This window comes from Bacillus niameyensis (genome assembly GCF_001375535.1).
Lineage (GTDB): Bacteria > Bacillota > Bacilli > Bacillales > Bacillaceae_C > Lederbergia > Lederbergia niameyensis.
This window is the reverse complement of sequence record NZ_LN831197.1, coordinates 682543-740213: the sequence shown is the minus strand read 5'-3', so window position 1 is coordinate 740213 and position 57671 is coordinate 682543. Positions and strand designations below refer to the sequence as shown.

The window sequence follows — 57671 nt, the reverse complement described above, 5'->3', positions numbered from 1 at the left end:
CATCTCTTAGTGTATCATTATTTTCGAAAAATGAGGAAAGATAGAGAAATGGAAGTAAATCTTTGCCCCTGTCTAGAAAATATTCTAATATGACAGTATGACTTGAAATCGGATTTTGTCAAAATTTAGGAGTGATTAACGTGAAAAAGAAAGGTGTATTAATTAGCATTATCATAGCTATCATCGTAATCATTCTCTTTCCATTGATTGGTAGTTATAATGGCTTTGTTAGCGCTGAAGAAAATGTAAATCAACAATATGCACAAATTGAAAACCAGCTACAACGGAGAATGGATTTAATTCCTAATTTAGTAAATACGGTTAAAGGGTATGCGAGTCATGAAAAAGATATAATGGAAGATATTGCTAATGCAAGATCACGTTTAATCGGTGCTCGTTCACCAGAGGAACTTGCTGATGCGGATGCTGAGTTATCAAGCGCATTAAGTAGGCTGCTTGTCATTTCCGAGAATTATCCAGACTTAAAAGCGGATCAGCAATTCACGCAATTAATGGATGAATTATCTGGAACTGAAAATCGGATTGCGATTGCAAGGAAGGATTACAACGAAGAAGTACAGAATTATAATAAAAAGGTTAAACGGTTTCCGGGCAGAATTACTGCAGGTATCTTTGGATTTGATGAGAAAGAATACTTTCAGGCAGACCCAAAAGCAGGAGAAGCCCCGAAGGTTGATTTTGAAGGGAATGGAAATGGATGAAAAAATTGCAATTTCTACTGTTTTTCATTGTGATACTGATTTCACCGTTGTCTTTTAATCAGGTAAACGCTGCAGAAGTGCCTGATCCTACTGGTTCAATATATGTGCAAGATTTTTCTGGAATTTTGTCACAGAATGAAAAACAAGAATTGGTAGAAATTGCTACTTATCTTGACGATCAAGTCGGAGCACAAATTGCGCTTTTAACTATCCCCTCTCTTGAAGGTATTCCAGTAGAGGAGTATGCCGTTGATGCATTTCGTAAATATGAACTTGGCGATAAGAAAAAAAATAACGGAGTATTGTTATTGCTTGCCCTACAGGATCGCAAAATCTATATCGAGGTTGGATACGGGCTTGAAGGTCAGCTTCCAGATGGAAAAGTCGGAAGAATATTAGATACATACGCTCTTCCTTATTTAGAAAAAGATGATCTTGCTGGGGCGATTACGAATACATATAAACAGTTATTTAATGAAGTAGCGAATGAATATCAATTGAAAAAGCAAGTCGATGCAAAGGGGTATGAATATGGTTATGAACGCGGAGGGCCGTCACTTTTAACTATTCTTATCATTACCTTTGTTTTGCTAAGTGTAATTTTTCTTGATTTTAGGTTTTTGGGTGGTGCCCTTTCTCTTTCTTTACTACGAGTGCTTGGTACGTTATTACGCTTCCGTGGCAGTGGAAACGGTGGCCCGCGCAGTGGCGGTGGAGGTTCTGCTGGCGGTGGAGGTGCGGGGAGAAGTTGGTGAAAAAGGCTCCACGCCTAATAGGATGTGTAGGCTGCATTATGCAGCCTATTACATATGAATCGATTTAAATAATAATTTTTTGAGCAAAGGAAACAATATGTCCGGTAAAACTTCGATGGAAGGAGCAATTAAACTATAAGGTCCATAGATATTTGTAAAAACCTTTCTTTGTTCTTCCCCCACCCCATCTTTTGCTAGAAATATATTAATAACTTCTATCCCTTTCTTACGAGCTTCTACTACGGCTAAATGAGTATCTAATATTCCATTTTGATCATATCCAAATGCGGCGGGTTCTCCGTCGGAAAAGACAATTAAATATTTTTGTTTTTCTGTTCTTGTAAATAATCTTTCCCCAATAACACGAATTGCAAAACCATCCCGATTATCTTCTTCGGCCTTTAATTGCATAATTTCCGGTCCCACTTCCCGATTTAAAGAAGTAGCAAAAGTGACGACTTGGCGAAAATAATTAGGCTGACTATCTTCAGTTGCATCGTTTGCATCTTCCCAAAACCCTGTTATTTCATGAGGGACACGGACAGATTTCAATGCTTCATGAAATAAAATAATTCCCTTTTTAGTTTCTTCCATAATTTCTTGCATGGAAGCTGAACAATCTACTAACATGCTAAATACTGCATCAATTTCCTTTGAATCCTCATTCTTTTTATAAAATAACCTAGGCTGTTCATCAGTAAAAAATCGAACTAATCTTTTATCTAGTCGTCCAAATGGTAGATTGGAGCGGGTTGTTTGCTTTTTATGTTCAAGAGTAAGATCTATCATCTTTTTTAATTTCTTTTGATAGAGAATAACATCATTTTTATAATTTTGATATTTGGTTCTTTGTTCCAAATCGACTTGATCATTTTTTAAGAAAAGAGCTTCTGCAAATTGGTTTTCCTTACCGTACGGCTCGTTCCCTTTTGCACTGCCTTTATTTTTTTCGCCTATTTCATCTAAGGGTGAATAATCTTTGTAACTACTTTTACCTGCAGATCCCTTAACAATCGCAAGTGATTGATCTCCTGGTTCCCCTTCCCTGGCATCATTTGCTAAAAATTTACTTTTTGTTCCTTGATCAAGATCAAATTGTAAAAATGTTTTGCCCATCTCACTAGTTTCTCGATGCCAAGTTTTCATTTCTTCCTTAAAAAACTCTTCATCTCCATTAGGATCTTCACTAAATTCATCATCGTTAGCAAGAGGGTCTTTTCTTAATAAATCCTGGTACTTTTCACCATTGTAGGAATAAGTCACTTGATCATTGTGAAAGTGAAAGTAATCATTGACCATATCCCTTTTTACCTCATTCTCTAAAAGTAAAACAATAGATTTACATACAGTTACAATGTCCCTCGTATTTTTCGCTTCAAAAATGGCTTCCAAATTAGTTTGGAAACGGGGTGTGGTCATCTCAAATTGAGTATGAATTTCTGGTAAATCATATAAAGGTGTTTGAGCATTCATGATCAAATAGGCTAAATTATAAAAGCAATCCGTGAATAAGCTCTTTTCCAAATTAACTTTTAATTGTGTCTGAAAAAATTGGTAGTAGACATTTCTTCTAACCTGAAATTCTTTTTTCATTCCAGGCCTGGCTTTTTTGCAAAGCTCCTCTATTCTTAAGTCTTCTGCTAGCACGAATAACTGTTTCGCAAAACGAGGGATTTGAGATTTTTCTGCCCAACGAGCATATTGTTCTACCTCTTCGTAATTCGTATAACTAACATTACCTAGTGCTCTAAGATAAACATCGCTTTTCATCCCAGCACGAGTAATATCTTCTTCACGATGATTCCAAAAGTGGCTTACATAAAGTTTCTTTTCGGTCCTACTTATATAGGAATGAACACGTACTTCTGTATCAATTTCTGGATTTTTTGTCAATGTTTTCGTTAAATCGGATAATTCCATTACAAGCAGTGAATCAATTTTTTCATCATTGAAATCGATGAATCGATACATTATTTACACCTCATTCAAATAAGGTTGCAGCAATATTCATAATAGCTGCCTTTTCTCTTTCCTCTTCAAGCTTATCTGTGATCCCTCTTTGGATAGCTCTTAATGGAGGAATGAATGATGCCAAATCACACGTATCAATTAAGGCACGGATAGATGCAGCCTCCTCAGGAATCTGTCCATTTCTTACTTGAGTTAGTAAATCAGCAGATAAAGTAACAAATTTATCAATCAATCTTTCGTCCTTTAAAATACTTTCATTTTCTAATACCCTTCTTAATACATCACCTTGGACATACGGAACTTCCATCACAACAAAGCGATTTTTTAATGCCTCATTTAAAGGAACAGTTCCTACATATCCTTCGTTTATGGCTGCTATGACACCAAAACCATGTACTGCTGTCTCAACATTTCCAGTAAATGGATTGAAAACTGTCCTTCTATAATCTAAAACACTGTTTAAAATTGGTAATGTTTCGGGTTTAGCCATATTAATTTCATCTATATATAATAGGTGCCCCTTGTTCATCGCATTCACTACTGGCCCTGGTATGAACTCAATTTGATTCATACCATCTTCATAACCAATTGTCTTGAATCCTAATAAAGCTTCCGAATCGATATCAACCGAGCAATTTATGCTATGCATAGGTTGTCCAAAAAAATGTGCTAATGTTTCAGCTAGTTTTGTTTTACCTGATCCAGTTGGACCTTTAAGCAAGAGATTTTTTCCAAGAGCCAAAGCGATTAACGCATCTTGTAATAGTTGATCGTCAGCAGCTAAAAATCCTCCCTGCTTCATGAATTCATGGTTGGTTGAAAACAACGAACGTCTATCTTCGATAATTTTTATAATTTCTTTCGGTAAAACTGGATTATTCATGACTGAATTCCTCTCTAATCTAATGTGCATAAATACTATTTTAACAAAACTTCTTATAAAGTGAAACTTCAATCAGTGGGGGTTTTCCTCATCCCCCACTGATTGTTAGTTGAACCAATCGGGCTTTTACTGGCTGTTGATCCCCCACTACAATTCTTGGATTCTCCTCGAATTCTTTAAGTGGGGGTCTTACAGCCAGTTAATGCGGGATAAAAATAAAAAGCTTGCTATTAAGCAAGCTAAGGAATCAAAAAATTATTCTATTAATGAACAAATAGTCTCTCCCGTTACTTTAATATGAGGAAACAGAAAACGAAAGATGAGTCCGCCCTAGTTTGAAATCCAACTTATTTTTCAGTCAGAATATTTGCTTGTTGGTGCTGATAAATATATAATCCACGGCCTACTTTTATAATATATTCATCTGTTTTTTGAATAGTATTCATAAAAGTAGTCATATTCGCTATTTGAAAACCAGTACTGTCTTCTATTTCCTTTTGTAAATCTTTTGCACGAATTGGTGTCGTTTGTTCTTTTAAAATATTAATCGTAGTTTCTCTCATCTTAGAAGTCTTACTTCGTCTTGATGGACGACCTTTCCTAGTTCGAGGAGGAGTAGGGATATGGATCGAGCAATCAAGTGCATCTGTATTTTTAGTTTTAAAATCTCGTGACTTTTCATATTTTTCTTGTTCATCCAGTTCTCTTAATCTATTAATAACAAAGGATCGTTCCGCTCGAATTTCTGCTAGTATTTTTTCCTCCGCACCCTTTAAATCCTCTAACCTCATTTTCAACGCCATTCTCTCATTAAACACCGATACTCCCTCCTTCCAACAACCTCTTTAACAAATCTAGCAAAGTTTGTCAAATAATTAGTGATTATACACTATTATGAATTTAAATATAGTAAAAGGCAAGCACCTTTTTCGTATAATAATTTCTTTTTAAAATTATTGCAATTTATATAAAAAAACAGTCTCCTTTGCGGTCAAAAGTAGACAGTTAAATTTCTGTTAATGAGTATTTTCAGCTTAGTACTCAGTTATCTTTTAACAGTTGCTGCTTTAAAACTTCATAATCAACATTCTGAACGATTATTTTATTTTGAATCGCAATAGCAGCTGCTTGCTCTGCAGCTTGGCTAAGGACTGACGTTACATGCTGATTCTAGTCCACTTCAAATTATTTATACATTCATTCAATACAGTTGCTGCTCTTTAATTGCTTATTATAAACAATGATATTCAGAATTCATTTATTAAAAGGAACGTTTAAAATAATGTGTAAATCCATTTTAATGCTTTCTTTTTTCTTTTTAAACCTGTAGAATAATTATAGATAAAAATTAATCCAACTTTCATGAGGAGGTTTTTACTAGCTATGAAGATTATGAGTAATGAAATGCTGGTTGCTGCCTATCGTGACGCGAAAAAAAATAATCATGAGCGTGAGTGGATTGAATTATTAAAATTGGAAATTAGAAAACGGGGCTTGAAACTGTAGGATTAAACTTAATAGTATACGAGAAGAAAGCGTACTCTTTATGTGAGAGTACGTTTTTTCGATTCAAAAAAATGTGACCACTTTAAAGGAAGTGGTCACATTTAGTGAAAAATCTTCTTATCAACCTTCTAATAAAAGATCTTCCGGATTCTCAAGCAATTTTTTAACTGTAACAAGGAAACCAACAGCTTCTTTACCATCAATAACCCGATGGTCGTAAGACAAAGCAACATACATCATTGGACGATTTTCCATTCTTTCAGCATCAATTGCAACAGGTCTTGTTTGAATAGTGTGCATTCCTAAAATACCAACCTGTGTACCATTCAGTATTGGGGTAGACAATAAGGAGCCAAATACTCCTCCGTTGGTTATAGTAAATGTTCCACCTTGCAAATCATTGAGGGATAATTTATTATCTCTTGCTTTTTTAGCAACTGCAAGGATATCTGATTCGATCTCGGCAAAGTTTTTGCGATCGCAATCGCGGATTACAGGAACGACTAAACCTTCATCTGTTGAAACAGCCACGCCGATGTCATAGAATTTTTTCAATACTAATTCGTCACCTTGCAGTTCTGAATTTACAGCAGGAAATTTCCTCAAAGCTGCTACAACTGCTTTAGTGAAAAATGACATAAATCCAAGGCGAACATCATGTTCTTCAAAGAATTTATCCTTTTTACGTTTGCGAAGATTCATTACTGCTGTCATATCAATTTCGTTAAACGTTGTTAACATAGCAGCATTTTGTTGAACTTCCACTAGCCTTTTTGCAATTGTTTGACGGCGTCTTGATAACCGAACCCGTTCAACTGGTTTGCCATTTTCAGGTGTAGGGACCGATTTTTGCACTTGCGCAGCTGGAGCTGAAACAGTTTCCTGTTTAGGTTGATTAGAATAAGATGCAACATCTTGCTTCCTTACACGGCCAAGAGGGTCAACAGTTGGTACTTCAGATAAATCGATCCCTTTTTCCCTCGCGAGTTTACGTGCTGCAGGTGAAGCAATTGTACGATCAAGCTTATCCTCATTAGCATCAGAAGTTGTTTCTGCACTGTCTTCTTGTTTGACAGCATGTTCGTCGACTTTATTCACCGTTTCTGCTTCAACTGCAGGTGCACCATCACCAGCTTCCACAATGGCGATCACTTCTCCAACTTGAACCGTATCACCCTCCGCAGCTTTTAATTCCTTTACAATTCCAGATTCTTCAGAAATAACTTCTAGATTCACTTTATCCGTTTCTAGTTCGACGATATATTCGCCTTTTTCTACATGATCACCGGGTTGTTTCAACCATTGTGCAATCGTACCTTCCGTAATCGATTCTGCTAATTCAGGTACTTTTATTTCAGCCACTTTGTAGTCCTCCTCTGATTAAACCCACTCAATAATTTTTTTAGTAAGATATAGCTCCAAAGAACAAGTCTCGTCCCTCTTTATCTGGCCGCCATATACCAACTAACCAACTATTAACTTCTATTGTTAGTTAGTCAATATACAGGTGTTTTTGCCATTCTACCATTTTATCACTTTGTAAAAGCTTCAATTAGAATACGATTCTGCTCTTTTTTATGAATCGTAGGATCTCCTTCTGATGGGCTTGATCGTCTTCTACGGCCTGTATATTTTACTTCAACACCAGTAGGAGCAAGCTTTCGTAAATAAGGATCAACATGAGTCCATCCGCCCATATTTTTCGGCTCCTCTTGTACCCAAACAAGTTCCTTTAGATTATGATAATTTACTAATATATCTTTAACTTCTTCACTCGGGAATGGATATAATTCTTCAACCCTTAGGATATGAAGCCAGTCTGTATCTTTTTCATTTTGTAAGTGTTCCTCAAGATCAATCGCAATTTTACCACTGCACAGAATGATTCTTTCAACAGCTTCTTTGTTTTCACCTAACCCTTTTTGTTCGGCTACTGGATGAAAAACACCTTCAGAAAGGTCTTTTAGATCAGCAGAGGCTAGCGGATGTCTTAGTAAATATTTTGGCGTCATGATCACTAAAGGTTTAACCCCATCTTTTCCAAGAGAAGCTGCTTGTCTTCTTAAAAGATGAAAATATTGTGCGGCACTAGATAAATTAGCAACAGTCCAATTGTTTTCAGCAGCACTTTGTAGGAATCTTTCCACTCTACCACTAGAATGTTCTGGGCCTTGACCTTCATATCCGTGTGGTAGTAGGAGAACAAGTCCTGATTTTTGCCCCCATTTTGCTCTTCCGGAGGAAATAAATTGATCAAAATATACTTGAGCCATATTAGCAAAATCACCGAATTGGGCTTCCCAAATGACGAGAGTTTCAGGTGCAAACACATTGTACCCATACTCAAAGCCAACTACTGCAGCTTCAGTTAGCGGACTGTTATGCACTACGAAAGAAGCGTTAACATCTGGGATATGATGCATAGGGACTAACTCTTCACCTGTCTTTTCGTCATGTAGGACTAGATGACGTTGTGCAAAGGTGCCCCTTTGTGAATCTTGTCCAGTAAATCGGATTGGAGTTCCCTCTCTTAAGATTGAACCAAAGGCAAGAGATTCGGCGTGAGCCCAGTCGATTTTACCGTTACCTTCGAAAGCTGTTTCTCGTCTTTTTAAAATTCGACTTAATTTTTGAAGAACATTAAATTGTTCAGGCCAATCGAGTAAGGCTGTATTGATCATATTTAATTCTTCAGCTGAGACTTTTGTTTCAGCATTTTGATGGCCTTTCATGATATATTCAGGTGGGTTCATTGCTGAGTCCCGAACCTCTTTATTTTTTGTTACTAAATCATATTCTGACTGGAGCTGTTTAAAAATATTTTCATCGATTTCTTGAACTTCTTTTTCAGCAATCACACCTTTATTTATAAGCAACTGAGCATAGATTTGTTTAACGGTAGGGTGATTTTTAATAATGTTATACATTAATGGATTCGTAACCATTGGCTCGTCTGTTTCATTATGACCGTACCTTCTATAGCCAATTAAATCAATCATAAAATCTTTATGAAACTTCTCACGATATTTATAAGCTAAAATACCTGCTGCAACAACTGCTTCTGGGTCATCAGCATTAACATGAACGATTGGTATCTCAAAACCTTTAGCGACATCACTCGCATAATGTGTGGATCTAGAATCCGAACTTTCGGTTGTAAAGCCAATCATATTATTAGCAATAATATGAATAGTTCCGCCAGTATTGTATCCATTTAAACGTCCCATATTAAGCGTTTCCTGTACAATGCCTTCCCCAGGAAAAGCTGCATCCCCATGTACAGAAATGGCTAATGCACTTGCCATATCTTGGTCCGGATACCCTGCTTTTTCTCGATTTTCTTGTGCAGCTCGAGTATAGCCATCTACTACAGGACCAACGACTTCTAAATGGCTCGGGTTATTTGCTAAAGTTATTCTTGTCGAAGCAGTATTGCCACGCTTTAATCTTCTATCCGCTCCAAGGTGATATTTAACATCTCCAGTCCAACCGTAAGTAATTCCAATCGAACCTTCAGATGGGATTAAGTCCTTATTAGGAGCATGTTGAAATTCTGAAAAGATTAGGCTATATGGTTTTTCTAGAATATGGGCCAAAACGTTCAATCTACCACGGTGGGCCATCCCAATGTTAATCGTTCTTGTTCCAGTTTTTACTGTTGAACTAATAATGCTGTCCATAAGTGGTACAAGTGTGTCAAGCCCCTCGATCGAAAACCTTTTTTGACCGACAAAGGTCCTGTGAATAAATGATTCAAAACCTTCAACTTCGGCTAGGCGTTTCAATAAATTAACCTTTTCCTCCTTAGTTAAAGAAGGATAAAAACTTTCGGACTCTATTTGTTCTTGAAGCCAATTCTTTTCATCTAATTCATGAACTTGATGGTACTCAAATGCCAAACGCTTAGTATATACCTTTTTTAAGTGAGCAATGGCTTCTAACCCGTCTTTTAGATTAGATGGTGCATTAGGAGAAATAAATGATGCTGGAATATTTTTCAGATCTTCATCCGATAAATTAAATTCAGATGGTTCAATTCTTCTAACGCTTGATTTGCTTAAATTAAAAGGTCTAATATCGGCAGCAAGATGCCCGTATGTACGAATATTATCAGCAAGTTTAACTGCTGCAACAACCTTGCTATACATGTCTGGTTTAGAAGGAAGTTGGAATGAAATATCAGCTTGTCCTTTTGTTGATTCTTCGCTAAGCGACCCTTGAGGAGCTCCCCATTGATCAAAAAGGTGTCTTAATTCCTGATCAATACTATCAGGATCATTTAGATAATGCTCATAAACTTCAATGACATAACCAAGATTCGGACCCGTGAAGTTTTCCCAGGGCGATCCATAATATGAAGCCTGTTTACTCATTTGTAATACGCCTCCACCATTACAACCATAGTAATTTTGAAATAGTTAAGCAAAAAATCAATTTAATAAAAACGCTATCAAACACTATTTTATCACTGTATTCCGACAATATAAAGACCAAATGTCTTTTTATGGTTGATGTTTGCAAAATTAGTCGGATTTTTCTAAGACAAAAATATCGAGTTCAACCATATCAATCTTACTATGAATGTGCAAAAAATCAATGATTTTGTTTATTGTTTTTGGAAAAAATTCTTTCTTTACAAAAATTAATCCATTCTTTACAAAAAATTCTTAACATAGCGCGTAGGATAAAAAATCTTTAATGACTAATATTATAGGTACTATGCACGAAAGGAAATCGCCATGGAACAAAAGTTTGAATTAAAATCTGAGCAAGAAACTCCAGGTAAGAAGATGGCTATTGCTTCAATTGCCTCCATTCCGATTATCATTACACTTGGTAATTCAATGTTAATTCCAATTTTACCATTAATGGAAAAGGAACTACATATTTCCAAATTTCAATCAAGTTTAATAATTACAGTTTATTCAATTGTATCAATATTCCTAATTCCAATTGCTGGTTTTCTTTCCGATAAATTTGGTAGAAAAATCGTTATTATCCCTTCATTGATTTTAACAGGAGTTGGGGGAATAATAGCTGGATGGGCTTCATGGCAACTTGATTCTGCGTTTACATGGGTTATTGTAGGAAGGGTGTTACAAGGTGTAGGTGCCTCAGGGGCATTTCCAATTGTATTGCCACTAGTTGGAGATATTTGCAAAGAGGAGGAAGAAACAAGCGCATCATTAGGAATAATTGAGACAGCAAATACATTCGGAAAAGTGTTAAGCCCTATTCTCGGTTCGTTAATAGCCGGAATAGTTTGGTTTCTGCCCTTTTTTGCCATCCCTATTCTGGGGCTAATTTCCTTGTTGCTTATAGTGTTCTTTGTAAAAAAGCCCAAAGGCGATGACCATGAATTATCATTTGGAAGGTTTAGTAAGAATACAAAAGAGATTTTTAGACAACATTGGAAGTGGCTTGTAGCAGTTTTTATCATTGGAGCCATTCTCATGTTTATTCTTTTTGGCTTACTTTTTTATTTATCCTCCATTTTAGAAGACAAATACAAGTATGATGGTGTAAAAAAGGGATTCTTACTGGCGATTCCCCTCGCAGCTTTATGTGTTGCTTCTTTTACTTCTGGGAAAATAATTAAAGATAGTTTAAAAAGGATGAAATGGATTACATTCGGTGGCATTCTGCTTACTGGTATTTCTGTTGGTGCAACCGTCTTTTCTGATAAATTCATTTATTTAATTGCTGTGTTTCTTGTTTGTGGAATTGGAATAGGAGCAGCACTTCCTTGTTTGGATTCGATATTAACTCAAAGTATTGAAAAAGAAATGCGAGGAACGATTACATCTATCTTTAGTTCCATGCGATTTCTTGGTGTTGCAGCCGGTCCTCCCGTTATTGCACTTTTGATGAAGGGGGAAATTTTAGATATGGTTATACTTTTAGGAGTTTTAAGTGTTATTGCTGCATGGCTCGCTTTCAAAGCAATCAAGCCCGAGGAAGAAAAGCAAGTCCCGAAAATTCAGCCTGTTTTAGAATAAGTACTAGACTGTTGCTCCGTCCCCATAAAGTAGAATCAGTTCTTATTCTCCCTCTAAGAGTTCTCATAATAATAATGAAAGCAATTTTAAAACTGGGAGCTTTTTAGGCAGTGCGGATATAATGTGCATACTTCACGGGTTTATTAGACTTGAAAAGCATCGTAACGTTTAAAAGAACTTTAAAATGAATTAATGAATAGCTCACAACATAAAAAGCGACTCTAAATTCCTAAATTGAATTTAGAGTCGCTTTTTTGTTGGGTGAATTTAAAGTAGATTCGTGATTGTTATTAATCGTCTTGATGTTCTATTTCTTTTTTTATAATTTTACCACTATAAGCATGAACCTTTATTTCAACCTCAGTATTTTTGTCACTATATATTTCAACATCATAGTAATACCCTTCAGATCCAAATTCTGCATCCACGACTTTTCCTGGTGTATCTTTTGTTGCAATAGTGATAGCATCTTCTAATGAAATATTAACATGTTTTTTGGAGTATGTTTTGTGATTGTCAAATTTTACATAATCATCATCATATTTGTCATAATCTACTTTAATAATTTCACCAGTTTTGGCATCTATGTCTAAGTCGATGTCCTCAAAGCCCTCTTTCTCTACTTCTGTTTCATAAATTAGACGTCCATCTTCTTCATCTAACTCGATGTTTTTGAATGTACCGCCAGTTTCATTAATTGCAATTTCAATTGCTTTTTCAGCAGAGATTAACTCGGATTTTTCTACTTTGCTTGGTTTAGTGTCAGGTGTGGAGTTAGACATTGCTCCTACTCCCATAGCCCCTCCAAACAATAGTGCTGCTGTTATACCTGTAATGATTAGCTTTTTTTTCATGTGAATTACCTCCTTCATTTGTCTTCTATCATATCGAAACAAAATGAGGAGACTTAGATAATTAAATGAGAATTTGATGAGAAAATAGTAAGACGATATTCACTCGTCCCAAGATATCGTAATGATTTCTCCTGTAATTGCATTAATTTGAATAGTAGCTTCCATACCATCAGTTCGTTCAACTTCGACTGTATAATAACTCGGACCATCATCCTCTTCTTCAAAGTCAATATCCTCTACATTTCCCTTCACCTTTTCTAAAGCGATGGTTCTTGCTTCTTCTTTTGTAATAATCGTATGTGCCGTGCCTTTTTCTTTTAGAGGATCTTTATTCTTTAATTCTACGACCTGGGTTTGAAGAATATTGAGTATCTTACTAGAATTACGGTCAATCATAATATCATAGCTTCCAGTTTCGGTTTTGATCGATACGTTATAAACTTGTTCTTTAAGATTAACTTCCTGGATTTCACCTTGATAAAGATCATTGACTATTTTTTTTACAGCCTCTTCATTCAAAGGTTCCGCAGAAGTTTGATGTTGAAGTAATTGCCATGTAATAATCGACAGTACGATTACAATGACAATGATCAAGACTGATTTTCTTAGTCCCTTTCCCCTCATTTTTTGCACTCCATTCAGCTAACATTCAGTATAATTTTTACTTTTGTACCCCGGCCTTCTGTACTTTCAACATTAAGCTCGGTCCCCATAGCATCTGCTATTTCCATTGCTAATGGCAATCCAAGACCGAAACCTCCTGTTACCCTTGATCTTGCTTTGTCTACCCGATAAAAACGATCAAATATATTGGATATTTCCGTGGCAGGGATGCCGATTCCAGAGTCAATGATTTCGATGATCCCTTTACTATCTATTTTGGTCACATTTACTCGAATTTCTTCTTCGCTATATTTGAAAGCATTATCCAACAAAATGTATAATATTTGTTTTAATTTTTGAAAATCGGCCTGGACAAATACGAGTTCTTCTATGTCGAGATTTATTTTACGCTTAAATGCTGTTTGAAAAGATCGAACTGATTCGCGTGTCACTGCTTCAAGAGATACTTTAGTAATTTCGACATTCCATTTTTCTCCTTGTTTAGCAAGCATGAGTAATTGTTCAGTCAGTTCTTTCATTCTGATCGCTTCTGAGTGAATAGCTTCTACCGATTCATCAAACACTTCAGGTCGCTCTTTGCCATGGCGCTTTAATAGACTACTGTATGATTCAATTACAGTTAGAGGAGTTTTTAATTCATGAGATGCATTGGAAACAAATTCTTCTTGTCTTTCATAATTCTGCTTAAGTCTTTTCATCATTTCATTAAACGTTTTTCCCATTTGATATAGTTCATCGTTCGATTGTTTCGGTAATTCGATCCGTTTGTAATTCCCACTTTCTTGAATCTCGTGCATAGTTAAAATCATTGTAGAAATAGGTCGGGTAATAAAGTTGCCGAGAAAACGAGATGATAAAAAAGCAGGAATTGCTGCTAGAAGCGTTACAGCGACCAAAACTAATTTTAAAATTTCTAATATATTTTTTGTTGTGGAGTAATTTTCTGTCAGCTGCATTTCAGCAACTTCACCTGTTGGTCCCCAAATAATTGGAATGGAGATAAAAGCATATAGAGTATTGTCGTGTTTAACGACGTTATGTTGTTCATATCCATAGTAGACGACTGGCAAATCAATCAATTGATCTTGTTCAGGAGCCGTAATACCAGATTCGAAGGTATTATCTTCCTTAACAATCCGGATCATACTGTTGACTGGTGCGTAGGCTCGAAGCACTTCGCTTGCAGTAATGTTTTCGTTGGCTCGATTCATTCCTTTTACAATATTCATAGCTTGAAGTGTAGTCTTCTCCAACTCGCCTTTTAAAATCATATGGCTAAAAGAAAAGTATACAGCACTATTAATTAGAACTAATAAACCAATAAATAGAACAGTTGTATAAAAGTTGATTTTACTTCTTAGCTTCATGGCATATCCTTTAGCACATAGCCTACGCCACGAACTGTGTGAATGAGTGAATAATCGTATGGTTTATCAATTTTATTACGTAAGTAGCGAATATAAACATCTACAACATTTGTGTCACCAAAATAATCATAGCCCCATACTTCATTCAATATTTGTTCTCTATTAAGTACAATTTTGACATTTTTGAGCATATAGGCTAGTAGATCAAATTCTCTCGGAGTTAAATCAATTGAGTTTTCTTTTCTGTAAACCTCTCTAGTTGTTTCATTTAGCTTTAATTCTCCAACTTGGAGCCAGTTTTCATCAATAGGCGGTTTTACTTGATGCTTCGTCAACCTTAATGCAGCACGGATTCTTGCCAGTAGTTCTTCAATCTGAAATGGTTTCGTTATATAGTCGTTGGCCCCTAAATCAAGCCCGGATACTTTATCTTCAACAGAGGCTTTTGCAGTTAATAAAATGACTGGAGTGTTTTCATCATTAGTTCGAATTCTGCGTAATACTTCTATACCACTTAATCCAGGCAGCATAACATCAAGTAAAACGAGATCCCAATCTTCTTCACGAAACATTTGTAATCCACTCAAACCGTCCAATGCTTTCTGAGCTTCATACCCTTCAAACGTAAGCTCTAGTTCGAGTACGCGTGCTATTTTTTCTTCATCCTCAATGATTAAAATTTTATTTGTTTTCACTGTTATCTTCCCCATTGTTGATTATCACTTTGCATTTACTTACTATAATACCACCGTTTCAAGAATTGATGGAGAACGAGCTTATTCCTTCAATTTAATATCATTGGTAGACGATGATTTTGTGTTGCCTTCTACACTTGTCGTTGATCTTCTCCTAATTAAAAGTTTCACTTTACTCATATACTTTACCATATGTATCCAAATATACTTGGGTTAATTATCACGACCTTTCCTAAACTGAAAAAGAGTCAGGTGATTTTCTGTATTCTAAGATCGTAATAATATTGAAAAAACATTCTTAAAAGCCACTTTAACCTATGAGTGGGATAAAATGATGCGTATTTTCATATTATTTAACGAAAAGGAGGGTTCGACATTGAGTGATGAGCGGAAGATTAATGAAATCAGCAAAAATGAGCAATTGGATCTATTTAGAGTCGATGATAAAGGAAAAAAGTTAACTACAAATCAAGGTCTTAAGATGGCCGAAGATGAATTTTCTTTAAAAGCGGGCGAGCGTGGCCCGACTTTAATGGAGGATTTTCATTTTCGTGAAAAAGTAACGCACTTTGATCACGAGCGAATTCCAGAAAGGGTTGTCCATGCACGTGGCTTTGCTGCCCATGGGGTATTCCAAGTGTATGAAAGTATGCAAAAATATACAATGGCAAAGTTTTTACAAAATCCAACTGCGACGACTCCTGTTTTTGTCCGTTTCTCGACAGTAGTTGGTTCCCGTGGTTCTGCCGAGACGGTGAGAGATGTCAGAGGATTTGCTACTAAGTTTTATACTGAAGAAGGTGTTTTTGATTTAGTTGCTAATAATATGCCTGTCTTTTTTATACAGGATGGCATTAAGTTTCCGGATATTGTTCATGCGATTAAACCTGAGCCGGATAACGAAATGCCGCAAGCATCATCTGCCCATGATACGTATTGGGATTTTGTTGCCAATAACCAGGAATCAGCACATATGACCATGTGGCTTATGTCAGATCGAGCCATACCGAGAAGTTTTCGAATGATGGAAGGATTTGGTGTAAATACATTCCGCTTTGTAAATAGTGCAGGCAGGGCCTATTTTGTAAAATTTCATTGGAAACCTGCGTTGGGGGTTCACTCACTCGTATGGGATGAGGCGCAAAAAATATCAGGAAAAGATCCTGATTTTCACCGTCGAGATTTATGGGAAAACATAGAAAAGGGAAATTACCCAGAGTTTGAATTAGGTGTCCAAATAATCGATGACGAAGATGAATTTAAATATGATTTTGATATTTTAGATGCTACGAAACTTTGGCCTGAGGAAGTAGTCCCTGTAACCCTCATTGGAAAGTTGACGTTAAATCGAAATGTCGACAATGTTTTTGCTGAAACGGAGCAAGTTGCCTTCCATCCCGGTCATGTAGTTCCAGGAATTGACTTTACAAATGACCCACTTCTACAAGGAAGACTATTTTCGTATACGGACACGCAACTTATTCGTTTAGGAGGACCAAACTTTCATGAAATACCGATCAACCGTCCAATATGCCCTTTTCATAACAATCAAAGAGACGGCTATCACAGGCAGACTATTAACGTCGGAAAAGTAAGTTATCATAAAAACTCTTTGGCTGGAAATACCCCGAGACCCGCAAGCGTGGCAGAAGGAGGATATGTTCATTATCAAGAAAAAGTGGAAGGCAAAAAAATCCGTGCGAGAAGTGAGAGCTTTAAAGATCATTTTTCTCAGGCTACTCTTTTTTGGAATAGTATGAGTAAAGCTGAGAAAAAGCATATTATTGAGGCTTTCAGTTTCGAATTAGGTAAAGTGAAAAGCCAATCAGTAAAACAGCAAATTGTTGATATGTTTGCGAATGTTAGTTTAGAGCTAGCAAAAACATTTGCAAAATCGATTGGGGCAATATCTCCTAAAAGTGGAGGATCTAACATTACAAAGTCATCTCCTGCACTCAGTCAGGAAAATACAAAGAAAAAACCGGATACCCGTAAGGTAGCTGTAATTATTACAAATGGTTTTAATGGACCAGATATAAGGTTTATCCTCGATTCCTTAAAGAAAACAGGAGTGCAACCTGAAGTCATTAGTGAAAATCTTGGTACAATCAAAGGATCTGACGGCACTCAACTTAAGGTTGACCATACTTTTCTGACGACTCATTCTGTTTTATTTGATGCTGTTTATATTGTAAGAGGAAGTAGTGTAAATAAAAGGTTTAATAAGGATGCAGGGTTATTTGTTTACGAGGCATTTTCTCATTATAAACCAATAGGTGCAACCCATGAAGGAAAAAAATGGTTGGAGACAGATGAAATGGGTCAAGGTAAAGGTGTAGTTTTGGATAATGAACCGCAACGGTTTGTTACTGAGTTTGTCAAAGCAATCGCGGGGCATCGCCATTGGCAAAGACAATTATAAATATGAGAAAAACAGAACTTTTGTTGAGCTCAGTATGTGTCATCTGAGCTTTATTTATTTTTATAATCGTTCTAATTAGCAGAACATAAATCACGTGAGGCTATAATTCAGCATTCTGGTCGCACCCTATAATTTGTTATACAAATCCGAAACTAACTGCCAGTCTTCTAAAAAAGACTCCCATAAATTGGGTCTTCGTCTTACAGCTAACGGGTGATAAGCTACAGTTACTTTCTTTCCACTAATCATATGCCAAGCGCCGCGTAAATACTTAACATCTACATTTTTGTCTTGAAAAAAGGACTGAACCGCAACGTTTCCAAGACATAGAATTAGTCGAGGATTTTGCTCATGCATTTGGTCATATAAATGATGTATACATATATTCCTCGTTTTGTCTTTGTCGTAAGCGCGTACAGGTCTTCTTTTTAAAATATAAGATACATAAATATCTTCTTGAGTTAATCCTACTTGATTTATTGCTCTTTGTAATGTTTGCCTAGTTCCGCAAATGATCGTGTTGCCATCACGGTCTTCCCGAGCTCCAGGATTATCAAGGATGACTAAAATCGGAGCTTTTGGATTACCCTCACCCCAAATTACTCTTGATCCATGCTTATAAAGACCACAATCTTGACAATTTCTTTCAGTTTCTGGGGCAGGATCCTCCTGCCAAATTTTCGGACAAAAATCATGCATGATGAACAACTCCGTTTATTCATATTAAAAATTATTATGCCCAAAAAGTTGATAATTTTGATGGAAGAGTATTTGCAAAACATGGAAGCTATTACTTTCTGAAAAAATCATCACTCTTGTTTTAAAAAGCAAAATAGGGGCCGGACAGCCCCATGTTCTTTAGTGTCTGATCTCTTTTCTCATAAATAAAGCGTATGAAATGCCAAAGCAAGCGATTGTCGCAGCAATTAAACCAATTAACTGCGGTGTTATTAATAACAGGCTTTGGCTTAAAGGTAAAGCACTAGGAATGGCACCAACGACTTGCTCCATAGTTAAAGGACCTAAAGCTCGGATTGTAGGAGTAAGCAGAGTCATAGTTGCTTCACTGTACAATTGACTGGGTGAAAGTCTCATTATGTTTTGAATAAACACTTCACTCTGTGAAGACTTGGCGATTATATTGATTATCATTGAATAAAAGACACTAAAAAATATCCATATCGCTATGCTACTTAAAGCTGATGTTGCAGTTTGTTTGAAGCGAATTGAAAAAAGAATCGATAAATTGAGCCAGAAGCCAATATAAAGGATACTTAAAATGAGAAAGGCAATAACTCGCCAAAACTCTTGTGGTGTTGGCGGAATACCAGTTGTAATGATCCCGAGTGCAGCGACTAGAAAACCGAGAGCGAATAGCAAAACGCTAATGATTAACATCGAGGCTGCAAATTTAGCATTGATAATATAATCACGTGGAATAGGTTGTGAAACAAGCCGGCTTAATGTCCCCTTATTAAATTCCGAGTTTACCGCATCAAACCCTAATGCTATTCCGAGAAGTGGACCAATAAAACTGACAAATACAAAAAAGGGTGGAATCGTACCGTCAGATATTGTAAACAACTTTAAAAATAAGAATGCATCTTCTGTTTTGATGTCAACAGCTACATCTTTTAATCCCGACAATGCAGTATAAAGAGATCCTAAACAAGTTAATGTTAGCAACAAAACTATAATATTGACACGCCAACTGGATATATGATCAGAAACTTCTTTTTGAACTAATATCCAAAAGGAATTTTGAACTGTTCTAGATTCTTTTGACGTCCACCTTTTTAAGGATTGACTAATTTTCAACAATTCCACCTCCTTCAAAATACCGTTGATAAATTTCATCTAACCCTACTTTTTCTTGTGTTAACGCTGTCAAATGGGAACCGTTTGCCACAATCGTGTCGACAATGCACTGTAATGCAGTAATCTCTTTAATCCAAATGGTTAACTCTTGATCTGATACTTGGATTTTTTGAACATCTTTTAATTCACGAATTTTGTTTAAAATCGATTCTGAGAAAGGCGAAAATTCCGCTTTAATGATCCGCCCTTCTTCCCCAAACAATTGTTTTGCCAAAGATTCTACTGTTCCTTCCGCTAAAAGTTTGCCATTAACGAAGAGACCGACACGGTCACATATTTGCTGGACTTGATGTAGATGGTGAGATGATAACATGACCGTTATTCCGTAGTCTTTACTTAAAAGCCTGATGAGCCGCAGTAACTCATGAACCCCCTTTGGATCAATTCCAAGTGTTGGCTCATCTAAAATTATAATTTCGGGTTCTTTAATTAAAACATCTGCTAGACCAAGTCGCTGCTTCATTCCCCTAGAATAAGTACCTGTTTTTTGATGAGCAGCATATGTTAGTCCTACTTGTTCTAATAACTCTCTAGCCTTCTTCTCTCCTTCTTTACGAGAAATTCCGTTTAGGGAAGCTGTCAAGAGAAGATTTTCCATCCCTGTTCGGTTTTCGTAAAATCCAACCTGATCAGGAAGATACCCTACACTTCTTTTTACTTTTAACGGCTCTTTCGTAGAATCATATCCTGCAACACACACAATTCCACTGTCTGGTTCAGAAAGTCCTAGCATCATTAATATTGTTGTCGATTTTCCGGCACCATTTGGTCCCAGCAATCCAAATACTTCTCCTCTATTAATTGAAAGATTTAATTGATCAACAGCAATCTTCTCATCATATTTTTTCGTTAAACCTTCAATTTTGATTATCCTTTCCATTTTATCTCCTCCCATATTTGCGGATAAGATAAAAAATCCCCCCGATTACTCCGATGATGATCAAGACTCCAATCCATCCCCAAAACACCGATGTTTTGACAGTCATTCTAAATTGTGGATTGGAACTTGCTTCAGGTGCACTTGCCTTTAATTCCACGACATAATCTCCCGAAAGGGCATTTTTGCTAGCTTCCATCCTTACTTTAATCGTTTCAGATTGGTTCGGCTCAAGTTCAGCAATTTTCGTTGGTTCAAACGTTACATTCCATCCTTCAGGGTGGTTAGCAGTTAGTGAAATATCATTTAAAGAAGATGTTCCTGTATTTCTTACAACTATATCGATTGTTTTTTCTTGCCCTGCTGTGATCTCCTCACTTAATTTCCCACTCGGAGTTGTTAATTCAATCCCGTATGTTCCTGTAATAACTGCTTCAAATTGAAGTTCTGCATCTGTATGATCATTTACCGCTCTAATTGGTATTTTATAAGTATCAGCTTTAACTTCTTTTGCAGGAGTAACACTAACATTTATTTCCTTTGTAGTGTTGGATTCTACAGTTACAGAAGAGACGCTGTTTCCATCAACTTTAAAATCAACAATCCAGCCATTTGGTGCTGAAGCCATTAAAGCATAAGTTTGTTCCTCAGCCGTACGATTTCTAAGTTCAGCTTTATAATCAAATGACGAATCAGAATGGCCTTCTAAATTTGGTTGGTCGGTTGTAAGTTCTGTTTTAAATGTTCCCTTCTCACTGACAATGATAGAAATGGGAAGTTCTGTTTTTTGGTCATTGGTAGTTGTTGCAACAGCTTTAAATCGATGAGTTCCTTTATCAACCTGTAGTGGTACAGTCAGTTCAACAGTGAATTCACCTGTCTCCCCTGGCATTACGGATAATTCTTGGAGATCAAATCCCCCTGAAGTAATCGAATAGTTCCACTCCTTAGGAATGTCGTTCAAAGAAATCCCAACTTGTTGAACGTTAGAAGTATGATTTAGTAAATTAAAAGTATAATGAATTGTTTCTCCAGGTGTGACTGAAATACCGCTGTATGGTGTAAAAAGCTCAATCCCGTCTGCTGCCTTCACAGAAGCTAACGGAGTGGAAAAGAATATAAACAAACCAAATAAGCAAATGAAACTCGTAATCTTTTTGAACATAATGTTCCCCCCAATTTTTTGCTTTTATAATCGATACGCAGGTAAATTCATTTTGGATTTATTTTTTTTTATAATTTTTTAGGGTTTTCAAAATAAATAGATTTTGTAAAATAAAAGTAATATTATCTTAAAGGTGGTGGCAACGTGGAGAATGATTTAATAGACGGAAAAAGTCTGTTGGAAGGAATTGCAGCCAGTTCTGTTGAGGCATTTGAAATGTTTTACGACCATTATCATGCTTTTGTTTATTCGATTGCTATAAATATTTTAAAAGATAAGCAGGAAGCTGAAGATATTACCCACGATATTTTTTTAGAAATCAGTAAAAAGGCTGCAACTTACAACCCAGAAAGAGGTAGTGTTGAATCTTGGCTCGCTATTCGAACGAGGAGCAGATGTGTAGATCTTTTGAGAAAGAAAAAAGAAATCCCAACAGATGAAGATCATGAACAATCTTATTCTACTTCTCAAAATTTAATTGAAGAAACTGTGATGCTTCATCTAGATCGCCAGCTTATAGTTAAAGCTTTAAAAAAATTGCCTGATTCCCAGCGAACAGCTGTTTATGGAAATTTCTACGAGAATTTTACGCATAGAGAGATTGCTGAACGACTGAAGCTTCCACTTGGTACTGTTAAATCTCTTGTTCGCTACGGATTGAAAAACTTACGGAAACAGCTTGTTCGATCTAAAAGCCTCAATTTTTTAAAAGGGGATGAAAAAAATGACGTGTAACCACTGGACGGATGAGGTAATGATTGATCTTATTTTAGGTAAATTAGATATTCAACAAGCGACAAATATTCGTGAATGTATTGAGAACTGTGATCATTGCCGATCTCAATATTTGGATTGGAGAAAGACCATGCCAGAGGAAATCTCGATACAACCATCCTCAATATTAAAAGCGCGTGTTATGAAAAACTATAAAAAGTCACTTCGCAAAAAAAGGATATTCGCACCCTCTTTGGCGTGGAAATTGATGGGAGTAGCGATAGTAGTGTTAGCCTTATCGCTTACGTTCTTCCAAAACGTGGACGTAAATCCAGAGTTAGCTATGCATGAGGAAGATACTTCTGTATACGAAATCGTCTCGTCGCCCAACATTCATACAAGTGGGTATGTCATGGTTAATAATCGTACTGAAGAATTTTATTTAACGGTTGATGGTCTTTTACCAATCGTGAATAAGGATTATCAAGCATGGATAAAAACGCATAATGGATTTCAAGATGTCGGGATTTTGACTCTTGAAAATGGTAAAGGTCAAATATACTTAAAGAAACAACCGGTAGAACGTGTTGATTATATTTTAATGAGTATAGAACCAAAAGGTGGAAGTAGTTCCCCGACAGAGGAACATTCTTATTTGATTAAATTAATCGCAAAATAATAGGAGATCTTTTAAGGTGTTATAAAAATAAACTGACTGCCAAAATAATAAAAATTTTTTCGATAACGTTAATTTTGATATGTTAGAATGATAGAGTATCACGCTTTAAAAAGATTGGAGTTGTAATAGTGAAGAGATTTTTTATTGTTGCTTCTTTATTCGCCTGTTTGTTAGTCGTATTTTCTGCTTGTGATTCGTCCAAAGAAGTTTCTGATTCAACTGCTAATAATCAATCGCAGGAGAAGGGCATCCCTAAACAAATTGATTCATCTAACGGTGACGATTCAAATTCCACCCAAATGCACGAAAATACAAAACAAGAGGACAATAAAAAAGATTCGAATGCTGAGACTGACCAAACCACGAATGAAAATAGTAGTTTAATTGGAGATGATAAGGAAAGTAAAGAGGAGTTATCCGAATATTCTAGTGAAGAAATTGAATACGCTCGAGTTTGGCTGCAACTTGGGCCAAATCAAGAGTTAGATGAATTGAATGTTAGGCATATTTCAGCCGGCGAACAACTAAATCCTAATGACGCTACCAGTGCTAACTATCCGGAAAATGTTATCCAATTAGCTGGTTCGCGCTTAGTAGATGGGTCAGTAACTTATAGTAGTAATGGAGATGGGACGGTTAATGTGTATAACGTGCCTTTGCGCTGGGATTCCGAGTCCCCTGCAGGTGAAGAGTTGTATACAGAGCTTATTGAAAATACAAAGCTAGTGTCCATTGACCCAGGTGATGATGAGGATATATTAGAATTAATTGAAGTTCTGAATATTTATGATTAAATCAAAACTAGAAGCCCAGAAAATTTTGCTGATAGTAAATTTTCTGGGCCTTTCGCTATGTATTGCGGTATTGCACTAGCTCTTTTTTTGCGGTATACCCCCATTTATTTAGAATTCTATGAAGTTACCATTTTCTTTTCATTTTTCTCGATTGATTTAAAAGCAATAAAAAAATAGGTTGAACCAACTAAGTAGAGAACACATGTTATTGAAAAGACAAGTGCATACCCTTTGTAAGCCCCGTTATTGGTGACGATCCCCATTGATACTGGTCCCATCAACGCCCATCCCAAATTAAATACCATTTGATTAACTGAGTTGGCAAATCCTTTTACGGAATCATCTACCTTTGACATCATTAAGGACATCTGAATCGGATTTCCAGCATTCATTAGAGCTTGTCGAAATAAAAATCCAATCGTCGCTAATAGTAAACTATTAGTAAACCCTGTTAATAGCAAAAATGGCAAGGAAGCTAATTGGAGAAAAACGACCGCTCTTACCTCCCCTATTCTCTTTACTACGATAGGTCCAATGAACATTGCAACAGCAGTTGCTGCTTGGCCGAGGGAAATAATCAAGCCTATTAAAGAGTTTGAAGCTTCGAAGCGATCTTGAAAATAAAGATTTAAATATGGTATGACAAGTCCTGCTCCAAAGCCAATGAACAATTGTGCTACTGCAAATAAAAAGATCATTTTGACACTATATTTTTGAAGTTTAATTGTGCGTAACATATTCACGTTTGTTTGTTGAATATGTGTAGTCGCTTCCCGATTCTCAACAATTTTCATTATGGGAATAAAACCTGTTATGAAAATTAATGATCCGATTAATAATGTAATCCGAATACTTACTAACGATGAATAATAAAGTCCAAAAGTGTCTGTGAGAATCCCACCGAGTAAATTTCCAATAACATTAGAAGCGGTCATGATCCCAAAGTGGAGTGCAAATAAGCGGACTCGTTCTTCTGGCCTTGAGTTTTCAGATAACAATGGGATAAGCGAAACTTGCATAAATGCTTGAAAAAGTCCTGTGAGAAAAGCTGCCGATAGTAATAAGGTTTGAGGTTCAATGACACTTCTTAAAAATAAGGAACAACCTGTCAATAGAATTCCAAATAAAATCATTTTCTTTCTGCCAGCTCGATCACTTAATATCCCCGCAGGAATCAAAATAATAGCTGTGGCTAAAGAAGTCATCGAAATAACTTGTCCATTCATCTGATCCTGAAACCCGAGTTCGCGAATATAAAAATTATAAATAACCATAAAGACACCCAATCCAATTTGGGTCAAAATATTACCGTAAAAAATGTTTCTAATATTGTCTGAGTATGATTTCCATTTGCTTACCCAACCAGATGCCCAGGCCATTAGTCCAATCCTCCATCCCCTTTACTTCGATCCCCTAAATATCATACTCCCGATGGCAAGCGAAGTAAAATAAAAGATAGAAAATCAAATTCTAAAAAACTTATGGCAAATCTCGAATCTTTTTGTTGAATGATTTCTTCCCTTTCTATACACTATTTATCATGTGGGTTTTTCTCCTACAGAAAAAGTTAGATATTGCCAATCTTTATCACTCATGTTAAGATCAATATCAACACAACATTTTGTATGTGTATTGAAAATTAGATACTATATATTGAATAACAACAAGCGAAGGTACCCTTTTGGGTTTAATAGGGAATCCGGTGAAAATCCGGAACTGTCCCCGCAACTGTAAATGCGTACGAACGGAAAAAGCCACTGGTTGATTAATATAACCGGGAAGGCCCAAGTAGGAAAATGCATAAGTCAGGAGACCTGCCCTTTCTTGTCTGAGTTTCAATTCTTCGGGGATTGAGGAGATGAAACGATAGAAAAAATTGTCATTTTTTTCTATCGTTTGATCCGCTCCTTTCCTAGAGCGGTTTTTTTATTTTTATAATATGGGAAGGATGAAGTACTTTGACAACGGTCATTATAAAAGATCTAGTCGAGAAATCAGCTAGTTTTGATAGGAATCGACTTGATTCATTTATTAAGAGAGTAACAACCATTAGTTCGCCAGAATACAATGATAAGGTTGCAAGAATAATAGAATCAAAATCTGAGCTTAAAGCAGATGAAATAACTTCTATTCTGATTAAAACTGCATTAGAAAATGTGGACGAGGCTAATACCCAATGGACGTTTGAGGCAGCGAAACTTTATCTGAATGATCTTTATAAAAAAGCAAGCTATAACCGTGGTTATAATTCAAGTGAAAAGTATGGTGATTTATATCACCTATTGAACACCTTAACAGATAAAGGAATCTACTCTCCTAAGATTTTAGAAAAGTATAGTCGGATTGAAGTTGCGGCATTAGCGAAACTAATAAATCCCAATAACGATTTCCTTTTGGATTATGTTGGCTTACATACATTAGCCACGAGATATCTTGCTACAGATCACTATAAAAATACGTACGAATTACCTCAAGAACGCTGGTTAATCATTGCCATGTATTTAATGCAAGATGAGCCTAAGGAAAAACGTTTTGAGCTAGTAAAGGAAGCTTATTGGGCACTATCCAATCTTTATATGACTGTAGCAACTCCTACTTTAGCAAATGCAGGGCTTGCCCATGGACAATTATCAAGTTGTTTCATCGATACCGTTGAAGATTCATTAATCGGAATCTATAACAGTAATACAGATATTGCACGACTTTCTAAAGACGGCGGTGGAATTGGCGTGTACATGGGGAAGGTAAGAAGTCGTGGTTCTTCCATTAAAGGATTTAAAGGTGCCTCCTCAGGTGTTTTACCTTGGATTAAACAATTAAATAACACAGCAGTAAGTGTAGATCAGCTTGGCCGCCGTAAAGGGGCAGTCGCTGTATACCTCGATGTATGGCATGCCGATATTCTCCCTTTTCTTGATCTCAAACTAAATAATGGTGATGAAAGACAACGAGCCCATGATATTTTTACAGGAGTTTGCTTACCAGATTTATTTATGGAACAGGTGGAGAACCGTGGTGATTGGCATTTGTTTGACCCTCATGAAGTTAGAGAAGTAATGGGATATTCCCTAGAAAACTTCTTTGACGAACAAAGAGGAAAAGGTTCTTTTAGACAGCGATATGAAGAGTGTGTTCAAAATCCAAACTTGAAAAAGACGCAAGTACCGGCTATTCAAATTATGGCTAGGATTATGAAATCACAGCTTGAAACTGGAACGCCATTCATGTTTTATCGTGATGAAGTCAACAGAAAAAATCCGAATAAACATCAAGGCATGATTTATAGCAGTAATCTCTGCACTGAAATTATGCAAAACATGTCCCCTACTCTTCAGTACGAAGAAATTATTGATGGAGATACAATCATTACCTATAAAAAATCCGGTGATTTTGTTGTTTGTAATTTATCATCTATTAACTTAGGTAGAGCAATTGATACATCTAGTAATGATCAGTATATATTAAAAAGATTAATTCCAATTCAAACTAGAATGCTCGATAATGTTATTGATTTAAATACGATTGATGTGAAACAAGCAACTATTACGAACAAAAAATATCGCGCTATTGGACTAGGCACTTTTGGCTGGCATCACCTCTTAGCGAAAAAAGGGATTAGATGGGAGTCAAAAGAGGCTGTTGATTTGGCTGACAATCTGTATGAGTTTATATCCCAACTAACCATCCAAGCGAGTGTGGCATTAGCGAAAGAAAAAGGTGCTTATCCATTATTTGAAGGTAGTGATTGGCAAACAGGTGAATATTTCAAAGTACGCGGCTATTTAGATGGGGACAAATCTGAAGAATGGGCAGAAGTTATGACCGAGGTAAAAGAATACGGAATCCGAAATGGATATTTAATGGCCATAGCTCCTAACTCAAGTACATCTGTTATTGCTGGATCCACAGCAAGCATTGATCCGATTTTCAAACCGTTTTATTATGAGGAAAAGAAAGACTTTAAATTACCGGTTGTTGCTCCTGATTTGGATCACCACACTTATGATATATATCGCCGATCAGCTTATATCGTAGATCAACGTTGGTCCGTTCAACAAAATGCAGCAAGACAGCGTCATATAGATCAGTCTATTTCTTTTAACTTCTATGTACCAAACAATATTAAAGCAAGGGTTCTGCTTGATTTACATTTACAAGCATGGGATTCAGGTTTGAAAACCACTTATTATGTCCGTTCCACTGCATCGGATATTGAGGAATGTGAATGGTGCGAATCTTAATATGTTACGCTAGTTTGAGTGGAAATACGAAAGAAGTAGCTGAAATGATTCAAAGCAGATTAGTTCGGGAGCATTTTCAAATCGAGTTATACAGAATTGATTCTGGAATGATCCCGGATCCTTCTCAATATGATGCAATGATAGTTGGTACCTATACTTGGGATAAGGGCTCCACCCCTGAAGAAGTAAAAGATTTTGTGTACGAAATTGGTTATAAGCCCCCTAATGTCTTTGTATTTGGAACGGGTGATACCCAATTCGGTGGAGATCTATTGTTTTGTAGGGCAGCTGAAAAAATTGCAAAGTTTTACAATTCACGTTACAAACCATTAAAAATTGAACAAAGCCCAAGAGGTTCTCAAGAAGTAAGGGTAATAGACTGGACAGAAGGAGTGATAGAGCAGTGTCTACATTGCTTAATAAAGTAAAGGTATTGGATCCTATACATCCTAACAAATCAACTGCCCTCTTTGGCGGAGAAGCAAGCGGAATTTTAAATTGGAATGATTTAAAGTATCCACATTTTTATAAACATCGTGAACAAATCAGGGCATTATTTTGGCGTGCCAGCGAAGTTGATATGACCCATGACATTAAACAATTTCCCAATTTAACAGAAGCCGAACAATCAGCTTTTTTAAAGATTATCGGTTTACTCGCAACATTGGACGGTCCCCAGACTGATATCGCGACAAGAATTTCTCATTACTCAACTGATCCATCAGTAAAATCAGTCATGGCAACGATTGCGGATCAAGAAAGTGAACATAACCATAGTTACGCATATGTTCTCTCTTCTGTAACAACGCTTGATAAACAAAACCAATCATTTGAGACAGGCAGAACAGATGCTGTACTACTTGAACGAAATAAGCGGATTATGGAAGTATATAATGCATTCGCAGAAAATCCTACTATTTTAAATATATTAAAAACGATTGTATATACATCCTTATTAGAAGGTCTCTTCTTCTATTCAGGTTTTGCTTTCTTTTACAATCTAGCCCGAGATCAAAAAATGGTTGGAACCTCCACGATGATATCTTATATTAATCGCGATGAATTACAGCATGGCCGGTTCATTAGTGAACTATTTAGAGCAACACTTGCTGAACATCCTGAATATAATACGGAAGAATTTATTACATGGGTATATGACCAATTTAAACACTCGGTTGAACAAGAGACAAAGTGGAGCCAGTACGTCCTTTCTGATATTGAAGGAATTGATTTAATAGAAATGGAAGGTTATATCAAATATCGCGCAAACAAGATGCTGCGGTTATTAGGATTAAATGAAATATATATGGACTCAACCGAAAATCCAATGAAATGGATTCGGGCTTATGTTGATAATTTCGATGACACAAAAACAGATTTCTTCGAACAAAAATCTCGTCAATATACAAAAACAAGTGATTTAAACGGTTTTGATGAACTATAAGTGAAAGGTCTCGCTCATACAGTCTGTGAATCGTTTTCTCTGAATAACCGGCGCGATCCCCTACTATGTAAAATAAAAACTGCCCCTATACAATTGGGGCAGTTTGTTGTCTTTTATATTTTTGTAACGTTTTCAGCTTGAGGGCCACGTTGTCCTTCTACGATATCAAATTGAACTTGTTGACCTTCGTCTAGAGTTTTGAATCCTTCTTCTTTAATTGCACTGTAATGAACGAATACATCATTTCCGCCTTCAACTTCAATAAAGCCGAAGCCTTTTTCACTGTTAAACCATTTTACTGTACCTGTTGCCATTTGGTAATACCTCCAAAAAATTTTTAATATGTTCTTCATATTTACGAAGTAAATAAAAAATCACATATTATAATCAATACCCACTTTTTGGAGTAGATATTCATTATAACATGTGAATTGAACTCCATACATGAAATACATAGGGTGTAACATTTTATCTGAATATTAAGCTATTACTTATTATGCACCTTTATCATACATGAGAAGCTTGGTAAATGCAAGAAATTGGAGAAAATCTTTTCACATGCTACTAAAAAAACTGCACGTTCTGAAGATTCTCCCCTACCTTCCTATTTTGCTTCTGCTGTTTTCTTTGTTGTTTTCTTTCGTTTTGTAACTTTCTTTTCTGGCTTACTTCTATCAATGGATGCTTGTAAAGCTGCCATCAAATCTGTCATTTTTTCAGTAGGCTTTACAGTTTTGGCGGTCACCAAGTCTTGTCCATTCTGCTTTTGTTCAATGAGCTCTAATATTTTGGAGCGGTATTCATCCTGATACTTCTCTGGTTCAAACGGGGTTGTTAATTGATCAATTAATAGAATGGCTGTATCAATTTCTTTTTTTGAAACTTCATTAGATGCAGGAACATTGGGAACCTCAGAAGCTTTCCTCACTTCGTCAGGGAAATGAATGGTCTCCATTAATAATGTCTCCTCAAACACTCTTATTACGGCTAATTGTTCTTTTGACCGAATAATGATTTTAGCGATACCGGCTTTCTGAGATTCCGTCAAAGCTTTCCTAAGAAGCCCATATGCCTTTGAGCCACCCCCATCAGGTGACATATAATAGCTTCTGTTAAAATAGATAGGGTCGATTTCACTCAATTGGATAAAATCAATAATTTCGACGGCCTTCTCCCCTTTTTCTGCCTCTAGTTGTTTTAGTTCCTCTTCTTCTATTTCAATAAATTTTCCTTTTGTTACTTCATATCCTTTAACTATATCATCTACATTTACTTCTTCTTCGCAAGAAGGGCAAATTTTTTGGTATTTGATCGGAGTATGGCATTTTTTATGAAGTGAGCGAAATTTAATATCCTTATCTTCTGTTGCGGCATGGAGCTTTATCGGGATATTGACAAGTCCAAAGCTGATACTGCCTTTCCACATTGTATGCACAATTTCACCTCTTTTTTGTTTTTTTTAGTTTTAACGATGAACTACTGTCGCATTCGCTACAACTAATGGAAAAAAATAAGGCAAATGGACATACTTAAGTTAAGACGATAGAAAATCGCGAAGATAATTTAAAGCTTTTTCACCAAAAAAATAGGTTAAGGTGTGTTTTAATTTGAAACCAATGCTCCCTACATTGGTCTTTGAGCCACCTGCTCAAGGCGAATGGATCTATGAAATTAAATATGATGGTTTTCGGGGAATACTTGATTGGAGAGAAGATGGATTTTTTTTGTGGAGTAGAAATGGAAAAGATCTATTACCAAAGTTTCCAGAGCTAATAAAGTTTCTTAAGGAAAACCAAGAGAAAGTAGCTTCTTGGTTACCCCTTACTTTGGATGGAGAAATTGTTATATTAGAAAATAACTATAAAGCAAATTTTCAACAAATCCAAGTAAGAGGCCGTCTAAAATCGCGGGAGAAAATCATTGCGTCCGCTTTAGAAAGACCTTGCCGATTTCTTGCCTTTGATTTATTGTCCGTTCGAGGAGAAACTGTTACACAATTACGTTTTAAAGATAGAAAGAAATCCTTGCGTGCATTTTGTCAAGAATTAGGATTTCCCTTATCTCCATCACTGAATATAGAATTAATTCAATATGTCCCTTACGAGCTCAAATACAAAGTGATTGAAAAGAATATGAAGGATTTTAACAGTGAAGGTATAGTAGCAAAACAAGCAAGTAGTGTATGGCAGGAAGGAAAGAGAACAACTTCCTGGGTGAAAATAAAAAATTGGAAAATCGTTTCATGCTTCATTACGGGATATGATGAAGATAATGGTCTTTATCGTGTTGGTGTATATAAAGACGGGGACATCCTTTCTTTAGGAAACTTTATAAATGGATTAGATCCAAACACGAAACAAGCTTTGCGAACAGCAGTACTAAATAATTCGACTCAAAAAATAAAGGCATTCCATTCCATCCATCCAGCCATTTGCCTCGATCTTTATTATTTAGAATGGAATGCTGATCAGTTCAGGGAACCATTTTTCAAATGTTTACGCCTTGATCTTTCTCCAGAAAATTGTACATATGAAATCTTTTTAATATCGGATGCTGCTTTTCCAAGTGTGGTCGAGATTTCTCATCCTAATAAAACATTGTGGAATCAAAACGACGTAAAAAAAATCGACTTTTTACGTTATATTCGAAAAGTTTCTTGTTTCATGCTTCCTTTTTTAGAAAATCGATTATTAACAGTCATCCGAGCTCCACATGGAGAATTTGGTGAATTCTTTTATCAAAAAAATAAACCAAACTCTGCTCCTGAATTTATTCAATCGATGGTGCATGATGAAAATGATATGATTATATGCAATGACGTAACAACATTGATATGGTTGGGAAATCAGTTGGCTATTGAGTATCACATTCCTTTTCATATTACGAATAGTCAGTATGTCAGTGAAATTGTCTTTGATTTAGATCCCCCTTCCCGGGATCACTTCAGTTTGGCAATCCATGCAGTAAAGATTATTAAAAAAGTTTTGGATTCCTTTTCATTAATAGGCTTTGTTAAGTTTTCCGGTAATAAAGGAATGCAAGTTTATATACCCTTGCCAGAAAATAAATTTACTTGGAAGGACACACGTGTTTTCACAGAATTTTTAGCCAACTTCTTAGTTAATTATGACCCTGCCTCCTTTACAATTGAGCGATTAAAGAAAAATAGACACGGTAAACTTTATGTCGACTTTCTCCAACATGCTGAAGGAAAAACGATTATATCTCCTTACTCACCGAGGCTAAAATCGCAAGGGCTAGCGGCATCTCCGTTATATTGGGAAGAAATAACCGACAATCTGAATCCAGATGAATTTACAATGAAGCATGTTTTAGAGAGAGTGAACTTGCTTGGTGATCCGTTTAACCAGTACTTTAATAGTAAAAAGAAACAACCGTTTCAAAAAATTTTAAATATGCTCTTAGAAGGAGATAATAGCTTATTTTAGAAAAAACAGGGCTAAACAAAAAAAACGTTCATGTTCCTTAATATGCCGATCAAATTTAATGATAGGAGTACTAGCAGAAAATAACCTTTGAAGACTAATGGGCATGAGTCCTCGTGAAATAGTCATGAGGACTCGTCCATTTTTATGAATTGAATAGGAATATCCCCCTTTAAAGATACGATAAACATCTTTCCGATCATCAGAACGATATTCTCGTTTATCGATACTGATTGCTTTAAAGATGGGGCGATCATCTGCTTTCAAAACTTGTACAACCTCCCTTTCGCTAAGAACTGTCCAATAATTGTTAGTTGGATGATCTAAACAAGTAAGGGATAAGTTTTTATTATGTGATTCATCTTTATTGAATTTTTTTTCCTCCTTTATGGAGAAATGACAAAAACCATCACTTGTAAATAATTTCCAGCTATAAGCTGAAACAGCTGAAGGTGCCATCAATAATAACGTTTCGCCTTGCCAATTTGTTTGATAAGGGCTTGGCAGGTGGGAACATCTATAAACGAAATATAAATGACGAAGAAAATAATATAAAATTAAGATTGCAAGAAAAATAGCTGCTGTACTGGCAGGAAGTATTTTTGTTATATGTAAACATGGTAGAATAATGCAAATCAACACGAAAACGCAAAGAATAATTTGATGAAGATATAGTCGTGACATACTTTCATAATACTCTTTAATATTCATAAGACTCACCCTATTTTCACGATGTATGATCATTATATGATCAATAGGACAAGCATATTCTAAGTGCAATAAAAAAAGATGCCATCATAATGACATCTCCTTTTCTATAAGTTTATTTAATAAAACGGATAATCAATGGAATTTTGTATGCCTGGCCGTCATAAGCCTTAACTGCACCCATAATGGTAAAGACCGTCCAAGCGACCCCCACGATTGGCAAAAGTAAAAAACCAATTAGAACGATACATAGGATTCCTGATACAATCGCATAAATCGTGTAAGAAATAAAAAAGTTCATATACTCTTTACCGTGAAAATCAATAAAGGATGATTCATCCTTTTTAACTAACCAAATAATTAAAGGCCCAATAAATGATGAGAAAAAACTAACAATGTAAATAACTGCAGCAAGCACTCTATCGTTATTGTCATTTTCCACTCTTTTGTTCTCCATATTCGTTTCCATATATCTACCCTCCATTATATATAGTTTATTATTCTACGTTATAACTATATTATAAGTTTCATCTTTTTTCACCCCCTATTTAAAAAATGTGACTTTTAGCATTTTTCGCGTTAAAAAAATTATTATTTTAATATGATTATCTATATGCAAAACGATTTTTTTCTTGTAGAATGTCATTACAATCATTGAAAATTTCATATGCTCATAATTGAGGGAAGGCAAATGGTGCGCCACCAGTTTTGACTGGTTCTAGTGGGTTCGATTCCCACCCCGAAATTTTTTATGCAACTTTAAAAAATTTCGTGGGGCAGGATCGAACACTACAGCTCTGCCCCGGCTAGGAGGGGTTCACATTGCTCAAAAAACGTGAGTTAGACGGGCAAGAGTGTCAAGTTTTATTTGAATTAATGACGCACCAGGATGTCTTCCCTTTTGTGCGTCAAAAAGCATATTCCTATGAAGAATTTTTATTTTTAACAAAGCAGACGATTGAAGCGGAAGAACGTGGAGAACTTATATCACGGACTATCTTGGATGAATGGGAAAACCCAATCGGAACAATTAATTTATATGATATGCAAGACCAAGCTGGATTTCTAGGCACTTGGATCGGGAAGTCCTACCATGGGAAAGGTTATAATTCTTTAGCTAAAGATCAATTTTTCAAAGAATTATTTTTTGAAAAAGAAGTTTTAACTGTGTATATGCGCATTAAGCAATTAAATATTCGTTCTAAAAAAGCTGCAGAAAAACTTCCATACGTCGTTAAAGCCAATGAAACACGACCTGCAGTATTTCGACAATTAAATCCTATCGAACATATCTATGATTTATATGAGGTTCCTAAAGATTTATTTCTTATGAATTATAAAAGAGTCGCAGAAGCAACTGAAGTATTACAGCAGTTAGAAGCATAAAGTGGAGTTTCTTTCATGTTCCCACTTATAAAAAACACAGATGGTTACATTGCCATCTGTGTTTTTTATAATGATACTTTTATAACGGTAATAGTATTTAATTTGGGTATGGACTTGCCACTCGCTTTTTTGTTAATTTTACTTGCTTCTCGTTATCAATGCGGTAAATGATCCTCCAATAAAAATAAGCGAACAAGTATAAAAACTTGTTCGCTTATTTCACTTATTTACCAATAAATTCTTGTGTCCAATAGTTACCATTTTCAACATAGCCAACACCAATGTGAGTGTATTTATTGCTTAGAATGTTTGCACGATGGCCTTCACTGTTCATCCAAGCATTGACTACTTCTTGTGGAGTACGTTGTCCCATTGCAATATTTTCACCAGCTGCTTTGTATGAAATTCCCCATTGTTTCATCATATCAAATGGTGATCCATAAGTTGGGCTTGTATGGCTAAAATAATTATTAGAGGACATATCTTTGGATTTTTCTCGAGCCATTTTACTTAAAGTGACATCAACCTTTAGTGCAGCTAAACCATTTTTCGCTCTTTCTTGATTTGTCAAATCTACTACTTGCTGTTCAAATTGGCTTAATTGTTGAACAGTCCCTTGATCTGTTGATGTTTGTTCTTGTGATTGAGCTGGTTTTTCAGCCGGCTTTTGCGCTGGTTTTTCAGCTGGCTTTTGTACTGGTTTTTCTACCGGCTTTTGTTCAGCTGGCTTTTCTTCTTTCTGAACGGGCTTTTCTGTTTGTTGCGGTTTCTGCTGATTTACATTATTGTTTTTGCTCACATTTGACCAATTAAAGTAAACTTTGTATTGGTTAATTAAATTTTTGCACCAATTGCTATCATCTGAAACATTTACTTTATAGTAAACTACCTTTGTTTGATTAGGTTGTAATTCGGCTGCATCTGCTTTTCCGGCAAATGGGACAGCAAGTAAAGCAGCTGCGGCAACTGTTGAAAGTACTATCTTCTTAATATCTTTTTTCATTTCTTTTTCTCCTCTCACAATCTCGTTTTCTGCTTGCAAGAGTATAATAACATATGAATTTATGTAATAATTTTGGCAGCTTATTCCATTTGATTACGAAATCGAACTATCTGATCAGTTTTCATAAACTCTACTTCTCAAAATCTTTTATTCTTACCATTTTTAATAGTTTTAGATAAAATGGTTACCATTCCCTATTTTCCAGTTTCCCCATCAAATTTCCACATTTTGGCCGACTTTTACTATTGACAACTTTTTTGGAAGCTCGTTTTTTAACATTTATTACAGAAAAATGTCAAAGATGAATTTAGCGAGACATGAAAATCTATCTATGTGGCTTAACATAATTCTCCCAACAATGGTTAATCTATAGGTAAACATAATTGAGGAGGTTTTTTATGGGAACTCCCTATTGTTGTCCTAATTGTCGTACAAATCGTTCCCGTTTTAATATTATCGAACAAGTTGCTCAACCGGTTCGATTGGATCCACAAACAGGAGAAATTATCGAAGCTTTTGATGGATTAAGCCCAGGACCTTTTCATACGCAATATAATGGACCTGATAAAAGAATTCAATGTGGAGTTTGTGGGTTAATAGAAGAAGAAAGAACCTTTATTAAGTTTGGTGAAAAATAAAATAATATATAGTGAAGAAAAAGAAAATGGACTTCCATAAAAATCGTCCTCCCCGTAAATGTGATAGAGTCACCTCATTTAACTAGACGCGGCGATTTATTTAGACAACAAAAGGCCGAAGTGTAACACATTTCCTTCGTGTGTTGCAGAGAAAGGCATTTACAATCCTTGATGGACCTAGCCCCGTGTAAGTAGCTAGCAGCGATTAAGGCTAACTAACTAAAACAGGGGGCCACCTAAAGGAAAGTTATTTACCTTTAGGTGGCCCCTGTTTTTTATTTGCGATCAATTAGGATGCCTTTTCTTCCAGTTCTTTCATTAGCACCTCGACTGCTTTATTGACTTGCGGATCATTTTCAATTAGGTGGTTACTTAATTTGGTCATCAGCTTTAAGGATGTATCGCCCGATAGTATACCTGTGACCTTTAAGTTCTCATCTTTTTGAAGTTTTTTAATGGCTTCCTCTGTCTTGTCATCAAAGTATCCATCAATTTTTCCAGGATCATATCCAAGAACTTTTAGCATTTCTTCAGCGGCTTTTATATCATCAGACATGGCTGATTTCTTCCATTCATTATCTGGACTGATATAAGGAAGATTTGCATATTCAGGAAGACCGACCTTATAATCAGGTTCAATTCCGTTTTCATGCACCCAATTCCCCTTCGGTGTTAACCATTTGGCCATTGTATATTTCACATTCGATCCATCTGAAAAGTTTCTGGCTGTTTGTACGGTTCCTTTACCAAACGATTTTTCTCCAATTAAGGGAATATTGGCTGTTTCACTAGCCGCAGCAGCTAATATTTCTGAAGCACTTGCACTTCCACCATCTATCAACATAACTGTTGGTACATTAATTTTATTATCACTTTTCGCAATGTACTCCTCAATAGCCCCATTACGATTTTCAACTTGAAGAATTTTTTCTCCTTTAGGAACGAATAGTTCAGATAATGCAATTGCTTGATTTAACAACCCACCTGGATTTCTTCTTAAGTCAAGAATTAACGACTCCATTCCTTTATCTTGTAATTCCTTCAAAGCCTCTGATAATTCTTTATCAGTATGTTCTGAAAAACTTGTTATTTGAATTTTACCTATATGATTATCAAGCATTTCACTATAAACAGTATTAATCGGAATTTCGTCTCTCTTAATCGTAATTTTAATTTCCTTGTTACTTTCCCCTCGCAAAATACCTAATGTAACTTTTGTCCCCTTCTCTCCACGGATTAAAAGCACAGCTTCATTAGAACTCATTCCTTGGATATTTTGATCATCTACAGTAATAATTTTATCGTTGGGAAGTATTCCTGCTTTTTCAGCAGGTGATTCTTTAATTGGAGAAACGACAACTATGTAACCATCTTTTTCTTGGATTTCCGCTCCAATTCCTTCAAAAGATGCCGAAATACTCTCTTGGAATTGATCGTTTTCTTCCTTTGTCATATAATCTGAATAAGGGTCACCAAGCGCATTAACCATACCATCAATAGCACCATTAATTAAATCATCCGGATTAATTTCTTTATAGTATTTTCTTTCTAATTCATCATAAGCCTGATATAATTTGTTGAACTCTCTTCGTTCCTGAATAACTACATTTGCAGGTTTGTCCCCACCTAATGAAAGAGCAGCAATTGTTACACCCGCTGTTGAAAAAACCAATACAAAGATAAGCATAATAAATTTAAATTTTTTCATGCGGAAATAATCATTAGTCTCCGAAGAATTATCTTGATTCTGATTTTCTTCCAATTTTTTCACCACTTTCGTGCTAGAAACTTTTATGTGCACTATCCTTTAACAAAAATATAACAGCTTCTTTATTTTAACAGTTTTCTATTGATTATGAAAGATATAGAAAGTTTCATCCTTTAAATAGGAAAAGCTAGGCAACTTCCTTCTAGGAAGGACCTAGCTTTTTTTATAAAGAAACAAAGTATAAAGTGAAAAACTAAATTGAGACTATAGAGAGTTTTTTCCTCCCGATACTATCTTTTGAATCGGCTCTTACAGCCTTTATTTTTCTGTTAGTACGATTTCACTTTTCTTGTCGTGTAGCTGTATTTAACGCTACTTCAATCATTTCATTAAAAGTTGTTTGTCGTTCTTCTGAGGACGTCACTTCTCCAGTTAGAATATGGTCACTTACTGTTAAAATGGATAGAGCGTTTCTTCCGAATTTCGCAGCTAGCGTATATAGAGCAGCTGTTTCCATTTCTACAGCTAAAATCCCATATTGTGCCCACTTTTCGTGTTCTGCATGATCGTTGTAAAACATATCCGCTGTAAACACATTTCCTACTTTCAAACTTAGACCTTTAGCTGAAGCTGTATCATATGCATTTTTTAGAAGCTCAAAGGAAGCACTCGGTGCATAATCTACCCCACCAAATATGATGCGGTTCATTTGGGAATCTGTCGAAGCACTCATAGCTAAAATGACATCTCGGATCTTTACATCCTTTTGAATGGCACCACAAGTTCCGACTCTAATTAAATTTTGAACATTATAATCTTGCATCAATTCATTAATATATATGGAAATAGATGGCACGCCCATACCCGTACCTTGTACGGATATTCTATTTCCTTTGTATGTACCTGTAAATCCAAACATATTCCGCACTTCGTTGTAACAAATTACATCTTCAAGAAATGTTTCGGCTATATATTTTGCACGTAGCGGGTCTCCTGGTAGCAATACTGTTTCCGCTATATCACCTTTCGAAGCTCCGATATGAATACTCATCCTTTATCCTCCTTATCTCTATCTGTCTTTTCATTTTAATGTTTTCAATCTGACCATGCAAATTATAAGGAGGCAGTACACTATTAATCTTCCCATTCCTCATCAATAATACTTTTGGCAATTAAGTAATCAAATGTTATGTCAGCTAATTCTGCAACTTCAAGTTCAGTTGGGGAAAACCCCCGTTTAATCAGCTCATGATAGAAATATTCAGCAATTTCTTCTGTATCAATGAAAACCTCCATTTCACCCATAGCCCTTCATCTCCCTCTCTGAAATTTCCACCTTGGCCTTTAAATTAATTTTTAGTTTCTGATTCCACATAGAGATCCCAAATGTGATCAAATAATGACATCGTGGGCAAGTACCCCCCATTTAATTCTAAGTAACTACTTATTTCATGATAGTCCTTCGAGTGTTTTGGAAAAGCATGATCTCTGTATGCTTCACTGGCAAATTTGCTGATCTCTTCATTTGCCTTTGGTTGTCGATATTTCATTAAAAAATGATAAAAAGATTTATTCAAATTAAAACAACCGCCTTTCTATCTTTGTTCATTCTTCAGTATAGCGGATTGTTTTGTTCGCGAATATAATTTTAAAAGGAAATTTGTTGTACCTAAAAAATGTTTTGAATCAAAATGATTATTATATATGTATGCAAAAGGATATCGTTCATGCAAAATAAGGGGCCAACATCGGCCCCGCTTTAAATGTTTTCTATAAAGTGTAGCTGTGATTAGCAAACTGTTAATTTACCTAGGGAATGCCCAGCATGCTCCGATAATGATTAACAAAATAAACAATACAACGATTAACGCGAAACCGTTTCTAGCAGGAGCCGCATATCCACATCCACCATAGCTGTAACCATAACTAGGGCAGCAATCATCGTAGCCATATCCACCGTAATACATTAATACCTCACTCCTCCATTGATTGTGCTTTCGTTTATAGCATATGTATGGACTGGATGGGCGGTTTGTGTGTTTGCCCATTATTTTTAAAAGTGAGTGTGTATTAAGGTAAAAAGAAGCATCCTACCGGCGGAAGGATGCTTCTTTTTATGCGAATTTACTTTTTAAATAATTTTTCAAATTCTCCATATCCTTTTTCTGCTAGCTCAGATTTCGGTATAAACTTAAGAGCTGCAGAATTAATACAATATCTTAATCCAGTTGGACCAGGTCCATCTGGAAAGACATGGCCAAGATGCGAATTAGCTTCCTTGCTCCTCACCTCTGTTCGGATCATTCTATGGCTTAAATCTCGCTTTTCCTCTATATCTGTTATATCAATGGGCTTCGTAAAGCTTGGCCAACCACACCCAGCATCAAATTGTTCTTTCGATGTGAATAGAGGTTTCCCAGATATAATATCTACATAGATGCCCTCTTCCTGATTATTCCAATACTCATTGGCAAAAGGGGGTTCAGTTCCATTTTCTTGTGTTACATGATACTGGATTTCAGTTAGCTTTTGTCTAAGTTCATTTTTATCCATTATGATTCCCCCAATGTTTCGTAATGAAGTCCGCCCTGCCAGACCCTCTTTGGTATGCTTGGTAGTGTTCTGGATTCTTCCTGTAAAAGCCTTGGTGATAAGTTTCAGCAGGATAAAAAGATTTAGCGGATTCTATTGAAACGGCTATTGGTTTAGAAAATCGGCCACTTTTATCTAAATCTTTTTTACTCTGTTCGGCTAAAACTCTTTGCTCGTCCGAGTGATAAAAGATGGCTGGTCGATAAGAGATTCCCCTATCGTAAAATTGTCCCTCTGCATCAGTAGGATCAATTTGCGTCCAATAAATAGCTAATAAGTCTTTATACGAAATAATCTCGGGATTAAAAGAAATTTGAACGGCTTCCGTATGACCAGTAGTGCCTGAACAAACTTCTTCGTAGGTAGGATTTTCGGTGTTTCCCCCAGTGTAGCCTGATATGACTTTTTCGATTCCCGGATGTTGATCAAATGGCTTTACCATACACCAAAAGCATCCGCCAGCAAATGTTGCTAATTCTTGTTTCATGTCACATCTCCTCTCTGATATTGCTTCTATTCCACTGGAACAAGCATTTTCATTTCAATTTCATTATTGGCTATATCGAATTTCTGAGCCCTTACCTGAATACCGTTATTTAATCTCATGTTTTGTAAGGCTACATAAATTTGTTTGTCGTTCGGTTGAATCATAACCCATTCTGGCAATTTATAAGCATCTCTAATAAATTTTAAAATATAAGATACAGGTAGCTTGACCCCTCCAAGTGAAAGGGAGTTTTGTTTCAATAATAAATCTCCATTATCTAATGCCTCAGAATCAAAGGTCATTTTTAATTGTAATGTTTGCGAGAAGACTTCTACTTCTCCAAATAGTACAACTTCATCTGACAATAATACGGAATAGTGAATCGGCCCATTTAATTCTTCTTTTTCGATATAATGGTTAATTAATTGGTTTAAATCATTTTTATCTGTCTTAATCAAAAATTCGGACATGTTTTTTTCCGTTGATTCGGTAAGTTCCATTTCAGGCTGGTCTCCTCCAGCAAGAAATAGAAGCAGCCCAACACTAACTAAGATTAGTACATTCATTGCTAATAATGCGAGAAACATGATTTTCCAAATATTTTTCTTATTCATTTTATCTCTTCCCTTGGATCCGTTGTTATTCAAGAATGCTTTGCAGAATTCCGCGTTGTTCCATAGAGGAATATATTCGATTAGCCATTAATTCATAACCCTTGTTATTTGGGTGGAAATAATCTGTATAAAGCAGGTCCTCCTCTGCGTTTTTAAAGATGTCATCCACCATTACAAAACTTGTATGGTTAAACTCGGAAATAACATTTAAACTAGTTTGATTCCAACTAGTTATAATTTGTTCCACCTCTGTAATATCTGCAAACCACTTGATAAACGGATTATAAATGCCCACTAGAACAATTTCTGCCGTACTGTTATATGTGGAAATTAATTGCATTATCTCTGTTAATCTTTGTTTATACCCTTTTTCTGCTTCTAAAAACTGATTTATTTGTAACCCGGTTAAATTCTCCTTAAATACTTGCATTACATCATTGCCGCCAATTGTAATAATAACTAAATCAGCATTTTCAATACCTTCTTTAACTTCTTCCTGTTTTAGTCGCTGTAGTAATTGATCCGTCCGATTACCTTTGACCCCAAAATTAAGAAAGTTTGCTGTCTGAATTTCTTTGCGGCTTTCCATTAATTCTTTCAAGTATTGAATATACCCACCCTGTTTATTTAAATCTCCTACACCTTCAGTTAAGGAATCGCCTACAGAGGCAACAGATACATTTTTCGGAATAAAATCGGCTGGTGGTGTTTGCTTCTCCATTCGAGTGAAGGAGTTCATCACTTGTTCATTATATGTAGCTGAGCAGCCTGTTAAAATTAGCACTAAGCAAAAACATAAACTGAAAACTTTTTTCATGGTCAGGTTTCACCCTCAAACATAAAGTAATATTATTATAACATGACTGTTAGGTGTGCAATCAAACATATAGGGTTAATAAGATAGACAATATGCCATATCTCCTATATTAAGACATCCTATTCGATGTTGAACTCGAAAGCTGGAAAATAAAAAAAACGATCTGAAACAGACCGTTCTAAATAAATTAATCTGCGTAGTACATAAATCCAATCGCTCCAGGTCCTGTATGAGTACTGATTACAGGAGTAGTATAATCAATTTCAATATTGCTAAAACCTGTCAGTTCTTCAATTTTGGATTTTATATTTAAAGCAAATTCTAGTCCCTCTGCATGTGAAATTCCAATGCATTTGATTGTTTTTCCATTTATATCATTCATGAATTGTTTAATCAAATAATTAACTGCTTGTGGCTTACTACGAACTTTTGTAACTGGAGTATATTCCCCTCCATCTAAACTCGCAATCGGCTTTATGTTTAGCAATGAGCCAATCAATGCTTTTCCTTTTCCGATTCTTCCGCCTTTAACTAAATTTTCGAGTGTATCTACTACAACGAATAGTTTTGTTTTATCACGGATTTGTTTAATTTTGTCAAGAATTTCTTCAATGCTATGGCCTAATTTGGATAGCTTTGCTGCTTCTCGCACTTGGAATGCAAGTGCTTTAGAAATAAATTTGGAGTCTATAACTGTTACTTTTGAGTTTGACATTTTAGCAGCAGATCGGGCCGATTCTACAGTACCACTCATCTTTCCAGTCATGTGGATAGAAAGAATCTCACTACCGTCTTTACCCAATTCATCATAAAGTTTTAAAAACTCCCCGACAGCAGGCTGAGAGCTCTTTGGAAGTTCAGATATCATTTTCATTTTTTTCATAAATGTTTCTGGAGTAATATCAACCCCGTCCAAAAATGTTTCATTTTTCATTGAAATGGATAAAGGGATTACATGAATATTTAAATGATTCACTTCGTCAAGATTTAATTCTGAGGTCGAATCGGTTACTATTTTGATTTTTTTCAACTTTTCACATCCCAAAAAGATTTATATTAATTATACAGGTATAATGACAGAAACGATAGAATAAAAAATTGCCTTTTGAAAAAAATAAAATATAGTTTGCTATTAGGCTCGAGTAGTTCTAAGATGAAAAGAGAATGGAGGAGTTAATTTGGAATCAACTTCATATTATACTGACGGACAAACATTTAACTGGAAAGAAGAAATAGCCAACGCCATTACTCATGGAATTGGATTTTTATTAAGTATTCCAGCGCTTGTCATTTTAATTGTTTCCGCAGTTCAAAATGGTGGAGCAATGCATGTCGTCAGTTTTACTATTTTTGGTGTATCAATGATACTGCTTTACCTTTTTTCGACTATGCTTCATAGTGTTAAGCCTTCAAAGATCAAAAATATATTTGCCATTCTTGATCACTCGGCTATTTATGTTTTGATTGCTGGAACTTATACACCTCTTGCACTAGTTTCCTTAAATGGTGCTTTGGGTTGGACGTTGTTTGGGATTATATGGGGACTCGCGATAGCAGGGATCGCCTTTAAATGCTTTATGGTAAATAAATTTAGAATTTTATCCACTGTTTTTTATCTTATAATGGGATGGCTTATTATTATTGCTATTCAACCATTGTATGCAAGTCTAAGTGGAACAGGTTTTGCCTTATTATTAACGGGCGGACTTTTTTATTCGGTCGGTGCAATATTCTATATATGGAGAAATCTCCCTTATTCCCATGCAATTTGGCATCTATTTGTCATTGCGGGTAGTGCTTTTATGTATTTCTGTGTATTGTTTTATGTATAATACGAAAAGCAGAAGATGGCGTTTAGTGACGTACAAACTTTTTAGGCTTCTGACGAGATAAAGGAAAAGTAAAAGCGGAAGGCGCTCGTTTATCGGCGACAAGCAAATGTTCTGAGTCAACGAAAGGCGCTTTTTTGCCTTTCATTGACTCAGGTTATTTGACCTCGAGCCGATGGCGCCTGTAGCTGGATAACACGACGAGGCACGAGTCGATGTTGACTTATCGAAAGAAGAAGCCGAAAGTTTGCTAGTCACTGCCACCTGGAGCTAGACAATAAAAGCGGAGTACTAAGGACAAGCAAAAACGAATCCACAGTGGATTCGTTTTTATTTACGCTCATAAACTTTAAATAGATAATTATATGGATTTTTATCATTTTTAATCCCTGGTTTTTCTGAGATCAATACCCAATTTTCCCAATTAATTTTAGGAAAATAAATATTACCATCGAAAGTATGGGCTATCTTTGTTACATATAAGCGATCGGCTTCTTCAAGAAAAAGTCGATAGATTTCTGACCCACCTATGATGAATACCTCTGAATCCTGATTTTGAATCCATTCTAACAGTTGGTCTTTGGAGTGAAAAGCTAGACATCCCTCCGCTTTAAATGCTTGGTCACGGGTCAAAACGATGTTTGTCCGTCCTGGCAGTGGATTGCCAATAGATTCGTACGTTTTTCTGCCCATTACAACTGGATGCCCTAATGTAGTGTCTTTAAAATGCTTCAAATCAGCAGGTAAGCGCCATGGTAGTTGATTGTCCTTTCCGATCAATCCCTTTTCATCCTCTGCCCATAAAAAAGAGATCATACACTTACCACTCCTTTTATAGGAGGGTGTGGGTCATATCCTTCGAGGGAAAAGTCCTCATATTTAAATTGGAAAAGGTCTTTAATATCTGGATTGATCTTCATTTTCGGAAGTGCCTTAGGAGCACGTTCTAATTGAAGATTAACTTGATCTAGATGGTTTAAATAAATATGGGCATCACCAAGAGTGTGAACAAATTCGCCTGGCTCGAGTCCACTTACTTGTGCCATCATCATCGTTAATAAAGCATACGAGGCGATATTAAACGGAACACCAAGGAATATGTCCGCGGATCTTTGATAAAGCTGACAGGATAGCTTACCATCCGCGACATAGAACTGGAACAGCAGATGGCATGGAGGAAGAGCCATTTTTTCAATATCTCCTACATTCCAAGCATTTACAATCATTCGACGTGAATCAGGAGTTGTTTGGATTTGCCGAAGGACTTCTTTAATTTGATCAATTGTTTTGCCGTCAGATGTCTCCCATGAACGCCATTGTTTGCCGTAAACGGGTCCCAAATTCCCCTGTTCATCCGCCCATTCATTCCAGATTCTAACGCCGTTTTCCTTTAAATAACCGATATTCGTATCTCCTGATAAAAACCATAGTAACTCATGAATGATGGATTTTGTGTGTACTTTTTTTGTTGTAAGTAAAGGAAAACCCTTTTGTAAATCAAATCTCATTTGGTGCCCGAATATGCTGATTGTTCCTGTTCCTGTTCTGTCTTCCTTCTTAACACCGTTTTCCAATACTCGCTTACATAATTGTAAATATTGTTCCATAATGTCCACGTCCTTGTACTAAAGTCCCTGTAAGAATTGATACATTTCGGGAGCTTTTTTCTTTAATAATGTTCTTGTATCTGGAGAATAAAAATGTAGGGCAAAGCATTCTGCAAAATACTCTTCTTTATAGTGCGTAAAATAAGATATTCCTGGAAAAATACTGGTGGCTTCATTCTTCCATGAGGAATCAATAAAGGTAATAGATTCTTTATCATTATAAACTAAATTATATAAAGAATGGGCTAGTTCATGGTACTCTAAATTAACAGAACCATGTCCGTTTCCCCTTTCGCTACTTCCTATTTTTACTAACACAAATTTTGATCCACCAATTCCAGGGAGGTCATCCCATACTACTGACTTTGAATAGCCTCTTGGATATTCCCCTTTTAAATGAGAAGCCGTTTTATTATCAGTTAATTTCCCATTAAATAAGACAAGTTTGATTCCCTGCTCATTTGCCTTTTTTAAAATTGATACTGGAAGCTGATCGATTCTTTGAATAATCTTACTTACTTCCGTTCGATCATATGAACTCTCTGGAAGAATGATCACATCTCTTAATAAAACACCAGATGTTAGATTTAGACTACCGTACAAATCGCTTTGCTTTAATAAAACACCAGAGTAATGGGCACTTGTTTTATCTGATATGTAAAATATTAGAACCATTAAAAGTGGAAAAATCAGCCATTTACGCACCTTAACCCCCTACTTCCCCTAACAATCTAACTGTATCTTATTATATCATTTTTGGTAATAGAAAATAAGATAGTTAGGAGAGCAAAAAAATGGAAGAAAGCAAGTTTGCCTATGGCGCAAACTTGCTTTCTTAAACGCTTTGCCATTGTGGTGGCGTATTCTTGCTCCAATTAATAGTCCCAATCGAATGATGAGTTTGGAATTGATCATGGTAAGTATGGTAATGAAAATTAAATCGATAGCCCTCTAATGGAGGCTTTTCCCTTCGCACGTGAAATAAAATGATGTCCTGACCAGTCTGTTGATTGTAAATATTGAAGATTTTTTCACTAACACCGCCGCCAGGTTTTTCGGTGATGGCTAAATTGGAAAGTTCTTCTTCGGGATATTGGGCAGCAGTCATATCAATGGCAGCAATGATGTTTGGTAGAATAATTTCTTGGAATTCTTTTTCAATCACAGGTGAAATTTTAGGACCGAATTTAATCATTGCTTGTTGCTCTGCTATTAAAGCCATCTTTTGAGTAAACAGTTGTTGATCTAGTTGAGTTTCAGGAACATAATAATCATTTTCAGATGAACGATTTTGAGATACCGTTGTCGAGTTTTGACCACGCTGCATTGTTGTTTTCGGCATCTCTTGATTCTGTGACCAAATGGCATGGGAAGGGGTAACCAATCCAAAGGTCAAGATTGAAACAAGAACAATTACCGTTTTACGAATCCAAACTTTCATAACAAGGCAATCCCTTCCTATAATCTTTATATAAATAGTTTATACTATTTATATAGGAATGGCGATAGAAAATTTGCAAAAATAGTGAATATGGTAAAATAATAAATATACGTTATAATATGGTTATTGGATATAAGTAGGGAGGCTGTAATTATGACAACAACTTTGGTAAGCATTGGGATATTTATAATGATTGGTTATTTCGTTTATCTAGCAATAGCTGATTAAAGCTTTGGGCTCGGGCCCAAAGCTTTAATTTTTGATGGAGCGATATTAAAAGAAATCCACTTTTTATCCCTATAGTGATGCTTTGCTTTTCTTACCCCTCTAATTTATCAAAAGCTTTTACTAAATTTTGAACGATCGTTTCAACGTCATGATCCTCAATATCTTCTCTCGGAATAAAATGAAGGACATTTTTCCCATTAAATAAGGCCATTGAAGGGGAAGACGGCTCATAGTCTTCTCCTATATATTCACGCATCTTATTTGTAGCTTCTTTATCTTGCCCCGCAAAAACGGTAATAAGATGATCCGGCTTTTTTGAACTATTCGCCACAGCAGTAGTTGCTGCCGGTCTTGCTAGCCCTGCTGCGCAACCACAAACGGAATTTATTACAACCAAAGTTGTGCCTTCAACACTTTCCATGAAATTTTCAACTTCTTCAGCTGTTATCAATTCTTGAAAATTGGCATTTGTTAATTCTTCCCTCATTGGTTTTACAATTTGTTTCATATATTCTTCATAGGCCATCGACACGAATAGTCTCTCCTTTTCAATCGTTAGATTTTTTTCTCGCCTCTGTCATTTGCTTCCAGATAGAACCTTTTGCTTCTTCTCCGCCTTCAATTCTTTCAATTGCCATCTTTATTTGTAATTGCACTTCAAACTCAGGATCATTTTCTGCAGCTTTTAAAGCCGGTAATACACTTGCATCGCCTACTTCATAGAGGAACATCGCTGCTCTCCAGCGAACAATCTTACTTTTATCTTGTAGTGCATGGCTCATTTCCACCATAGCTTCTGGAAATCCAAGATCAGATAAACAATCACCCGCGGTTCTACGAACAGGAACTGTTTTATCATGAAGTCCTTTGTATAGGAGTGGCAGTACTTTTTTGTCCTCTACCATACCAAGATATACAACGGCGAGTCTTCTGATTGAAGACTTCTCATCTACTAAAGCTTTCTCCAAGACAGGAAAATCATCAATAGTAGGGTCCTCCATTTGTTCGAGTAGCTGATAGCGCTTTTTCCAATCGGGCTCATCAAGCATTTCTGGTGTTAACTTGATTAACTTTTTCTTTGATATATCTGCCTGTGGTTTTAGCGCACGCTCTACTAAAGTATTAAGTCGATCATCTGGATAAGCTGCTCCTAGTTCATCAGCTATTTGCATGCCCAATTGCTCGAAATCCCCATAACGGATTCCATAGTCTTTCCATCTTCTTAACATAATATAATTATCGTCATCTTTTTGAGAAGCTTTCATTGCATCTAAAAAACGTTCTGGAAGGCCGAATCTCTTTTCTTCATTTCCCGAGATTAATTTGATTTGTAAAGGAATTTCTTTAAATGTTTGGATTTGAACATGTACTTCGCCAAAATGCTCATCAACTTGTACATTCTGTAATGATTGTTCTACGTTTTCTTCCCCAAATGCTTCTCTTACTTGTGGCAATATCTCTTCCCAGCTATATTTACCATTCCGCTCCACCGCCAAAAAATCCGCTACATGATAGACGCCTTTCACACCTTCAATAAGAAGAATGTCTTTAATGATAGTCGGAGCACCTTCTGCTTGCTCCTTCTTATAGTTATTACTGCTACCTGCAGGTAATTCCTCATTTAAAATAATCTTCATCGTATTCGGACTTGGTGTTGGTTCGATCGTTTTGATCTTCAAAATGATTCCCCCTCCCTAACACTCGAAAGTTATATGATAATAGAAATATTGTATCATATAGATCATACTGACTCTAATACAAGGCTTTTTAGCCCTCAATATCAGCAGTGTCTCCAACCTCAAAGCTATCGAATCATCAAATAAGGGATACTGCTTTGCTTTATCTAGCTTTAGCACATAAATTTTTACTTTATTCGTTGAGTTCTGAAAGGTAAGTCCATCTAGAAATTAAGTCTTCTAATAGCTGATTCTGCTGATTAATCTGATCAGTTAACTCCTGAGCTTTTTCGTAATCACTGCCAACGTTATTTAAATTTTCGTTAAGTAGGTCTAAGCGAGACTCTGCCTCATTAATTTTGTCCTCAATCGTTTCCCATTCAATTTTTTCCTTGTAAGTCATTTTTTTAATAGCTTGTTTGTTTCTTTGAGGCGATGGTTTGTCTTCTTTTTTTTCTGCAACTTTTTTCTCTATCTCATTTTGAACAGACGTTTCCAGATATTCAGAATAGGTGCCTAAAAAGGATTCGATTCGCCCATTCCCCTGAAATATAAGTAATTGCTTAGCTGTTTTATCAAGAAAATAGCGGTCATGAGAAACTGAAATAACTACTCCAGGGAAGTCTTCAATATAATTTTCTAGGACAGTAAGTGTTTCCGTATCCAGATCATTCGTAGGTTCATCCAACAATAAAACATTTGGTTTGCCCATCAGCAATTTAAGCAAATATAAACGACGCCTTTCTCCTCCCGATAATCTACTGATCATTGTCCCATGTGTATGCATTGGGAAAAGAAATTTTTCTAACATTTGTGCAGCAGAGATCGTTTCACCGCTCGTAGTTTCTATTACTTCTCCAGCTTCACGAATATAGGCAATCATTCGCTTATCTTCATCTAGTTGTTCCGTTTCTTGAGTATAATAAGCAATTTTTACTGTTTGGCCGATTGTTAACTCGCCTTGATCTAAACAAATTTTTCCAGAAATAATATTTAACAGCGTTGATTTTCCGCTTCCATTATTTCCAACAATGCCTATACGAGCTTGACGGGGAATTAGCAATTGAAAATTATCTAAAATCATTTTATTGTCAAAGGATAATGTCGCATTTTTTAACTCAATCACTTGTTTCCCTAATCGATTTCCCTCAAGGGCAATATCCATACTTGTCTCAGGCTGAGTTTGTAAATATTCACTTTCTAGTTGTTCAAATCTTTGAATTCTAGCTTTTTGTTTTGTCGATCTCGCCTTGGCACCACGTTTCATCCAGGCAAGTTCTTGCTTATACAGGTTTTTCCTCTTCTCTCCTGCTTGAATTTCCTGCTCAGCTCTAATAGCTCTACTTTCAAGATACGCTTCATAATTTCCCTGATAAGAATATAAATTCCCATTAAAAAGTTCAATGATTTTGTTTGTAATTTGATCAAGAAAATACCGATCGTGTGTAACAGTCACAGCAGCTTTTGAATATCTGTTTAAATATCCTTCCAACCATTTGATGGAGTCATAGTCCAAATGGTTTGTAGGTTCGTCTAATAAAAGCAGATCTGGTTTCTCAATTAAAACTTGAGCTAAAGCGACACGTTTTTTTTGACCACCTGAAAGTTGACCAATTTTTTGTGAAAGATTTTCAATCCCTAGTTTCGATAAAATTGTTTTAGCATTTGTACTTGCGTCCCAACCGTCTTCTGCATCCATTCTTTTTTGCAAATCAAATAACCTTTTCTGATAAAACTCATTTTCAGGATCCTCTTCAAGATTTAAAAGCGCATTTTCATAGGCATTCATCAATTGAATTTCCGCGGCTTTACTTTTAAATACTTGATCAAGTACTGTCAGCGACTCGTCCAATTCTGGTTCTTGAGAAAGATAAGCGATCGTATAATCTTTTGGATGGGTAAGAATGCCAGCATCAGGTTGCTCCTCTCCAGCTAGTATTTTAAGCAAGCTTGACTTTCCAGTTCCATTTACTCCAATAATTCCAATTTTATCATTCTCTGCGATATGGAAGGTAATCTTATCAAACAACTGTTTTTCCCCATATCCCTTAGTAATATTTTCTGCTGAGAAAATCTTCAATTAAACCATTCCATTTCTATTTGATTTAAAGGACGAACGTATTGCTCATCTTCCACAAAAGGCGAGTCTTGAAGCGTAGAAGGTTTCTAATCACTTGTCGCCTAAAGCAACATCATATCTGTCGATGTTTAAACGGAATTAACATATCGATTCAACTAATATACACTGTATAGCTCTAAACTCCTTATAACAAGAACAAAAGCGCAAGCGCCTGTTTAGTGACGTAAAAATTTTAATAATAAGGATGAACGGCTAAAAACGCGCCGTCTTGGCGCAACGCCGTTCTGACCAACATCCTGTTGGCCTAAGATAAAGGAAACACGGCGAAGCATGAGCCGATGTTGACTTATCGTAGGAAGAAGACGTAAATTTTCTAGTCGCTAGGCGCTGGAGCTGGACGACAAACCTTCCTGTTAGAACTTATCCACACGCTAAAATTTTATAATTTTCTTAACAATGAAAAAAGAACCAATTTAAATGGGTTCTTTTTCTTCTTGTTCATTGTCTTCTACTATTTCTTCTGCATTATCTTCTTTTTCTTGCTCGTTTTCATCTTCGTTAGTTCTTTGTAACATTTTCAACTCTTCGACACGATCGGGGTTTTCTTCAAAATATTGAACAAGGTCACCAATTCTATCAATGGAATTCCAGCTTAGATGATGTTCGATGCCCTCTACGTCCTGATATATATTTTCTTCCTTCACTCCGATAATTTTCAAAAACTCTTCTAGTAAATCATGGCGTTCTACTAGTCGTTTACCGATTTTTTTTCCTTTAGTCGTTAAGATGAGTCCTCGATATTTTTCATATACTAGATAATCACCACGATCTAATTTTTGAACCATTTTAGTAACTGAAGAAGGGTGGACTTCCAATGCCTCTGCGATATCGGAAACGCGTGCATACCCTTTATTCTCAATCAATAGAAAAATTTGTTCTATATAATCTTCCATACTTGGAGTTGGCAATCGTATTCCTCCTATCCAATCTTTCGTATAAAATTTTACTATAATGGCAAAATTTTAACAAGCTCGGAATAAAATTATACTGAATTTAGCGAATTTATTGATTTGTTGTAACTTTTTTCTTAGTTTCCTTGACGATCAACAGGCTGATAGTGTATAGTTTATGTATCATTAAACATTTATCATTGTATCATTTGTTTGGTGATAATATTTTTTTAAAGCACTTTTAGTGCTGAATGTCTAGGAGGAAAAAGGTACATGCAAAACGGTAAAGTTAAATGGTTTAACAATGAAAAAGGCTACGGTTTCATCGAAGTTGAAGGTGGAGAAGATATCTTTGTACACTTTACAGCTATCCAAGGTGAAGGCTTCAAAACATTGGAGGAAGGGCAAGCTGTTTCTTTTGAAATTGTAGAAGGAAACCGTGGACCACAAGCTGCTAACGTAGTTAAGCAATCCTAATATAAATCACTCAAGACTGGGTTACTAATCCAGTCTTTTTTTGTATACATTTTCATGATTAATTTTTAGAAATTAACAAACCTTCACCCATTGCCTTTAATTCTTGACCGACAGTGCATTGTTTTATACAAAAGCGATGGGCATATGTTTTGCTATATTCTTTTTTTAAATGTTCATGCAAAAAACAGTCTTCACAGTATAAGTTGTAACCGTCAAGTACAATTAAACAGTTTTCCCCAATTAAGACTCAACAGTTAACCGAAATTAAGATTCAACACCTGTTTCTATAAATAAGGCCTGTCTATATTTCATTCTGATGCTATCTTGGTGTTCATCAAATGTAATGACTTCGCTTCTATGGAGGAGGCGATCTAAGATCGCCGTTGTTAATGTAGTATCTCCCAAGAATTTCCCCCATTCACCTGGTCCCTTATTAGACGTTAATATGAATGCTGTTTTGTCATACATATCATAAATAAACTGAAAGAAGAGCTGCGCATCCTGTGTTTCATAAGCCATATACATGATGTCGTCAATGATAATCAAATCCGATAAAGTAATTCGTTTGTACCTTGTTCTAGATTTATTGATATACTCTCTGGTCTTAAGTATATAAATAAGGCGATCCATTGAGATAAAGGAAACTTGATATCCTTGGTTAACCGCATGAATGCCCAGTCCAGTTGAGAGATGCGTTTTCCCCACTCCAGGTGGTCCCATCATAATTAGTGTGAAACGTTCTTCAATCCAAGACAGTTCTTTGAGTACATTCAGTTGCTTCTCACCAATCGCAGATTGCTCTTCTAAGTTAAATTGATCTAATGTTAATTCTTGCGGAAACTCTGCCCATTTCATTAACTTGGCACGATTCTTTTCTTCGCGACAATTTAATTCATATCCGAGTACCTGATCTATAAATTCATAGTAGGTCCAACCTTTTGACTCTGCTTCCCTAAGCATATTCGGTAGTTCTTTTGCCGTTTCTGCTAATCTAAGTGTTCTGCATTTCTGTTGGATCTCATTATAGGAATTTGTCATCTTATCTACCTCCTTGGAGCACGTGGAGATAGATATCCTGAGTTCGTTCAGGAGCTATTAGCTCCTCATATTTCTCATTGATCAGTTCTTTTTTTGGTAAATCTCTACTTTCCTGAATCTCCATTGAAATCGCAATATCTCTTAAATCATTTGCGCTGGTTAATTCTAACCTTTTCATTTNTGTAACCGTCAAGTACAATTAAACAGTTTTCCCCAATTAAGACTCAACAGTTAACCGAAATTAAGATTCAACACCTGTTTCTATAAATAAGGCCTGTCTATATTTCATTCTGATGCTATCTTGGTGTTCATCAAATGTAATGACTTCGCTTCTATGGAGGAGGCGATCTAAGATCGCCGTTGTTAATGTAGTATCTCCCAAGAATTTCCCCCATTCACCTGGTCCCTTATTAGACGTTAATATGAATGCTGTTTTGTCATACATATCATAAATAAACTGAAAGAAGAGCTGCGCATCCTGTGTTTCATAAGCCATATACATGATGTCGTCAATGATAATCAAATCCGATAAAGTAATTCGTTTGTACCTTGTTCTAGATTTATTGATATACTCTCTGGTCTTAAGTATATAAATAAGGCGATCCATTGAGATAAAGGAAACTTGATATCCTTGGTTAACCGCATGAATGCCCAGTCCAGTTGAGAGATGCGTTTTCCCCACTCCAGGTGGTCCCATCATAATTAGTGTGAAACGTTCTTCAATCCAAGACAGTTCTTTGAGTACATTCAGTTGCTTCTCACCAATCGCAGATTGCTCTTCTAAGTTAAATTGATCTAATGTTAATTCTTGCGGAAACTCTGCCCATTTCATTAACTTGGCACGATTCTTTTCTTCGCGACAATTTAATTCATATCCGAGTACCTGATCTATAAATTCATAGTAGGTCCAACCTTTTGACTCTGCTTCCCTAAGCATATTCGGTAGTTCTTTTGCCGTTTCTGCTAATCTAAGTGTTCTGCATTTCTGTTGGATCTCATTATAGGAATTTGTCATCTTATCTACCTCCTTGGAGCACGTGGAGATAGATATCCTGAGTTCGTTCAGGAGCTATTAGCTCCTCATATTTCTCATTGATCAGTTCTTTTTTTGGTAAATCTCTACTTTCCTGAATCTCCATTGAAATCGCAATATCTCTTAAATCATTTGCGCTGGTTAATTCTAACCTTTTCATTTCTTTTACCGCATTTTTGATATGACGCGGATATTGCTCTGCGGCTTTAAGGACCACTTTAAATTGTTCAATAGAATGCCTTGGATAGTGCTCTTGTAAAGTTTTGATAAGCCAAGTGGATATTTCTGTATCAGCTAGTTGTTTAGTGACTTGTTCCGCCAGCTTATCTCTCTTTGATTGTGACCGTTGTCGATGTTTGGGATCTGTTATAACTTCTCCTTTTTCTTTCGATAATGTGTGTAATGCAATTGGACTACCGTTTCGCTCGAGGGCAATGCTTAATATTTCTCCCTTAACAGAGACATAAGCGATGTTCTCCTTACCATTTTGAAAGGTTCCTAACGGAACACTATACCGATTCCCATCAAAACGAATAATATTGTCTTTATGGATTGTTCTTGTTATATTTATAGATGAGATATTTTCGAAAATATATTCACCATTGACCTTTTGAAGATGCTGCTTTTCGAGGGCGTGCACTTCGAAAGGTCTTTTCTTTGTATTATGATGAACTTTATAATTACCTGTTCTTTTTAACCATTTCAAAGATGAATGTTGCCATGTGCCTAAGTCCTTGAAAATGCGATGTTTCGTAAAATTATTCTTCACAAATTTTATTACTTGCTCAATTTTTCCTTTCGACTCTGGATCGCTTTTTCTGCACAGATAAATCTTAAATTTTCTAGTTTGATGATATTTAGTAAAGGATTCCGTAAGGATTAAATCTCCTGCATTCTCGCTAACCGCCAATAAACGATCTTGGTCATACACTATCTCCTCTGTCATTCCTCCAAAGTATCTAAATGCATTTTCCTGCATTCTAATCAAGTCAGTTGTTCGAAGAGGCCGATCCATCCACTCTACATATTTGAATCTTGAGTGGGATAAGATAAATCCGGCCACATATAATTTCTTTTTCTGCCCTGTCTCTGTGTAAACAAAGGTTTCTCCAAAATCAACCTGCATTTGCTTTCCCATCGGAAGTTCTTCAACTGTGCCATACATTCGTTCTATTGTTTCTTTAGGAATTTGATACTTGTCTCTTAAGTCATTTACATAGTTTCGTACCGTATTTTCAGCAACTGATTTTATATTATATTTCTCTTGTAACCAATCATAAATTTGAGCACTTGTTAAGTCTGGATGTTCCTTTAACCATGCCAATATGTCATCTTGGTAGGGATCTAGTTTCTTTGATCGTGTTTGTAACGAATCAATAAACCCAGCAAATTCCTCCGGAGTCATCCCTAAATATTCAATTACTCTATTTCTAGATATTTTTAACCTTCTTGCAATTTTACTGTTTGAGAACCCCATATTCTTCAAACGATGTATTTCTTGGTAAACCATCCACTTTTCCACTTCCTGTTCTCTCCCTTTCGACATACTCTGCATAAGTATACCGAAAGGAATAATAAACTAGTAAACTGTTTAATCTTATTTGTAGAAATCTGTTTACCCTTATTTGTGGAAAACTGTTGAGTCTAGTTTAGCAGTTACAATAAGTTCATTAACTCATCAATTTCTTTAAAAATATCCCCGCGATTCATAAGATCAACTCCCGAACTACTCCATTTTTAAATGACTATGGATTATTGTATTTTGAAGCGCTTGGGTTGCAAGTGCATCAGCCTCTTTATTCTCTTTTCGAGAAATAACTTCAAAATTTGGATGAAGCCCAAGTTCTTTTATTTTTTCCTCAATTTTATCTAGCCATGCATTTAATGATTTTTCATAACATGGCCATTCACCTTCCAGTTGCTTTAACACCCCCTGAGAATCACCTCGGATTACGATCGGGAGATTATTAAAACTTTGCTCTTGTAAAAATAAAAGTGCATTATATAGTGCGGCATACTCTGCCTCATTATTGCTTTCCAATGCCTCCAACTTTGCATTAGCACGATACCGAAAATGATTTACTCCTTTTTGATAATAAATGACTATCCCTATTCCCGCTTCTTTAGATTGGAGATCAAACCCTCCATCAAAGTAAAGAATCGGATTAGTTGGTTCATCCTCCAATTTTTTCTGTAACTTTGCAAATTCTTTTCTGTTCCATTCTCTGCCCATTTCATCCATAATAGCGATATCAGTAATTCGCCCTGTCTTTTGAAAATCGATTATTAAAGCATCGATATTCCGTTCATCAATCCACTCTGA

The 57671-nt window shown here is 36.0% G+C and carries 58 protein-coding genes, 1 pseudogene and 1 riboswitch (1 of these 60 running past the window's edge); of the genes and pseudogenes, 16 read left to right on the top strand and 43 right to left on the bottom strand.

Annotation, left to right across the window (positions count from 1 at the left end; all coding sequences use genetic code 11):
• Positions 1 to 140 precede the first annotated feature (140 nt).
• Both BN1243_RS03650 and BN1243_RS03645 read left to right on the top strand, forming a co-directional pair.
• Positions 141 to 722 carry a LemA family protein gene (locus tag BN1243_RS03650; protein WP_062104896.1) on the top strand — a complete coding sequence of 194 codons (582 nt, stop codon included), beginning with the start codon at positions 141 to 143 and terminating at the stop codon, positions 720 to 722.
• Complete coding sequence (locus BN1243_RS03645) at positions 719 to 1477, top strand: TPM domain-containing protein (RefSeq protein ID WP_062104895.1); 759 nt, start codon at positions 719 to 721, stop codon at positions 1475 to 1477. Before BN1243_RS03650 ends, BN1243_RS03645 begins: the two co-directional genes overlap by 4 nt.
• A gap of 48 nt (positions 1478 to 1525) precedes the next feature.
• On the opposite strand, the gene BN1243_RS03640 is transcribed toward BN1243_RS03645, so the two are convergent.
• The 3 genes from BN1243_RS03640 to BN1243_RS03630 all read right to left on the bottom strand — a co-directional run bounded on the left by BN1243_RS03640 (position 1526) and on the right by BN1243_RS03630 (position 5149).
• Positions 1526 to 3448, bottom strand: coding sequence for a vWA domain-containing protein (locus BN1243_RS03640; protein WP_062104894.1), 1923 nt, complete (start codon positions 3446 to 3448; stop codon positions 1526 to 1528).
• 10 nt (positions 3449 to 3458) lie between these two features.
• Entirely contained in the window at positions 3459 to 4331 is an 873-nt protein-coding gene (locus BN1243_RS03635; protein ID WP_062104893.1) for an ATP-binding protein, read from the bottom strand.
• A 347-nt stretch (positions 4332 to 4678) separates the two neighbouring features.
• A complete protein-coding gene (locus tag BN1243_RS03630) occupies positions 4679 to 5149 on the bottom strand; it encodes a Rok-like winged helix domain-containing protein (protein ID WP_062104892.1) in 471 nt (156 codons plus the stop codon).
• A 565-nt stretch (positions 5150 to 5714) separates the two neighbouring features.
• On the opposite strand from BN1243_RS03630, the gene sda reads away from it, so the two are divergent.
• Positions 5715 to 5837 (top strand): sporulation histidine kinase inhibitor Sda, encoded by a 123-nt coding sequence (gene sda, locus BN1243_RS03625; protein ID WP_062104891.1) that lies wholly within the window; start codon positions 5715 to 5717, stop codon positions 5835 to 5837.
• Between the two features lie 120 nt (positions 5838 to 5957).
• On the opposite strand, the gene odhB is transcribed toward sda, so the two are convergent.
• On the bottom strand, positions 5958 to 7199 hold the full coding sequence (gene odhB, locus BN1243_RS03620; RefSeq protein WP_062104890.1) for a 2-oxoglutarate dehydrogenase complex dihydrolipoyllysine-residue succinyltransferase: 1242 nt from the start codon (positions 7197 to 7199) through the stop codon (positions 5958 to 5960).
• Between the two features lie 170 nt (positions 7200 to 7369).
• A complete protein-coding gene (locus BN1243_RS03615; RefSeq protein ID WP_062104889.1) occupies positions 7370 to 10210 on the bottom strand; it encodes a 2-oxoglutarate dehydrogenase E1 component in 2841 nt (946 codons plus the stop codon).
• A gap of 366 nt (positions 10211 to 10576) precedes the next feature.
• Here BN1243_RS03615 and BN1243_RS03610 point away from each other — a divergent pair, with 366 nt between their 5' ends.
• Positions 10577 to 11836: an MFS transporter gene (locus BN1243_RS03610; RefSeq protein WP_062104888.1), complete on the top strand. Its 1260-nt coding sequence runs from the start codon at positions 10577 to 10579 to the stop codon at positions 11834 to 11836.
• A gap of 290 nt (positions 11837 to 12126) precedes the next feature.
• On the opposite strand, the gene BN1243_RS03605 is transcribed toward BN1243_RS03610, so the two are convergent.
• The 4 genes from BN1243_RS03605 to BN1243_RS03590 form a co-directional block, all read right to left on the bottom strand.
• Positions 12127 to 12690, bottom strand: a complete 564-nt coding sequence (locus BN1243_RS03605; protein WP_062104887.1) for a PepSY domain-containing protein — start codon at positions 12688 to 12690, stop codon at positions 12127 to 12129.
• A gap of 99 nt (positions 12691 to 12789) precedes the next feature.
• Positions 12790 to 13314, bottom strand: a complete 525-nt coding sequence (locus tag BN1243_RS03600) for a PepSY domain-containing protein (protein ID WP_062104886.1) — start codon at positions 13312 to 13314, stop codon at positions 12790 to 12792.
• Between the two features lie 14 nt (positions 13315 to 13328).
• Positions 13329 to 14681, bottom strand: coding sequence for a sensor histidine kinase (locus BN1243_RS03595; RefSeq protein ID WP_062104885.1), 1353 nt, complete (start codon positions 14679 to 14681; stop codon positions 13329 to 13331).
• Entirely contained in the window at positions 14678 to 15391 is a 714-nt protein-coding gene (locus BN1243_RS03590) for a response regulator transcription factor (protein ID WP_062104884.1), read from the bottom strand. Before BN1243_RS03590 ends, BN1243_RS03595 begins: the two co-directional genes overlap by 4 nt.
• 361 nt (positions 15392 to 15752) lie before the next feature.
• On the opposite strand from BN1243_RS03590, the gene BN1243_RS03585 reads away from it, so the two are divergent.
• Complete coding sequence (locus tag BN1243_RS03585; RefSeq protein ID WP_062104883.1) at positions 15753 to 17798, top strand: catalase; 2046 nt, start codon at positions 15753 to 15755, stop codon at positions 17796 to 17798.
• A gap of 126 nt (positions 17799 to 17924) precedes the next feature.
• Here BN1243_RS03585 and BN1243_RS03580 read toward each other — a convergent pair whose 3' ends face one another.
• The 4 genes from BN1243_RS03580 to BN1243_RS03565 all read right to left on the bottom strand — a co-directional run bounded on the left by BN1243_RS03580 (position 17925) and on the right by BN1243_RS03565 (position 21718).
• A complete protein-coding gene (locus BN1243_RS03580; RefSeq protein WP_062104882.1) occupies positions 17925 to 18497 on the bottom strand; it encodes a uracil-DNA glycosylase in 573 nt (190 codons plus the stop codon).
• A 159-nt stretch (positions 18498 to 18656) separates the two neighbouring features.
• Positions 18657 to 19625 carry an ABC transporter permease gene (locus BN1243_RS03575; protein WP_326569862.1) on the bottom strand — a complete coding sequence of 323 codons (969 nt, stop codon included), beginning with the start codon at positions 19623 to 19625 and terminating at the stop codon, positions 18657 to 18659.
• Positions 19606 to 20556, bottom strand: a complete 951-nt coding sequence (locus tag BN1243_RS03570) for an ABC transporter ATP-binding protein (RefSeq protein WP_062104881.1) — start codon at positions 20554 to 20556, stop codon at positions 19606 to 19608. Before BN1243_RS03570 ends, BN1243_RS03575 begins: the two co-directional genes overlap by 20 nt.
• 1 nt (position 20557) lies before the next feature.
• Positions 20558 to 21718, bottom strand: coding sequence for a COG1470 family protein (locus BN1243_RS03565; protein ID WP_062104880.1), 1161 nt, complete (start codon positions 21716 to 21718; stop codon positions 20558 to 20560).
• Positions 21719 to 21862: 144 nt separating this feature from the next.
• On the opposite strand from BN1243_RS03565, the gene BN1243_RS03560 reads away from it, so the two are divergent.
• The 3 genes from BN1243_RS03560 (at position 21863) to BN1243_RS03550 (ending at position 23905) form a co-directional block, all read left to right on the top strand.
• Complete coding sequence (locus BN1243_RS03560; protein ID WP_062104879.1) at positions 21863 to 22453, top strand: RNA polymerase sigma factor; 591 nt, start codon at positions 21863 to 21865, stop codon at positions 22451 to 22453.
• Positions 22434 to 23111, top strand: coding sequence for an anti-sigma factor domain-containing protein (locus BN1243_RS03555; protein WP_230200095.1), 678 nt, complete (start codon positions 22434 to 22436; stop codon positions 23109 to 23111). Before BN1243_RS03560 ends, BN1243_RS03555 begins: the two co-directional genes overlap by 20 nt.
• A gap of 128 nt (positions 23112 to 23239) precedes the next feature.
• The gene (locus tag BN1243_RS03550; RefSeq protein WP_069201760.1) at positions 23240 to 23905 is read left to right on the top strand and encodes a hypothetical protein; all 666 of its coding nucleotides are present in this window, start codon (positions 23240 to 23242) and stop codon (positions 23903 to 23905) included.
• 116 nt (positions 23906 to 24021) lie between these two features.
• On the opposite strand, the gene BN1243_RS03545 is transcribed toward BN1243_RS03550, so the two are convergent.
• A complete protein-coding gene (locus BN1243_RS03545) occupies positions 24022 to 25284 on the bottom strand; it encodes an MFS transporter (protein ID WP_062104876.1) in 1263 nt (420 codons plus the stop codon).
• A gap of 275 nt (positions 25285 to 25559) precedes the next feature.
• Positions 25560 to 25741: riboswitch (cobalamin riboswitch) on the top strand.
• Between the two features lie 122 nt (positions 25742 to 25863).
• Between BN1243_RS03545 and BN1243_RS03540 the strand changes: the two genes are divergently transcribed.
• Genes BN1243_RS03540 through BN1243_RS03530 form a run of 3 tightly spaced genes read left to right on the top strand, consistent with a single transcriptional unit; the run spans position 25864 to position 29590 of the window.
• Positions 25864 to 28146: a ribonucleoside-diphosphate reductase subunit alpha gene (locus BN1243_RS03540; RefSeq protein ID WP_062104875.1), complete on the top strand. Its 2283-nt coding sequence runs from the start codon at positions 25864 to 25866 to the stop codon at positions 28144 to 28146.
• Positions 28131 to 28574 carry a flavodoxin gene (locus tag BN1243_RS03535; RefSeq protein WP_062104874.1) on the top strand — a complete coding sequence of 148 codons (444 nt, stop codon included), beginning with the start codon at positions 28131 to 28133 and terminating at the stop codon, positions 28572 to 28574. The genes BN1243_RS03540 and BN1243_RS03535 overlap by 16 nt, the downstream gene beginning before the upstream one ends.
• Positions 28550 to 29590, top strand: a complete 1041-nt coding sequence (locus tag BN1243_RS03530; RefSeq protein WP_062104873.1) for a ribonucleotide-diphosphate reductase subunit beta — start codon at positions 28550 to 28552, stop codon at positions 29588 to 29590. The genes BN1243_RS03535 and BN1243_RS03530 overlap by 25 nt, the downstream gene beginning before the upstream one ends.
• Positions 29591 to 29703: 113 nt before the next feature.
• Here the strand turns inward: BN1243_RS03530 and BN1243_RS03525 are convergent, their stop codons facing one another.
• Together BN1243_RS03525 and ku are read right to left on the bottom strand one after the other, a co-directional pair.
• A complete protein-coding gene (locus BN1243_RS03525; protein ID WP_062104872.1) occupies positions 29704 to 29904 on the bottom strand; it encodes a cold-shock protein in 201 nt (66 codons plus the stop codon).
• Between the two features lie 290 nt (positions 29905 to 30194).
• Positions 30195 to 31025 (bottom strand): non-homologous end joining protein Ku, encoded by an 831-nt coding sequence (ku, locus tag BN1243_RS03520; protein WP_062104871.1) that lies wholly within the window; start codon positions 31023 to 31025, stop codon positions 30195 to 30197.
• 181 nt (positions 31026 to 31206) lie between these two features.
• On the opposite strand from ku, the gene BN1243_RS03515 reads away from it, so the two are divergent.
• Positions 31207 to 33039, top strand: coding sequence for a DNA ligase D (locus BN1243_RS03515; protein ID WP_230200294.1), 1833 nt, complete (start codon positions 31207 to 31209; stop codon positions 33037 to 33039).
• Here BN1243_RS03515 and BN1243_RS03510 read toward each other — a convergent pair.
• Complete coding sequence (locus tag BN1243_RS03510) at positions 33031 to 33747, bottom strand: hypothetical protein (RefSeq protein ID WP_062104869.1); 717 nt, start codon at positions 33745 to 33747, stop codon at positions 33031 to 33033. The two genes, BN1243_RS03515 and BN1243_RS03510, sit on opposite strands and share 9 nt — an antisense overlap.
• A gap of 112 nt (positions 33748 to 33859) precedes the next feature.
• Positions 33860 to 34213 carry a DUF4870 domain-containing protein gene (locus BN1243_RS03505; protein WP_230200094.1) on the bottom strand — a complete coding sequence of 118 codons (354 nt, stop codon included), beginning with the start codon at positions 34211 to 34213 and terminating at the stop codon, positions 33860 to 33862.
• 353 nt (positions 34214 to 34566) lie between these two features.
• On the opposite strand from BN1243_RS03505, the gene BN1243_RS03500 reads away from it, so the two are divergent.
• A complete protein-coding gene (locus BN1243_RS03500) occupies positions 34567 to 35130 on the top strand; it encodes a GNAT family N-acetyltransferase (RefSeq protein WP_062104868.1) in 564 nt (187 codons plus the stop codon).
• 223 nt (positions 35131 to 35353) lie between these two features.
• Here BN1243_RS03500 and BN1243_RS03495 read toward each other — a convergent pair whose 3' ends face one another.
• Entirely contained in the window at positions 35354 to 36133 is a 780-nt protein-coding gene (locus BN1243_RS03495) for a CAP domain-containing protein (protein ID WP_407638843.1), read from the bottom strand.
• Positions 36134 to 36531: 398 nt separating this feature from the next.
• Here BN1243_RS03495 and BN1243_RS03490 point away from each other — a divergent pair, with 398 nt between their 5' ends.
• Complete coding sequence (locus BN1243_RS03490; RefSeq protein WP_062104867.1) at positions 36532 to 36771, top strand: hypothetical protein; 240 nt, start codon at positions 36532 to 36534, stop codon at positions 36769 to 36771.
• A 289-nt stretch (positions 36772 to 37060) separates the two neighbouring features.
• Here the strand turns inward: BN1243_RS03490 and BN1243_RS03485 are convergent, their stop codons facing one another.
• The 10 genes from BN1243_RS03485 to BN1243_RS03450 form a co-directional block, all read right to left on the bottom strand.
• The gene (locus tag BN1243_RS03485) at positions 37061 to 38542 is read right to left on the bottom strand and encodes a lmo1851 family serine protease (RefSeq protein ID WP_456061827.1); all 1482 of its coding nucleotides are present in this window, start codon (positions 38540 to 38542) and stop codon (positions 37061 to 37063) included.
• Positions 38543 to 38819: 277 nt separating this feature from the next.
• A complete protein-coding gene (deoD, locus tag BN1243_RS03480) occupies positions 38820 to 39530 on the bottom strand; it encodes a purine-nucleoside phosphorylase (RefSeq protein ID WP_062104865.1) in 711 nt (236 codons plus the stop codon).
• Positions 39531 to 39613: 83 nt separating this feature from the next.
• Positions 39614 to 39784: a YozD family protein gene (locus BN1243_RS21325; protein WP_069201759.1), complete on the bottom strand. Its 171-nt coding sequence runs from the start codon at positions 39782 to 39784 to the stop codon at positions 39614 to 39616.
• A gap of 44 nt (positions 39785 to 39828) precedes the next feature.
• A complete protein-coding gene (locus BN1243_RS03475; RefSeq protein ID WP_062104864.1) occupies positions 39829 to 40056 on the bottom strand; it encodes a YozE family protein in 228 nt (75 codons plus the stop codon).
• A 228-nt stretch (positions 40057 to 40284) separates the two neighbouring features.
• On the bottom strand, positions 40285 to 40446 hold the full coding sequence (locus BN1243_RS21520) for a YjcZ family sporulation protein (RefSeq protein WP_084781799.1): 162 nt from the start codon (positions 40444 to 40446) through the stop codon (positions 40285 to 40287).
• A 157-nt stretch (positions 40447 to 40603) separates the two neighbouring features.
• Positions 40604 to 41032 carry a peptide-methionine (R)-S-oxide reductase MsrB gene (gene msrB, locus BN1243_RS03470; protein WP_062104863.1) on the bottom strand — a complete coding sequence of 143 codons (429 nt, stop codon included), beginning with the start codon at positions 41030 to 41032 and terminating at the stop codon, positions 40604 to 40606.
• Positions 41025 to 41558, bottom strand: coding sequence for a peptide-methionine (S)-S-oxide reductase MsrA (msrA, locus tag BN1243_RS03465; RefSeq protein WP_062104862.1), 534 nt, complete (start codon positions 41556 to 41558; stop codon positions 41025 to 41027). Before msrA ends, msrB begins: the two co-directional genes overlap by 8 nt.
• 26 nt (positions 41559 to 41584) lie before the next feature.
• Entirely contained in the window at positions 41585 to 42172 is a 588-nt protein-coding gene (locus BN1243_RS03460) for a YpmS family protein (RefSeq protein ID WP_062104861.1), read from the bottom strand.
• A gap of 25 nt (positions 42173 to 42197) precedes the next feature.
• On the bottom strand, positions 42198 to 42956 hold the full coding sequence (locus BN1243_RS03455) for an SGNH/GDSL hydrolase family protein (protein ID WP_230200093.1): 759 nt from the start codon (positions 42954 to 42956) through the stop codon (positions 42198 to 42200).
• A gap of 220 nt (positions 42957 to 43176) precedes the next feature.
• Positions 43177 to 44019, bottom strand: coding sequence for a DegV family protein (locus BN1243_RS03450; RefSeq protein WP_062104859.1), 843 nt, complete (start codon positions 44017 to 44019; stop codon positions 43177 to 43179).
• Positions 44020 to 44167: 148 nt separating this feature from the next.
• On the opposite strand from BN1243_RS03450, the gene trhA reads away from it, so the two are divergent.
• The gene (trhA, locus tag BN1243_RS03445) at positions 44168 to 44821 is read left to right on the top strand and encodes a PAQR family membrane homeostasis protein TrhA (RefSeq protein WP_062104858.1); all 654 of its coding nucleotides are present in this window, start codon (positions 44168 to 44170) and stop codon (positions 44819 to 44821) included.
• A gap of 327 nt (positions 44822 to 45148) precedes the next feature.
• On the opposite strand, the gene BN1243_RS03440 is transcribed toward trhA, so the two are convergent.
• The 8 genes and pseudogenes from BN1243_RS03440 to mntR all read right to left on the bottom strand — a co-directional run.
• On the bottom strand, positions 45149 to 45634 hold the full coding sequence (locus BN1243_RS03440; protein WP_062104857.1) for a dihydrofolate reductase: 486 nt from the start codon (positions 45632 to 45634) through the stop codon (positions 45149 to 45151).
• Complete coding sequence (locus BN1243_RS03435; protein ID WP_062104856.1) at positions 45631 to 46425, bottom strand: thymidylate synthase; 795 nt, start codon at positions 46423 to 46425, stop codon at positions 45631 to 45633. The genes BN1243_RS03440 and BN1243_RS03435 overlap by 4 nt, the downstream gene beginning before the upstream one ends.
• A gap of 18 nt (positions 46426 to 46443) precedes the next feature.
• Positions 46444 to 47130: an anthrax toxin lethal factor-related metalloendopeptidase gene (locus BN1243_RS03430; RefSeq protein ID WP_069201758.1), complete on the bottom strand. Its 687-nt coding sequence runs from the start codon at positions 47128 to 47130 to the stop codon at positions 46444 to 46446.
• A gap of 130 nt (positions 47131 to 47260) precedes the next feature.
• Positions 47261 to 47866: a YpjP family protein gene (locus BN1243_RS03425; protein ID WP_062104855.1), complete on the bottom strand. Its 606-nt coding sequence runs from the start codon at positions 47864 to 47866 to the stop codon at positions 47261 to 47263.
• A gap of 319 nt (positions 47867 to 48185) precedes the next feature.
• Positions 48186 to 48626, bottom strand: a complete 441-nt coding sequence (locus tag BN1243_RS03420) for a BrxA/BrxB family bacilliredoxin (protein ID WP_062104854.1) — start codon at positions 48624 to 48626, stop codon at positions 48186 to 48188.
• A gap of 16 nt (positions 48627 to 48642) precedes the next feature.
• Positions 48643 to 49773: a conserved virulence factor C family protein gene (locus BN1243_RS03415; RefSeq protein ID WP_062104853.1), complete on the bottom strand. Its 1131-nt coding sequence runs from the start codon at positions 49771 to 49773 to the stop codon at positions 48643 to 48645.
• 190 nt (positions 49774 to 49963) lie between these two features.
• Complete coding sequence (locus BN1243_RS03410) at positions 49964 to 51850, bottom strand: ABC-F family ATP-binding cassette domain-containing protein (protein ID WP_062104852.1); 1887 nt, start codon at positions 51848 to 51850, stop codon at positions 49964 to 49966.
• Between the two features lie 542 nt (positions 51851 to 52392).
• A pseudogene (gene mntR / locus BN1243_RS03405) lies at positions 52393 to 52818 on the bottom strand (transcriptional regulator MntR); the annotation flags it as partial.
• Positions 52819 to 53073: 255 nt separating this feature from the next.
• Between mntR and cspD the strand changes: the two are divergent.
• Positions 53074 to 53277 (top strand): cold-shock protein CspD, encoded by a 204-nt coding sequence (gene cspD, locus BN1243_RS03400; protein ID WP_062104851.1) that lies wholly within the window; start codon positions 53074 to 53076, stop codon positions 53275 to 53277.
• A 58-nt stretch (positions 53278 to 53335) separates the two neighbouring features.
• On the opposite strand, the gene BN1243_RS21515 is transcribed toward cspD, so the two are convergent.
• The 6 genes from BN1243_RS21515 to BN1243_RS03380 all read right to left on the bottom strand — a co-directional run.
• On the bottom strand, positions 53336 to 53518 hold the full coding sequence (locus tag BN1243_RS21515) for a zinc-finger domain-containing protein (protein WP_084781797.1): 183 nt from the start codon (positions 53516 to 53518) through the stop codon (positions 53336 to 53338).
• A 23-nt stretch (positions 53519 to 53541) separates the two neighbouring features.
• The gene (gene istB, locus BN1243_RS03395; protein ID WP_062104222.1) at positions 53542 to 54315 is read right to left on the bottom strand and encodes an IS21-like element helper ATPase IstB; all 774 of its coding nucleotides are present in this window, start codon (positions 54313 to 54315) and stop codon (positions 53542 to 53544) included.
• Position 54316: 1 nt separating this feature from the next.
• Positions 54317 to 54493 (bottom strand): hypothetical protein, encoded by a 177-nt coding sequence (locus BN1243_RS21965; protein ID WP_154669794.1) that lies wholly within the window; start codon positions 54491 to 54493, stop codon positions 54317 to 54319.
• Between the two features lie 63 nt (positions 54494 to 54556).
• Positions 54557 to 55330: an IS21-like element helper ATPase IstB gene (gene istB / locus BN1243_RS03390; RefSeq protein WP_062104222.1), complete on the bottom strand. Its 774-nt coding sequence runs from the start codon at positions 55328 to 55330 to the stop codon at positions 54557 to 54559.
• A 1-nt stretch (position 55331) separates the two neighbouring features.
• Entirely contained in the window at positions 55332 to 56894 is a 1563-nt protein-coding gene (istA, locus tag BN1243_RS03385; RefSeq protein ID WP_230200060.1) for an IS21 family transposase, read from the bottom strand.
• 180 nt (positions 56895 to 57074) lie between these two features.
• A protein-coding gene (locus tag BN1243_RS03380) for a reverse transcriptase-like protein (protein WP_062104850.1) crosses the window boundary here: on the bottom strand, positions 57075 to 57671 show its 3' portion. The gene runs 60 nt beyond the window's last position; only the last 597 of its 657 coding nucleotides appear in the window; the start codon falls outside the window, past its right edge — the gene reads right to left on this strand; the stop codon is at positions 57075 to 57077.

Excerpts from the sequence above, each read along its gene's own strand:
- BN1243_RS03645 (WP_062104895.1), top strand. The coding sequence starts at position 719 with ATGAAAAAATTGCAATTTCTACTGTTTTTCATTGTGATACTGATTTCA.
- BN1243_RS03640 (WP_062104894.1), bottom strand. The coding sequence starts at position 3,448 with ATGTATCGATTCATCGATTTCAATGATGAAAAAATTGATTCACTGCTT.
- BN1243_RS03635 (WP_062104893.1), bottom strand. The coding sequence starts at position 4,331 with ATGAATAATCCAGTTTTACCGAAAGAAATTATAAAAATTATCGAAGAT.
- sda (WP_062104891.1), top strand. The coding sequence starts at position 5,715 with ATGAAGATTATGAGTAATGAAATGCTGGTTGCTGCCTATCGTGACGCG.
- BN1243_RS03615 (WP_062104889.1), bottom strand. The coding sequence starts at position 10,210 with ATGAGTAAACAGGCTTCATATTATGGATCGCCCTGGGAAAACTTCACG.
- BN1243_RS03610 (WP_062104888.1), top strand. The coding sequence starts at position 10,577 with ATGGAACAAAAGTTTGAATTAAAATCTGAGCAAGAAACTCCAGGTAAG.
- BN1243_RS03605 (WP_062104887.1), bottom strand. The coding sequence starts at position 12,690 with ATGAAAAAAAAGCTAATCATTACAGGTATAACAGCAGCACTATTGTTT.
- BN1243_RS03600 (WP_062104886.1), bottom strand. The coding sequence starts at position 13,314 with ATGAGGGGAAAGGGACTAAGAAAATCAGTCTTGATCATTGTCATTGTA.
- BN1243_RS03595 (WP_062104885.1), bottom strand. The coding sequence starts at position 14,681 with ATGAAGCTAAGAAGTAAAATCAACTTTTATACAACTGTTCTATTTATT.
- BN1243_RS03590 (WP_062104884.1), bottom strand. The coding sequence starts at position 15,391 with ATGGGGAAGATAACAGTGAAAACAAATAAAATTTTAATCATTGAGGAT.
- BN1243_RS03580 (WP_062104882.1), bottom strand. The coding sequence starts at position 18,497 with ATGCATGATTTTTGTCCGAAAATTTGGCAGGAGGATCCTGCCCCAGAA.
- BN1243_RS03570 (WP_062104881.1), bottom strand. The coding sequence starts at position 20,556 with ATGGAAAGGATAATCAAAATTGAAGGTTTAACGAAAAAATATGATGAG.
- BN1243_RS03565 (WP_062104880.1), bottom strand. The coding sequence starts at position 21,718 with ATGTTCAAAAAGATTACGAGTTTCATTTGCTTATTTGGTTTGTTTATA.
- BN1243_RS03555 (WP_230200095.1), top strand. The coding sequence starts at position 22,434 with ATGAAAAAAATGACGTGTAACCACTGGACGGATGAGGTAATGATTGAT.
- BN1243_RS03545 (WP_062104876.1), bottom strand. The coding sequence starts at position 25,284 with ATGGCCTGGGCATCTGGTTGGGTAAGCAAATGGAAATCATACTCAGAC.
- BN1243_RS03535 (WP_062104874.1), top strand. The coding sequence starts at position 28,131 with ATGGTGCGAATCTTAATATGTTACGCTAGTTTGAGTGGAAATACGAAA.
- BN1243_RS03525 (WP_062104872.1), bottom strand. The coding sequence starts at position 29,904 with ATGGCAACAGGTACAGTAAAATGGTTTAACAGTGAAAAAGGCTTCGGC.
- BN1243_RS03515 (WP_230200294.1), top strand. The coding sequence starts at position 31,207 with ATGCTCCCTACATTGGTCTTTGAGCCACCTGCTCAAGGCGAATGGATC.
- BN1243_RS03510 (WP_062104869.1), bottom strand. The coding sequence starts at position 33,747 with ATGAATATTAAAGAGTATTATGAAAGTATGTCACGACTATATCTTCAT.
- BN1243_RS03505 (WP_230200094.1), bottom strand. The coding sequence starts at position 34,213 with ATGGAAACGAATATGGAGAACAAAAGAGTGGAAAATGACAATAACGAT.
- BN1243_RS03495 (WP_407638843.1), bottom strand. The coding sequence starts at position 36,133 with ATGAAAAAAGATATTAAGAAGATAGTACTTTCAACAGTTGCCGCAGCT.
- BN1243_RS03490 (WP_062104867.1), top strand. The coding sequence starts at position 36,532 with ATGGGAACTCCCTATTGTTGTCCTAATTGTCGTACAAATCGTTCCCGT.
- deoD (WP_062104865.1), bottom strand. The coding sequence starts at position 39,530 with ATGAGTATTCATATCGGAGCTTCGAAAGGTGATATAGCGGAAACAGTA.
- BN1243_RS21325 (WP_069201759.1), bottom strand. The coding sequence starts at position 39,784 with ATGGGTGAAATGGAGGTTTTCATTGATACAGAAGAAATTGCTGAATAT.
- BN1243_RS21520 (WP_084781799.1), bottom strand. The coding sequence starts at position 40,446 with ATGTATTACGGTGGATATGGCTACGATGATTGCTGCCCTAGTTATGGT.
- msrB (WP_062104863.1), bottom strand. The coding sequence starts at position 41,032 with ATGGATAAAAATGAACTTAGACAAAAGCTAACTGAAATCCAGTATCAT.
- msrA (WP_062104862.1), bottom strand. The coding sequence starts at position 41,558 with ATGAAACAAGAATTAGCAACATTTGCTGGCGGATGCTTTTGGTGTATG.
- BN1243_RS03460 (WP_062104861.1), bottom strand. The coding sequence starts at position 42,172 with ATGAATAAGAAAAATATTTGGAAAATCATGTTTCTCGCATTATTAGCA.
- BN1243_RS03440 (WP_062104857.1), bottom strand. The coding sequence starts at position 45,634 with ATGATCTCTTTTTTATGGGCAGAGGATGAAAAGGGATTGATCGGAAAG.
- BN1243_RS03435 (WP_062104856.1), bottom strand. The coding sequence starts at position 46,425 with ATGGAACAATATTTACAATTATGTAAGCGAGTATTGGAAAACGGTGTT.
- BN1243_RS03425 (WP_062104855.1), bottom strand. The coding sequence starts at position 47,866 with ATGAAAGTTTGGATTCGTAAAACGGTAATTGTTCTTGTTTCAATCTTG.
- cspD (WP_062104851.1), top strand. The coding sequence starts at position 53,074 with ATGCAAAACGGTAAAGTTAAATGGTTTAACAATGAAAAAGGCTACGGT.
- istB (WP_062104222.1), bottom strand. The coding sequence starts at position 54,315 with ATGACAAATTCCTATAATGAGATCCAACAGAAATGCAGAACACTTAGA.
- BN1243_RS21965 (WP_154669794.1), bottom strand. The coding sequence starts at position 54,493 with ATGAAAAGGTTAGAATTAACCAGCGCAAATGATTTAAGAGATATTGCG.
- istB (WP_062104222.1), bottom strand. The coding sequence starts at position 55,330 with ATGACAAATTCCTATAATGAGATCCAACAGAAATGCAGAACACTTAGA.
- istA (WP_230200060.1), bottom strand. The coding sequence starts at position 56,894 with ATGTCGAAAGGGAGAGAACAGGAAGTGGAAAAGTGGATGGTTTACCAA.